A 57,671-nucleotide genomic window follows, 5' to 3' on the forward strand; every position below is an offset into this window, starting at 1 on the left:
GTGCCGGCGCCACGGCCGGCACGCCCCGTCGCGGCGCCGGCACCGCACGCGGGCACCGCGCAGGAGGGCGGACAGCGACGAGGGGGCCCCCCCCCCGCCGCCGCGGGGGGCCCCCCCCCGGCGCCCCCCCCCGGGCGGGCGCCGGCCCCCCCCGGGGGCCCCCGCGCCGGCGGGCCGCCCGCCCCCCGGCCCCCCCCCGGGCCCGCCGGGGCGCCCGGGGGGCGGGCCGTCGGTGTGCGGGTTCGCCGGGCGGGTCCTCAGCGCACGGGGTGCCCCGCGTCCCGCAGCGTCGCCTTGACCTCGCCGATCCGCAGATCACCGAAGTGGAAGACGGAGGCGGCCAGCACCGCGTCCGCTCCCGCGCCGATGGCGGGCGGGAAGTGGTCGAGCCGGCCCGCGCCACCGCTGGCGATCAGCGGCACGGTGACGTGCTTGCGGACGGCTTCGATCATCTCGATGTCGTAGCCGTCCTTCGTGCCGTCCGCGTCCATGGAGTTGAGCAGGATCTCGCCCGCGCCCAGCTCGGCGGCCCGGTGGGCCCATTCCACGGCGTCGATGCCGGTGCCCTGACGACCGCCGTGCGTGGTGACCTCGAAACCACCGCCCTCGGTCCGGCGCGCGTCCACGGAGAGCACCAGCACCTGCCGGCCGAACCGCTCGGCGATCTCGCGGATCAGGTCGGGCCGGGCGATCGCGGCCGTGTTGACGCCCACCTTGTCGGCACCGGCCCGCAGCAGCCGGTCGACGTCCTCGGCGGTGCGGACCCCGCCCCCGACCGTCAGCGGGATGAAGACCTGCTCGGCCGTGCGGCGCACCACGTCGTACGTGGTCTCGCGGTTGCCCGACGAGGCGGTGATGTCCAGGAACGTCAGCTCGTCGGCGCCCTCGGCGTCGTACACCTTGGCCATCTCGACCGGGTCGCCCGCGTCGCGCAGGTTTTGGAAGTTGACCCCCTTCACCACCCGGCCGCCGTCCACGTCCAGGCAGGGGATGACGCGCACCGCGAGACTCACGACGCCTCCTCTGCGGCCGGGCCGTCCGCGCGGAACGCCTCGACCTCGACCTCGACGACCAGGCGGGAGTCCACGAAACCGGACACGATGATCATCGAGGCGGCGGGGCGGACGGCGTCGAACAGCTCCTTGTGGGCGCGGCCGACCTCCTCCACGTCCCGGGCGTGCGTGATGTACATGCGGGTACGGACGACGTCGCCCGGGCCCAGGCCCAGTCGCTCCAGCGCCGCGAAGGCGACGGCGAAGGAGTTGACCGCCTGGTCGTAGGGGCCGCCCTCGGCGATCTGGCCGTCGACCACGGAGGTGCAGCCCGAGACGAGCACCAGGCCGTTCGGCAGCTCCACCGCGCGGGAGTACCCGAAGGCGTCCTCCCAGGGGGCGCCGGTGTTCACGCGCCGCAGGGCACTCACTTCGCCACCGCCTCCAGGGCCTCTTCCAGCGTGAAGGCCTTGGCGTACAGCGCCTTGCCGACGATCGAGCCCTCGACGCCCAGCGGCACCAGCTCGGCGATGGCGCGCAGGTCGTCCAGCGAGGACACCCCGCCGGAGGCGACCACCGGCCGGTCGGTCGCGGCGCACACGTTCCGCAGCAGTTCCAGGTTCGGGCCCTGGAGCGTGCCGTCCTTGGCGATGTCCGTCACCACGTAGCGGGCGCAGCCCTCGGAGTCGAGGCGCTCCAGCGTCTCGTACAGGTCGCCCCCGTCGCGGGTCCAGCCCCGGCCGCGCAGGGTCGTGCCCCGGACGTCGAGGCCGACCGCGATCTTGTCACCGTGCTCGGTGATGACCTTGGCCACCCACTCGGGGGTCTCCAGGGCGGCGGTGCCGAGGTTGACGCGGGTGCAGCCCGTGGCGAGCGCGGCCGCGAGGGAGGCGTCGTCGCGGATGCCGCCGGACAGCTCGACCTTGATGTCCATCGCGCGGGCCACCTCGGCGATCAGACCGCGGTTGTCGCCGGTGCCGAACGCGGCGTCCAGGTCGACGAGGTGCAGCCATTCGGCGCCCGCGCTCTGCCAGGCCAGCGCCGCTTCCAGCGGGGAGCCGTAGGAGGTCTCGGTCCCGGACTCGCCGTGCACCAGACGGACGGCCTGGCCGTCGCGGACGTCGACGGCGGGGAGGAGTTCGAGCTTGCTCACAGTGTTCCGATCCAGTTGGTGAGGAGCTGGGCTCCGGCGTCGCCGGACTTCTCGGGGTGGAACTGGGTGGCCCACAGGGCGCCGTTCTCGACGGCCGCCACGAAGGGCTTGCCGTGCGTGGACCAGCTCACCAGCGGCGGGCGCAGCAGCGGGTTGCCGGTCTCCATGGTCCAGTCGTGGACGGCGTAGGAGTGCACGAAGTAGAAGCGGGCGTCGGCGTCGAGGCCCGCGAACAGCTGCGAGCCGGCCGGGGCGTCCACCGTGTTCCAGCCCATGTGGGGTACGACGTCGGCCTGGAGCGGGCCGACCGTGCCGGGCCACTCGTCCAGGCCCTCGGTCTCCACTCCGTGCTCGATGCCGCGGGTGAAGAGGATCTGCATGCCGACGCAGATGCCCATGACGGGGCGGCCGCCGGCCAGCCGGCGGCCGATGATCCAGTCGCCGCGGGCCTGTGTGAGGCCCCGCATGCAGGCGGCGAAGGCGCCGACCCCGGGCACCAGCAGGCCGTCCGCGTTCATCGCGGTGTCGAAGTCGCGCGTGATCTCGACCTCGGCCCCGGTGCGGGCGAGGGCGCGCTCGGCGGACCGCACGTTGCCGAAGCCGTAGTCGAAGACGACGACCTTCCTGGCGGCGCTCACGCCCACACCTCCAGCCGCATGACGCCGGCGACGAGGCACATCGCGGCACCGATGGAGAGCAGGACGACGAGGCTCTTGGGCATGTCCTGCTTGACGAAGGAGTAGATGCCGCCGAGCAGGAACAGGCCGACGACGATGAGAATGCTGGAAAGCCCTGTCACAGTGTGGTCCCGTTCGCTTCTGCGCCCGCACAGCGCGGCGGCGCGGCCGTCGTCGTCCGCGGCCCGGTGGCCGCGCGTGCGCCGCTCACAGCGCGCCCTTGGTCGACGGAAGGATGCCCTCCGCGCGCGGGTCGCGCTCGGAGGCGTAGCGCAGGGCCCGGGCCAGCGCCTTGAACTGGCACTCCACGATGTGGTGCGCGTTGCGCCCGTACGGCACGTGGACGTGCAGGGCGATCTGCGCCTGGGCCACGAAGGACTCCAGGATGTGCCGGGTCATCGTGGTGTCGTACTCGCCGATCATCGGCGCCATCTTCTCGGGCTCGGTGTGCACGAGGTAGGGGCGGCCGGAGAGGTCGACGGTGACCTGGGCGAGGGACTCGTCCAGCGGGACGGTGCAGTTGCCGAACCGGTAGATGCCCACCTTGTCGCCGAGCGCCTGCCGGAAGGCGGCGCCGAGCGCGAGGGCGGTGTCCTCGATGGTGTGGTGGGAGTCGATGTGCAGGTCGCCCTCGGTCTTCACCGTCAGGTCGAACAGGCCGTGCCGGCCGAGCTGGTCGAGCATGTGGTCGTAGAAACCGACGCCGGTCGACACGTCGACCTTGCCCGAGCCGTCGAGGTCGATCTCGACGAGGACGGACGTCTCCTTCGTGACGCGCTCCACGCGTCCTACGCGGTTCATGCGCTCTGCTCCTTCTTCATGTCACGGACCGCGTCGAGGAACGCGTCGTTCTCCTGCGGGGTGCCGGCGGAGACCCGCAGCCACCCCGGTACGCCGTTGTCCCGGACCAGGACGCCCCGGTCGAGGATCCGCCGCCAGGCGTCGTGCGCGTCGGCGAACCGCCCGAACTGCACGAAGTTGGCGTCGGACTCGGTCACCTCGTAGCCGAGGGCGCGCAGTTCGGCGACCAGCCGGTCCCGCTCGGCCTTCAGCTGCTCCACGTAGCCGAGCAGGGTGTCGGTGTGCTCCAGGGCGGCCAGCGCGGTCGCCTGGGTGACGGCCGACAGGTGGTAGGGCAGCCGGACGAGCTGGACGGCGTCGACGACCGCGGGGTCGGCGGCGAGGTAGCCCAGCCGCAGGCCCGCCGCGCCGAACGCCTTCGACATCGTGCGGGAGACGACGAGGCGCGGCCTCCCTTCGAGCAGCGGCAGCAGCGAGTCGCCGTGGCTGAACTCCACGTACGCCTCGTCGACGACGACCATCGAGGGCTTGGCGGCCTGCGCGGCCTCGTAGAGCGCGAGGACCGTCTCCGCCGGCACCGCGTTGCCCGTCGGGTTGTTGGGCGTGGTGACGAACACGACGTCGGGGCGGTTCTCGGCGATCGCCTTCTCGGCGGCGGCGAGGTCGATGGCGAAGTCCGCGCCGCGCGGGCCGGCGATCCAGCCGGTGCCGGTGCCGCGCGCGATGAGCGCGTGCATCGAGTACGACGGCTCGAAGCCGATGGCGGTGCGGCCGGGCCCGCCGAAGGTCTGCAGGAGCTGCTGGATGACCTCGTTGGAGCCGTTGGCCGCCCACACGTTCTGCGTGCGGACCGGGTGCCCGCCGGTCTTCGTGAGGTACTCGGCCAGCCGGGTGCGCAGCTCGACCGCGTCCCGGTCGGGGTAGCGGTTGAGCCCGCGGGCCGCCGCGCGGACCCGCTCGGCGATCCGCTCGACGAGCGGATCGGGCAGCGGGTAGGGGTTCTCGTTGGTGTTCAGCCGGACCGGGACGTCCAGTTGCGGCGCCCCGTAGGGGGACTTGCCGCGCAGTTCGTCGCGGACGGGGAGATCGTCGATGCCGGTCACGTGCCCTCCGGTGCCTTCCATCCGCGCGACAGCCGGTCGTCGCCGACGAAACGCGCCTTGATCGCCGCGCCGTGGGCCGGCAGGTCCTCCGCCTCCGCGAGCGTCACCACGTGGTGGGCGACGTCGGCGAGGGCGTCCCGGGTGTAGTCGACGATGTGGACGCCGCGCAGGAACGACTGGACGGACAGGCCCGAGGAGTGGCAGGCGCAGCCGCCGGTGGGCAGGACGTGGTTCGAGCCGGCCGCGTAGTCGCCGAGCGAGACCGGGGCCCAGGGGCCGACGAAGATCGCTCCGGCGTTCCTGACCCGGTCGGCCACGGCCTGCGCGTCCGCCGTCTGGATCTCCAGGTGCTCGGCGCCGTAGGCGTTCACCACGCGCAGGCCCTCCTCGACACCGTCGACCAGGACGATCGCGGACTGCCGGCCGTTCAGGGCCGGCACGATCCGGTCCTCGATGTGCCGGGTGGCCGCGACCTGCGGTTCCAGCTCCTTGACCACGGCGTCCGCGAGGGCCTCGGAATCGGTGACCAGGACGGCTGCGGCCAGCGGGTCGTGCTCGGCCTGGCTGATCAGGTCGGCGGCGACGTGCACCGGGTCGGCGGTGTCGTCCGCGAGGACGGCGATCTCGGTCGGCCCGGCCTCGGCGTCGATGCCGATGCGGCCGGTGAAGTAGCGCTTGGCCGCCGCGACCCAGATGTTGCCGGGACCGGTCACCATGTCGACGGAGGGGCAGGACTCGGTGCCGTACGCGAACATCGCGACGGCCGTGGCGCCGCCGGCCGCGTACACCTCGTCGACGCCGAGGAGGGCGCAGGCTGCGAGGATCGTGGGGTGCGGGAGGCCGCCGAACTCGGCCTGGGCCGGCGACGCGAGCGCGACGGACCCGACGCCCGCCTCCTGCGCCGGGACCACGTTCATGATCACGGACGAGGGGTAGACGGAGCGCCCGCCCGGCGCGTACAGCCCGACCCGGTCGACCGGGATCCACTTCTCGGTGACCGTGCCGCCGGGCACCACCCGGGTGGTGTGGGTCGTGCGGCGCTGCGCGCGGTGGACGAGGCGCGCGCGGCGGATGGACTCCTCCAGCGCCGCCCGCACGGCGGGGTCGAGGCGCTCCAGCGCGTCGGTGAGGGCTTCGGCCGGGACCCGGACGGAGTCCAGCCGGACACCGTCGAACTTCTCGGCGAAGTCGATCAGCGCCGCGTCGCCTCGATGATGCACGGCCTCGCAGATCGGCCGCACCTTCTCCAGGGCGGCCGAGACGTCGAAGTCGGCTCGGGGCAGCAGGTCGCGCAGGGCGGACCCCTCGGGGAGGGCGTCGCCGCGCAGATCGATTCGGGAGATCACGGACCCAATTCTCTCAGACGGCGCGCGAGCGCCGGACGCCCGTATCAATGGCTGATACAAGCCGTCTTCGGCTCCGCGGAGGATCGTCTTCACCGATTGCGTTCGGGCGCTCACCCAGCGGGCATGGCACGCAGGGACGAGACCCGCGGTTAACCGGGGAGGAAGGGGCGTGCCGTGACCGAGCGTGCCGGCCTGCGCACCGGGGACCTGCCGGACGAGCTGACCGCCGCCGAGGCCGGGATGTGGCAGGCGTTCCGCAACGGCAGCACCTACGATCTGCGCTGCGGGGACGGCGTGGCGGACGATCCGCACGGAGGCCGCCCCTGGGGCCCCGAACGGCGGGTCCGCGCCCGGATCGTGGCGTGGCTGCTCCTCGACGGGCCGCCTCCCCTCCAGGGCCGGGTCGCCTCGCTGAAGCTGACCGGGCTGCTGATCACCGGCGTGCTCGACCTCGCGGGCGGCACGGTGGTGCCGTACGTGGAGCTGCGGGGGTGCCGCTTCGCGGAGGAGGTCCTGCTGCCGGAGACGCGCTTCACGACGGTGCGGCTGGTGGACTGCTCGGTGCCGCGGCTGGAGGCGGCCCGGCTGCACACGGAGGGCGACCTGCACCTGCCGCGCTGCCGCTTCCGCAACGGCGTCCGGCTGACGGACGCGCACATCGGCACGGACCTGCTGCTCAACCAGGCCGTCGTCCACCGCGACCGGCGCGGCCACTCCATCACCGGCGACGGCATGACGGTCGGCCAGGACCTTCAGGCGGAGATGCTGGAGTCGTACGGGGAGCTGAGCCTGCGCGGTGCGACCGTCGGCGTGTCGCTGAGCCTGCGGGGCAGCCGGCTCGTCAATCCCTCCTCCCGGCACGCCCTCAACGCCCCTCAGCTGACCGTCAACCGCACGGTGTACCTGACCCCGGCCGGCCTCGGCAATCCGGTGCTGACCAGCGGTACCACTCCGGCCCGCGGCACGCTGGTGCAGCGGTTCGAGTGCCGGGGCGGCGTCCGCCTGGACGACGGGCGGTTCGGGGACGCCCTGGACCTGGAGCGGGCCCGGTTCGTCCTCGGCGACGACCAGGAGCTGTCGCTGCGCCGGGTGCAGACTCCGGAGCTGCGCTTCCTCGGGGAGGCGCCGGAGCGCGGCAGGGTCGTGCTGTCCGGCGCGCGGATCGTCACGCTGGTCGACCGGGCGTCGAGCTGGCCCGCGCCCGGCGCCCTGCACATGGGCGGCTTCGGCTACGAGAGCCTGGTACCGCAGGGCGCCTTCCCGCTGGCCCGGCGCCTGGAGTGGGTGGCGGCGGCGACCGCCGAGTACCAGCCGGAGCCGTACGAGCGGCTGGCCGCCGTCCTGCGCAACTCCGGCGAGGACGAGGACGCCCGCGAGGTGCTGCTGGCCAAGCAGCGCCGCCGCCGGGAGACCCTGCCGCCGGCCGCCAAGCTGTGGGGGTACGCGCAGGACTGGACGGTCGCCTACGGGTACCGGCCGGGGCGCGCGGCGCTGTGGATGGCGGTGCTGTGGGCGGCGGCTGCGGTCGCGTTCGCGCACGCCGACCATCCGCCGGTGGACGGCGACGCGCATCCGCAGTGGAACGCCCCGCTGTACGCGCTGGACCTGCTGCTGCCCGTGATCGACCTGGGCCAGGTCGGTTCCTGGCAGCTGCGCGGCGTCTGGCAGTGGGTGTCCGCCGCGGTGATCCTCCTCGGCTGGACCCTGGCGACGACGGTGGCCGCCGGGGCGACCCGGCTGCTGCGGCGCGGCTGAGGCCGGGCCGCGACGCCGGGCGCGCCACGCGCCCGGACCGGGCCGGTCCGCCCGTTCGGCGGTGTGCGGGGGCGTCCGTCCGGGGCCGGTGCCGGGGCCTGGGACGCGGGGCGGGGCACCCTGTGGGCGCCCGGGCGCGGGCACCGCGGGCGGGCGGGAGCGGGCACCGCGGACCGGCGGGAGCGGGCACCGCGGACGGGCCGGCGCCGGCGACCATTAGGCTTTCGCGTCGTGACCACCGTCCGGCTCCCGCTCTTCCCCCTGAACTCGGTGCTGTTCCCCGGGCTCGTGCTTCCTCTGAACGTGTTCGAGGAGCGCTATCGCGCGATGATGCGCGACCTGCTCAAGATCGCCGAGGACGAACCGCGCCGCTTCGCGGTCGTCGCGATCCGCGACGGCCACGAGGTGTCGCCCAGCGCCCCCGGCATGCCCGACCAGACCGCCGTGCCCGAGCGCGGGCCCGCGGCCGGTTTCGGCGACGACCCCGCCAGGGCCTTCCACGCGGTGGGCTGCATCGCGGACGCCGCGACCGTCCGGGAGCGCGCCGACGGCAGCTTCGAGGTCCTGGCGACCGGCACCACCCGCGTGCGGCTGCTGTCCGTGGACGCCTCCGGCCCGTACCTGACCGCGGAGCTGGAGGAGCTGGAGGAGGACCCCGGCGAGGAGGCCGGCGCGCTCGCCGAGGGCGTGCTGCGCGCCTTCCGCCAGTACCAGAAGCGGCTGGCCGGGGCGCGGGAACGCTCGCTGTCGACGGGCGCGGACCTGCCGGACGAGCCGGCCGTGGTGTCGTACCTGGTGGCCGCCGCGGTCATGCTGGACGTCCCGGCCCGGCAGAGTCTGCTCCAGGCCCCGGACGTGGCCTCCCGGCTGCGCGAGGAGCTGAAACTGCTGCGCACGGAGACGGCCATCATCCGTAACCTGCCGTCGTTGCCCGCGTCCGAACTGACGCGCGGCCCGACGAGCCTGAACTGACGCATGCGGGAAGGTCGATGGCGAAGAAGCCGAGGAAACAGCAGCCCGGCGGCACCCCGGCGACGGTGGCGCTGACGCAGGCGGGCGTGGCGTACACCGTCCACGCCTACGAGCACGACCCGTCCCACCCGTCGTACGGCGAGGAGGCCGCCGAGGCCATGGGGGTCTCCCCGGACCGGGTCTTCAAGACGCTGGTGGCGGACGTGGACGGCGCGCTGGTGGTCGCCGTGGTGCCGGTGGCGGGTTCGCTCGACCTGAAGGCCCTGGCCACCGCGGTCGGCGGGAAGCGGGCGGTGATGGCGGACCCGGCGGCGGCGGAGCGCACGACGGGCTACGTGCGGGGCGGCATCTCACCGCTCGGCCAGCGCAAGCGGCTCCGCACGGTGCTCGACGCCTCGGCGTCGGCCCACGCGACCGTCTGCGTCTCGGCGGGCCGTCGCGGCCTGGAGGTCGAGCTGTCCCCGGACGATCTGGCCCGGCTCACCGGGGCGGTGTCCGCGCCCGTCGGACGCCCGTGATCCGGCGGCGGGGGGGGGGGGGGGGGGGCGCGCGGGGGGGGGGGGGCCCCCCCCCGCGCGGCCGCGGGGCCCCCCCCGGCCCCCCCCCCCCCCCGGGCGCCCCCCCCCCCCCCCCCCCCGCGGCCACCCGGTGATGGCGCTCGGCGGTCGCCCTTTCGCCTCGCCCCCGGCCGGCGGGCTCGTGCCGTCGTGCCCGCGCGCCGGGGCCCCGAAGCAGCGGCGCAGGTCGTCCGCCACCCGCTCCGCATCCTGGAACGACGTGCGGGCGCTGCCCCACAACGGACGGCTCCCCGCCGAGGCCGGCCGGCACGGCCGCAGGTCGGAGGAGGCGCGCCGCGGCGCCCGGCGCATCGGGGCGGGCCACGCTCCGGCCCACGGGGGCCGTCCGGCGTGACCGCCCGGCGCATCACGGCACCGGCGGCCAAGGTCCCGCGCGGAGTCCCGCGACCGGCCGGTGCGGTGCCGGGGGGACCGTGGCCTATGCGGCGGGCGGGCCGGGCTGTGCGGGCCCGCCCCCCGGATAGGCGCCCTGCTGCTCGTAGGGGTCGGGGTCACGGGGGCCGAACAGGGCCGTGAGGCCCAGATGGACCACCAGGGCGGCCAGCGACCACGCCAGCAGCGCGCCCTTGGCGCCGAGCTTCAGCGGCGCGGAGAACACCACGCCCTTGCCGACGGCCTTGGCGTGCGCCACCACGTTCTGCGTCGGCCCGAGCCAGACCCCGATCCGCCAGGCCAGCAGCGAGCCGAGCAGGCCGCCCACGGCCAGCGCGGCCACCAGGGGGACGCCGCCGCGCCGGCGCAGCAGGAACACCACCAGCGCGCTGAGCGCGCCGAAGCCCAGGGCGAGCAGAGTGAACGTTCCATCGACGCCGATGGCCTGCTCCCCCTCGGTGTCCTTGAGGTACACCGCGGTGTCGTCCGCGATCAGCGGCACGTGGGGAGCCAGCCACCACCACAGGACTCCGAGCAGCGCCCCCGCGAGTGCCACCGCCGCCGTGATCACGGCGGCTTCCCGCAGTTCGGTCTTCATCCCGGGTCCGTCCTGTCCGTAGGAGACCTCGTGGACGGCCGGGTACGCGGGGTGCGCCGCGGACCCGGGCGGCTGCGGGGCCTGCCAGGCATGGTGCGGTTCCTGCCGGTGCTGGGGGGACTGTTCGTGCGGCGGCGGAGGTGGAGTCAGCGGAGCGGTCACCCTGACATCGTGCCAGGCCCCGTCGTCACCCGCGTCACCGGACGGCCGCCCGGCGGTAGGCCCAGGTCGCCAGGGCCAGGGAGACGGCCCCGACGCCGGCGCACACGGCCAGGTCACCGAGCACCACCGCCCAGGCGGGGTGCGCGCCGAAGGTCCGGGCGAACGCCTCGACGCCGTAGGTCGAGGGCAGCAGATCGCGGGCGTAGCGCACCGCGTCCGGCATCCGGTCGGCCGGCAGGACGCCCAGCAGCAGCGCGGCCGACATGCCGAGCTGCCCGAGCAGCGTGGCCAGCTCGGGCCGCGGCGCGAGCAGCCCGAACGCCGCCCCGAGCCCGGCGAGCGCGGCTCCGGCGAGCGGCACGACGGCGGCGAGCACCCACAGATGGGCGACCGGCAGGCCGAAGAGCACGCAGCCGAAGACGGCGGTGACCACGGTGCCGGGCACCGTGAAGGACGCGTACGCGGCGGCGGCGCCGAGCACCACGGCGGCCGGCGGCACCGGGAGGGTCGCGTAGTGGTCGAGCCCGCCGCTGGCCCTGAGCTGCCCGAAGTACTGGGCGAGCAGGTTGAGGGCGACGAAGGCGACGACCAGGACGGTCGATCCGGCCACCACGGCCCGCGCCTCGGTCCCGCCGTCCACCACCCCGCGCATCATGATCATGATGCCGACGGACTGGAAGGTGGCCACGAACAGCAGCGGGATGCGCGCGACGCGGGCCCGGGAGAGCTGCGCCCGGTACACCGCGGCCAGCGACGGCCACAGCCGGGCGCGCGGCCCCAGCGCGGCGGCGCCCGCGTCCGCGGCCGGGGGCGGCGCACCGCCGGGGACCACTGCGGCGGGTACGGCACTCACGTCGGGCTGCTTCCCTTCACTGCGGCGGCCGTCCCGTTCGGCACACGGACGGCTCCCCCCTTCCGTCACGGACCGCGCGCTGCTCACGCTCACGCCTTCACCAGTCCCCCGGTCGCGTGGCCGCCCAGGGCCAGGTAGACGTCCTCCAGGCTGGGTGTGGCCAGGGTGAAGTCGTCCAGTGCGGCGAACGCGGCGCCTCCGGTGACCGTGGCGACGGCCGCGCGGGCCTCCTCCGGTGCGAGGCGCAGGGTCCAGCGGCGGCCCGACTCCACCGCGCGGTCGCGCAGCGCGGCGACCTCGGGGACCTGGAGGGGGGCGCCGCTGCGCCAGACGAGGTCCACCCGCACCTCGCCGGCGACGCGTTCCTTGAGGCCCGCCGGGGTGTCACAGGCGATGACCCGCCCGTCGTCCAGCACGGCGACCCGGTCGAGGACGGTCTCCGCCTCGATGACGTTGTGGGTGACGAGCAGGACGGTGGCGCCCTGTTCCGCCCGGCGCCGGTCGACGGCCGCCCAGACGGCGCGCCGGGCGACCGGGTCCATGCCGGTGGTGGGTTCGTCGAGGACCAGCAGCGGGCGGCGCCCGACGAGCGCTGCCGCCAGGCAGGCGAGCCGGCGCTGTCCGCCGGACAGCTTCTTCAGGGGGCGCGAGGCGAGCGCGGCCAGCCCCAGCTCGTCGAGGACGGCGTCCCGCTCGGCCCGCGCCGTGCGCCGGTCGAGGCCGCGCAGCCGCCCGGTCGTCTCGGCGGCGAGGGCGACGGTCAGCTCGTCCAGGGCGGAGGACTCCTGCCCCAGGTAGGCGAGGATGCGTGCGGCCCGCTCGGGGTGGCGCACGATGTCGTGGCCGAGGATCTCGACGCTGCCGCCGTCGGGGCGCATCAGGCCGGTCAGCTGGCGCACCAGGGTGGACTTGCCCGCGCCGTTCGGCCCGAGGAGTCCGAAGATCTCGCCGCGGCGGATGTCCAGGCACACTCCGTCGGTGGCTCTGACCTCGGGTGTCGCCGGGGCGCCCCGCCGGCCGCGGACGGCCGGGTAGGTCTTGGTCAGACCGCGCACGGCGCAGGCGACATCGTCGCCGTGTCCCGTCCGGACCGTCTGTGCCGTGCGCGTACTCACGAAGGACGAGAGTACGGGGTCCGATGCCCCGTTATGCGCCCGGGGCCGCGGCTCGCGCCCCTGCGGGGGGCTCGGCCGGGGCCGCCGCGGGCCCTGGATCATTCCCCGGCGGGTGCGTGTTCGGCGGTGGTGCGCCCGTCGATCTCACGCCAGAACCCGGCCCGGATCGCGTACCGGTCGTGCTCGTCGATCTGGTCGTCCTTGTGCGCGAGCAGGCCGAAGCGGGCCGCGTAGCGCAGCAGTTCGCCGTCCACCCGGTGCGGGACGCGCGGGTACATGGCCGACAGCTTCTGCAGATGCCCGGCGTCGGTGAGGCGGGCCGTCCAGCGGCGGGCGAAGACCTGCCCGACCTCGAAGGGGTCGCCGCCGACGGTGGTGATGTCCTCCTCGCGGTCCGCCCAGCGCTGCTCGGCGGAGGTGAGCTGCGCGAGGGTGGGCAGGGCGGCGGCCTCGGGCGGCTCGGCCCCGCCGCCCGGGCGGTCCACCCAGCCCCGGTCCGAGGACCAGCGCAGCGTGGCGTTCGCCGGATGCTGCGCGGCGTGGGCGGCGCCCGGTCCGCGCAGTGCGGCCAGGTCCTTGGGGGTCGGCACGCCCTTGGGGGCGGAGCCCCGCTCCTGCGCGCCGTTGCGGGCGTCGGCGGCCTGCTGGTGCTCGGGCTCCGGGGCGGAGCGCTCGGCCGCCGCCGCGAGGGACGACTCGGGCAGCGGCGCGGAGAGGATGGCGGCGATCTCCGGACGGGGCACCGGTGGCGTCGCGCACACGCCGCCGAGATCCTTCGCGCGGACGGCCCGGGTGATCCACTCGCGGTCGAGCACCCGCCGCTCGTCCGCCTCGGCCACCAGGTCCTCGGACTGGTTGTAGTCGCCGTCCGCGGCCTGCACGGCCCACAGGTGGACGGCGACGCCGTGCTCCTTGGCGGCCATCATGCCCGGCAGCAGGTCGCCGTCGCCGGTCACCAGGACCACGTCGGAACAGGCCCGGTTGCGCGCCAGTTCGGTCAGTTCGGCGTGCATCGCGGCGTCCACGCCCTTCTGCGCCCAGCGTCCGTCGCTGCGGGTCAGCGCGCCGAGCCGCACGGTCACCCTCGGCATCACCCGCAGCCTGCGGTGCTCGGGCTGCGGGACGCGGTCGGGGGCGCCGTCGAACCAGTAGATGCGCAGCAACGGCCGTTCGGTGTCGGACTCGGCGCGCTCGCGCAGTCCCTGGATGAGGGCGGCGTGGTCGACGGTGATCCGGGACCGCGAGGGCTCCCCGGCGAGCAGGCTGGCGGCAGCCCCGAGCAGATACCCGGCGTCCACCAGGACGATGCAGCGGTCCACGCGGTCCACCCTCTTTCCGGGAGGTTTGCTTCGGGCTTCCCTGGAGTCTGCCCGACCCTGCGGAGGTTAACGGCCGGAACTCGATCTTCGGCGTGGCGGATCGGGAGAGCGCGCGCCGACCGGGCTTGTCACGCACGGTAATTCTACGAAATGCGCCACTTGCCAGCCTATGTGAATCTGGTCGCGGCCCTGGTCCCGGATCTTCTTACAGGAGGCAGACCACCATGGCGAAGAACAAGAACCGCAAGCAGAGCAGCCAGCAGGACCGCTCCTCGCAGGCCGAGCGTGCGCAGGAGCGGGCGCAGCGGTCGTCGGCGGAGGCGCAGCAGTCGCCGCTGTCGCAGGCGCAGGGCAGCCCGGCCGACGTGGCCCGCAGGCACCAGAAGCGCTTCGGCCACAACTGAGGCCGCTGCGTGGACTGTTGAGGTCCAGGGTCCGTAGCGAAGGCCCACCGGGCCGCGTCCGGCCCGGACAGGACGCGAGGGCGCATCCGCAGGCGGATGCGCCCTCGCGCGCGTGGTGCGGCCGGCTCGCCCCGGGGCGGCCGGCGGGTGCTCAGCCGGCCAGGCAGGAGGGGCCGAGGAGGACCTTCAGGTCGCCGAAGAGCGCGGGATCCGGCTTCACGCGGTGCCGGTCGAGCCGCAGGACCGTGGTCTTGCGCGGGCCCTGGAGCCTGATGCGGACCTCGCTCTCCCCCTTGTGGTGGCTGAGGATCTCGCCGAGGCGGCTGACCATGGGCGGGGTGACCTTGAGCGCCGGGATGGTGAGGATCACGGGGGCGTTGGTGCCGGCGTTGGAGAGGTCGGGGACCTGGAGTTCCATCGCGACCAGGCGCGGCACGTCCTCGCGCTTGTCGAGCCGTCCCTTGACGAAGACGACCGCGTCCTCGACGAGTTGGGTCGAGACGAGCTGGTAGGTCGCCGGGAAGAACATGCACTCGATGGATCCGGCGAGGTCCTCCACGGTGGCGATCGCCCACGCGTTGCCCTGCTTGGTCATCTTGCGCTGGAGGCCCGAGATGATGCCGCCGATGGTGACGACCGCGCCGTCCCCGTGCTCCCCGCCGGTGAGCTGGGAGATGCCCGCGTCGGCCTTGTCGGACAGGACGTGCTCCAGGCCGAACAGCGGGTGGTCGGAGACGTAGAGGCCGAGCATCTCCCGCTCCTGGGCGAGCAGGTAGACCTTGTCCCACTCGTCGGTGGTGAACTCCACGTCCAGCCCGAAGCCGGGCTCGCCGCCGGTTTCGTCGCCCATGCCGCCGAAGAGGTCGAACTGCCCCTCGGCCTCCTTGCGCTTGACCGCGACCACGTTGTCGATCATCGGCTCGAACTGCGCGGTGAGGCCCTTGCGGGTGTGCCCCATCGTGTCGAACGCGCCCGCCTTGATCAGCGACTCCGTGGTGCGCTTGTTGCAGGCGACGGCCTCGACCTTGTCGAGGTAGTCGGGGAAGGAGGCGTACTTCCCCTTGGCCTTGCGGCTGCGGATGATCGACTCCACCACGTTCGTCCCGACGTTGCGGACGGCGGAGAGGCCGAAGAGGATCACGTCGTCGCCCTGGGCGGCGAAGTTCTGCTCGGACTCGTTCACGTCCGGCGGCAGGACCTTGATGCCCATGCGGCGGCACTCGTTGAGGTAGACGGCCGACTTGTCCTTGTCGTCCTTGACCGAGGTGAGCAGGGCGGCCATGTACTCGGCCGGGTAGTTCGCCTTCAGGTAGCCGGTCCAGTAGGAGACCAGTCCGTAGGCGGCGGAGTGCGCCTTGTTGAAGGCGTAGCCGGCGAAGGGGACCAGGACGTCCCACAGGGCCTGGATCGCCTCGTCGCTGTAGTCGTTCTTGCGGGCGCCCTCCTGGAAGAGGACGAAGTTCTTCGCCAGCTCGTCGGGCTTCTTCTTGCCCATGACGCGGCGCAGGATGTCGGCCTCGCCGAGCGAGTACCCGGCGATGATCTGGGCGGCCTTCTGGACCTGCTCCTGGTAGACGATCAGGCCGTAGGTGACCGCGAGGACCTCCTGGAGCGGCTCCTCCAGCTCCTTGTGGATCGGGGTGATCTCCTGGCGGCCGTTCTTGCGCTCCGCGTAGTTGATGTGCGAGTTCATGCCCATCGGGCCCGGCCGGTACAGGGCCGAGACGGCGGAGATGTCCTCGAAGTTGTCGGGCTGCATCTGGCGCAGCAGCGAGCGCATCGGGCCGCCGTCGAACTGGAAGACGCCGAGGGTGTCGCCGCGGCAGAGCAGTTCGAAGGTCTTCGGGTCGTCCAGCGGCAGGGCGAGCATCTCCAGGTCGATGCCCTTGTTGGCCTTCACCATCTTGATGGCGTCGTCCATGATCGTGAGGTTGCGCAGGCCGAGGAAGTCCATCTTCAGCAGGCCCAGCGACTCGCACTGGGGGTAGTCCCACTGCGTGATGGTGACGCCGTCGGTGTGCCGCACCCAGATCGGGGCGTGGTCCACGATCGGCTCGCTGGACATGATCACGCCGGCCGCGTGCACGCCCATCTGCCGGACCAGCCCCTCGACGCCCTTGGCGGTGTCGATGACCTTCTTGACGTCCGGTTCGTTCTCGTACATCCCGCGGATCTCGCCGGCCTCGCCGTAGCGCGGGTGGGCGGGGTCGGTGATGCCGCTCAGGTCGATGCCCTTGCCGAGGACGTCGGCGGGCATGGCCTTGGTGAGGCGGTCGCCCATCGCGTACGGGTAGCCCAGGACGCGCGCGGAGTCCTTGATCGCGTTCTTCGCCTTGATCTTGCCGTAGGTGCCGATCATGGCGACCTTGTCGGCGCCGTACTTCTCGGTCACGTACCGGATCACCTCGACGCGCCTGCGCTCGTCGAAGTCGATGTCGACGTCGGGCATGGAGACGCGCTCGGGGTTGAGGAACCGCTCGAAGATCAGGCCGTGCGGGATCGGGTCGAGGTCGGTGATGCCCATGGCGTACGCGACGATCGAGCCGGCCGCGGAGCCACGGCCCGGGCCGACCGCGATGCCCTGCTTCTTGGCCCACATGATGAAGTCGGCGACGACGAGGAAGTACCCGGGGAACCCCATCTGGATGATGACGTCCATCTCGTACTCCGCCTGCTTCTGGCGGTCCTCGGGGACGCCGCCGGGGAAGCGGCGCTCCATGCCGCGGCGCACCTCCTCCTGGAACCAGGTGACCTCGGTGAAGCCCTCGGGGATGTCGAACTTCGGCATGAGGTTCTTCGCCTCGAACATGCCGGTCGTGTCGATCTGCTCGGCGACCAGGAGGGTGTTGGCGCAGCCCTCCTGCCAGGCGTCCGAGGAGTCGACGGCGTACATCTCGTCCGTCGACTTCAGGTAGTAGCCGGTGCCGTCGAAGCGGAAGCGGTCGGGGTCGGAGAGGTTCTTGCCGGTCTGGATGCACAGCAGCGCGTCGTGGGCGGTCGCCTCGTGCGCGTACGTGTAGTGCGAGTCGTTCGTCACCAGGGGCGGGATGCCGAGCTTCCTGCCGATCTCCAGCAGCCCGTCGCGGACCCGGCGCTCGATCTCGATGCCGTGGTCCATCAGCTCCAGGAAGTAGCGGTCCTTGCCGAAGATGTCCTGGTACTCGGCGGCCGACTTCAGGGCCTCGTCGAAGTGGCCGAGGCGGAGCCTGGTCTGCAGTTCGCCGGAGGGGCAGCCGGTGGAGGCGATGAGTCCCTCGGACCACTGGGAGATCGTCTCCTTGTCCATCCGGGGCCACTTCTGGAGCCAGCCCTCGGCGTAGGCGTCCGAGGAGAGCTTGAAGAGGTTGTGCAGGCCGGTGCGGTTCGCCGCCCAGATCGTCTTGTGCGTGTAGCCACCCGAACCGGACACGTCGTCGCGCTTCTGGTGGGGCTGGCCCCACTGGATCTTGCGCTTGTTGCGCCGGGACTCGGGAGCGACGTACGCCTCGATGCCGATGATCGGCGTGACCCCCGCCTTCTTCGCCGAGTGGAAGAAGTCGTACGCACCGTGCAGGTTGCCGTGGTCGCTCATCGCGATGTGGGTCATGCCCATGTCGTTGCACGCGTCGAACATGTCCTTGAGCCGCGCGGCACCGTCCAGCAGCGAGTACTGGGTGTGGACGTGCAGGTGCGTGAACGGCGGCTTCGACACGGTTGCGGCCTCCAGGGGGAACGGCGGGCGACAGGCTGCGGGCAGTCTGGTGGGACAGCGTCGAAGTCTATGACGCGCGACCGACAGCGCGGGGCGTCATCCGTACCGTGGGGTGGGTCGCGCGGTCCGGGGCGGGCGACCGCGGCCGGGGGCCGGGCACTCCGGCGCAGGTTCGTCCGTTGGAACGGGCGGGCACCCTTGCCCTGGGCGCGGCGCGTCCGCGCCCTCATGTCCCGCACCACCCGCACCAGGAGGCACCCAGCGATGTCGGTTCCGCAGCTCAACGACGAGCACCGCGGCGAGGAGATCCTCGCCGTGTTCGACACCGCCTTCGGCGAGCTCCTGGCCGCCGATCCGGCCGCGTTCCGCGTGAAGTTCCGCAAGATGGCGGCCTCGGCCTTCGCCTTCTACCGCGGCACGGCCGGCCTCTTCTACCACGACCTGGACCAGGAGAAGCGGGGCGGCCCGTACCTGGACGAGCGCACCTCGCGCGTGTGGATCCACGGCGACCTGCACGCGGAGAACTTCGGCACCTACATGGACGCCCAGGGCCGCCTGATCTTCAACGTGAACGACTTCGACGAGGCCTACGTCGGTCCCTTCACCTGGGACCTCAAGCGCTTCGCCGCCTCCGTGGCCCTGCTCGGGTACGCGAAGGCGCTCAGTGACGACCAGATCACCGAGCTGGTCCGGATCTACGCCCGGGCCTACCGCGAGCGCGTCCACGCCCTCGCGACGGGCGCCAAGGACGACGAGGTGCCGCCCTTCACGCTGGACACCGCCGAGGGCCCGCTGCTCGGCGCGCTGCGCGCGGCCCGCTCCCTCACCCGCTTCGAGCTCCTCGACTCGATGACCGAGATCCGCGACTTCGAGCGCCGCTTCGCCTCGGGCGGCGGTTCCGTCGAGCTGGACGCGGCCACCCGGTACAAGGTCCTCGCGGCCTTCGACGGCTACCTGGAGACGCTTCCGGAGTCCTCGCTGACCCGCCCCGACTCCTACCGCGTGAAGGACGTCGTGGGCCGCCGCGGCATCGGCATCGGCTCCGCGGGGCTCCCGTCGTACAACATCCTCCTGGAGGGCAACAGCGACGCCCTGGAGAACGACGTGGTGATCTACATCAAGCAGGGGCAGATCCCCGCCGTCTCCCGGCACATCACCGACTCCGCCGTCCGGGAGTACTTCCGGCACGAGGGGCACCGGACGGTGATCTCCCAGCGCGCCCTCCAGGCGCACGCCGACCCGTGGCTGGGCTGGACCGAGCTGGACGGCGCGGGCCAGCTGGTGGCCGAGGTCTCGCCGTACGCGGTGGACCTCGACTGGAGCGACCTCGACGACCCCGAGGAGATCGCCGCGGTCGTCGCGGACCTCGGCCGGGCCACCGCGGCGATGCACGCGGCGGCGGACGACGAGAGCGGCCACTCGGAGCTGGTGCCGTTCTCCACGGAGCGGGCCATCGACGCGGCGATCGCCGGCGACGAGGACGGCTTCGCCGATCTGCTGGTGGACTTCGCCCACGCCTACGGCTCCCGCGCCCGCTCCGACCACCAGATCTTCGTGGACCTGTTCCGCAACGGACGCATCCCGGGCCTGTAGCCGGGACCGGTCCCGGGCCGCGGCGGCCCGGGACCGGCTCCGGGTCGCCGCAAGACAACACTCCCGTAACGCACAGCCACCCTTTAGGGAGCTCTTACGGCAGCACGTGGGAGACTCACCTCCGCAATGGACATATCCGGGATCAGGCTGAGAGCCGTACGCGCGGCGGTGTTCACGGCAGTCGTCGTGACCCTGTCCGCCGCGTCGCACGTGCTGCTGTCCCGGGCCCCGCTGCCGCTGGCCACGGTGGCCGCCATCGGCGCCGCCGTGTTCGCCGCGGCCTTCGCGCTGGCGGGCCGCGAGCGCGGCTTCGGCCCGATCGCCGCCCTGCTGGTCCCGCTGGAGCTGGCCGCCGACACCGTCTTCACCACGGGTCAGCACCTCTGCTACGGCAGGGCGGGCGGTCCCGTCGCCGGCCCGCTGCGCTCGGTCGGCTTCGACATCCTGTGCGACGGCGGCAGTGTCGGCACCCCGCTGTCCCGGGTCGCGGGCGGCGCGCCCGACCGTGCCGCCGCCCTGCTCACGGACGCCGACCCGGCCGCCGCCTGGCTGCTGCTCGGCGCGCACGTCTGCGTCGGCCTCCTCGCCGCGGCCTGGCTGCGGCGCGGCGAACGGGCCCTCGGCCAACTCCTCGGCGCTGTCGCCGCCTCGACGTTCCGGCCGCTGCTGCTGGCCGTCGCCGCGGTGGCGGTGCGCCGCACCCCGGCCCGGCCGCTGCCGCGCACCCCGCACCGGGCGTCCGCCGCGCGCACGCTCCTGTTCGTGCACGCCCTGGGGCGGCGCGGGCCGCCGCGCGCGACCGCTCTTCTCTGACCGCCCGGACACCAGGTCCGAGCGGGGCTCCCTCACATCGTCCGCGCGCGTCGTCCGCGCGCGTCCCCACACGGAGACACCCATCATGAGCAAGCGGAACAGCCAGGCGGCGAAGACGGCGGCGCGCGAGCGCCTGCGCCTCGAACGCGAGCGCCAGGCCAAGCGCGACAAGACCAAGCGCCAGGTGATCGTGGCCGGCTCCATCGTCGCGGTCCTCGCGATAGCGGGCGGCATCGGGTACGCCGTCACCCAGGCCAACAAGCCCACCGGCTGGGATGCGGTGAAGAAGCAGAAGCTGGTCAAGCCCGCCAACAGCACGGGGGCGGACGGCACGACCGTCGTCATCGGCAAGAGCACCGCCAAGAAGACCCTCGTGATGTACGAGGACCCGCGCTGCCCGGTCTGCGCCCAGTTCGAGCAGACGGTCGGCCCGACGGTCAAGAAGGACCTCGACGCCGGCAAGTTCAAGATCCAGTTCGTCGGCGCGTCGTTCATCGACAACAACATCCCGGGCGAGGGCTCCAAGAGCGCGCTGAGCGCGCTGGGCGCGGCCCTGAACGTCAGCCCCGAGGCCTTCCTCGAGTACAAGACCGCTCTCTACTCGCCCAAGTACCACCCGAACGAGCAGGAGGACAAGTTCAAGAGCGACGCCTACCTGATCAAGGTGGCGAACAGCGTGAGCGCCCTCAAGGACAACACGGCGTTCCAGAACGACGTGAAGAAGGGGACCTACGACAAGTGGGCCCTGGTGATGAGCGACAAGTTCAACGAGGACGGCAAGAAGTACGGCTTCCAGGGGACCCCGACGCTGGTGATGGACGGCAAGACCGTCACCGGTGGCGACGGCAAGAACGCCCCCATGTCGGTCGCCGAGTTCGACACCGCGATACAGAAGGCCCTCGGCTCCTAGTTCCGCGGCCACCGACAGGGGAGGCGTCCCGGACCGTTCAGGTCCGGGACGCCTCCCCTTCGTTCGTCGACCCACAGGTCGGGCGGCCAGGGGTGCGCCCCGTTGACCGATCCGCCCTCAAGGCCCGCGCGCCGGCCGTCGGCGCCGAGGGGGAATCCCCGCCACGGCCACCCTGAGCGTTCCGGTGTCCCGGCCGTCCCGGATCGTCCGCCGCGGGACGGCGACGCCGCGTCCCCCGGCGGGATGCGCGGCACGGACGTCCCGCCCCGCCCCGCCGGGGAACATATCGGCCAGATGTTTTCCGGAAACCCTGTGGTCGGCGCCGTCGGCGGCCGGTTGAATCGGGATTCGTAAGATGATCTTGATGAGAGAACGGGGACGCACATGGGATTCCACAGGAAGCTGGCCGCCACCCTGGGAGCGACGGCGCTGGCCGTGAGCGGCGTCGCGGTGAACCTGGCCGCCGCGGGCACGGCGGCCGCCGCGGCCTGCGATCACGTGTCGGCGAGCGACATATCCAACGGGGTCGTCGTGGTCGTGGGCGGCGCGAAGGCGTACAAGGAGCCCGCGTCGAAGTGCACGGCGGTGATGAGCATGGCGCCGGGCCACAACCTGAACGCCTGGTGCTACACCGTCAACAGCTACGGCAACCAGTGGGTCCGCGTGAACGAGGGGTGGATCTACAACGGACATGTGGCTCTCAAGTCGGGCTCGGTGAAGCACTGCTGACCGGCGTCCGCGCCGGCTGACGATCCGGCCGGCGCCGCGACCGCCCGGAGCGCCCCTCGGAATCCCTCAACGGGTCCGGGTGGGCGCTTCGGCGCGACGGGGGCGGCACGCCGTGAACCATCCGCGGCATGACGCATCTCACGGTCCGCTTCGGCGGGAGGACCGGCGGCGGGGTGGGGCGCCGCCGGCCGGCGGCGGTCCGGAACGGCGCCCGACGCGCGCTCGATGCCGATGTGAAGTCCCCGGGAACCCGAACCGAACAAAAAGCACACCTGGCCGTCCACTCGCGCACAGGGCGTACTGATCAGTAATCTGATGCGCCGTGACCAGTCGACACAGATCATCCGACCTCGCGGGCGCCCTCGACTCCCGCGCTCCGCGCCGCCGTTCGGTCGTCAAGGCCGCGGCCGCCACCGCCGTACTCGCCGGCCCGCTCGCCGCCGCGCTGCCCGCGCACGCCGCGACCGAGGCCCCCGCCTTCCTGCACGGTGTCGCCTCCGGCGACCCGCTGCCCGACGGCATCCTCCTCTGGACCCGGGTGACCCCCGAGCCCCGGGCCATACCCGGCTCCGGGCTCGGCGCCGACACCGAGGTGAGCTGGACCGTCGCGGCGGACAGGGCCTTCACCACGATCGTCGCCCAGGGCTCCACCACCGCGACGGCCGCCTCCGACCACACCGTCAAGGCGGACATCCGCGGTCTGCGGCCCGCCACGGACTACTGGTTCCGCTTCTCCTGCGGCGGCACCGTCTCCCCGGCGGCGCGTACCCGCACCGCGCCGGCGGCCGACGCGGCGGTGTCCGGACTGCGCTTCGGCGTGGTCTCCTGCGCCAACTGGGAGGCGGGCTACTTCTCGGCCTACCGCCACCTCGCCGCGCGCAACGACCTCGACGCCTGGCTGCACCTGGGCGACTACATCTACGAGTACAAGTCCGGCGAGTACGGCACCCGCGGCACCGTGGTGCGTCCGCACTCCCCCGCCAACGAGATCCTCACCCTCGCCGACTACCGCACCCGGCACGGCCGGTACAAGACCGACCCCGATCTCCAGGCCCTGCACCTGAAGGCACCCGTGGTCGCGATCTGGGACGACCACGAGTTCGCCGACAACTCCTGGTCCGGCGGCGCCGTCAACCACACCGAAGGCGCCGAGGGCACCTGGGCGGCCCGTCAGGCCGCCGCCAAGCAGGCCTACTTCGAGTGGATGCCGGTCCGCCCGGCGATCGCCGGCACCACCTACCGCAGGCTGCGGTTCGGCAAGCTCGCCGACCTCTCGCTGCTCGACCTGCGCTCCTTCCGGTCCCAGCAGGCGTCCACCGCCAGCGGCGCGGTCGACGACCCGGACCGCACGATCACCGGCCGCGCGCAGCTCGACTGGCTGAAGACCGGACTGAGGGCCTCGGACACCACCTGGCGTCTCGTCGGCAACTCGGTGATGATCTCGCCGTTCGCGGTGGGATCGCTCTCCGCGGACCTGTTCAAGCCGCTCGCCAAGCTGCTCGGGCTTCCCCAGGAGGGCATCGCCCTCAACACCGACCAGTGGGACGGCTACACCGACGACCGCCGCGAACTGCTCGCGCACCTGCGGTCCAACGCGATCCGCAACACCGTGTTCCTGACCGGCGACATCCACATGGCGTGGGCCAACGACGTTCCGGTGGACGCCGGGACGTACCCGCTGTCGGCGTCGGCGGCGACCGAGTTCGTGGTCACCTCGGTCACCTCCGACAACCTCGACGACATCGTCAAGGTCCCCGAGGGCACCGTCTCCGCGCTCGCCTCACCGATCATCCGCGCGGCCAACCGGCACGTCCACTGGGTCGACACCGACCGGCACGGCTACGGCGTACTCGACATCACGCCGGCCCGCGCGCAGATGGACTACTACGTCCTCTCCGACCGCGCGAACCCCGACGCGACCTCGTCGTGGGCCCGTTCGTACCGCACCCGCAGCGGCACGCAGCGGGTCGAGCGGACCTACGACCCGGTGTAGAGCGCGGCCGCGGCCGGGCCCGTTCCGGCTACAGGCTGTCGAGGAAGCCGAGTGCCACCTTCCAGGTGGCCTCGGCCGCCTCGGCGTCGTGGTCGGGGAGAGCGGGGTCGGTGTAGAGGTGGCCGGCGCCCGGATAGCGGTAGACCTCGACGTCCGCGCCCGTTCTGCGCATCCGGAGGTACCAGGCGCTCAGCCAGTCGTCGGTCTCGAACGGGTCCGGCTCGGCGACATGGAGCTGGACCGGCAGTTCGTCCACGGACGCGTTCTCCGCGATGTCCGAGGTGCCGTGCAGCAGGAGCAGTCCGCGCGCCTTCTCGTCCCCGAGCGCGAGGGTCTGCGCCACGGACGCGCCGAGCGAGAAGCCCGCGTAGACCAGGCCCCGGTCCGAGTAGGGCGCGGCGGCCAGCACCGCGCGCTTGAGCAGCTCGGCCCTGCCGATCCCCTCGTTGAAGGCCATGCCGTCCTCCACGGTCTCGAAGGTGCGCCCCTCGAAGAGGTCGGGCGTCCACACCTCGTGTCCCGCGGCCCGCAGCCGGTCCGCCGCCTCGCGCACCGCGGGGCGCAGACCGTACGTCGAGTGGAAGAGCATGATGTCCATGGGTTCCATGGTGCCAGCCGGAGCCGGCCGCACCGGACCGCGGCACCGGACGGCGCCCCCGCGGGGTCCGCGGGTGCCCGGATCGGCCCCGGACGAGCGACGTATGCCACACCGGACGGGGGGCCTACCCCGTACCGTCCCGAGAACACATGTTCATCGCCGGGCGCGGTCGGTTACGTTCTCTGGATGGAGAACGTACTGCGCCCGGTGATCGTCGTCGGCGGCTCGGTCGTGCTCGCACTGCTCATCGGATGGTTCGTGGACCATCTGTTGCGTCGGGTCAACGACCGGCACAGCGAGACCTCCCTGTGGGGTCTGCTGCGTCGCGGCCGCATCCCCTTCCAGCTCGTCCTGTTCGCCGCCCTGCTCAGAGGCTCGTACGCGGAGGCACAGCTTCTGGTCGAGCACCGGACGGGTGTCGGCCGGACCCTGACCTTGATCCTCATCGGGGCCGCCGCCTGGCTGGTGGTGAGCATCACGAGCGCCGTCGTCGAGACCTCCTACACCCGCTACGCCGCCACGCACCGCGACCCGGCACGGGTACGCCGGGTCCGCACGCAGGTCACGCTGATACAGCGCGTGGTGACCGCCGTGGTCGGCGTGGTCGCGGTCTCCGCGATGCTGCTGACCTTCCCGGCGATGCGCGCCGCCGGTGCCTCGCTGCTGGCCTCGGCCGGAATCCTCGGCATCGTCGCCGGTGTCGCCGCCCAGTCGACGCTGTCGAACCTCTTCGCCGGTCTCCAGATCGCCTTCGGCGACATGGTGAGGATCGGGGACACCGTCGTGGTGGACGGCGAGTGGGGCACGATCGAGGAGATCACCCTCACGTTCCTCACGGTGCTCACCTGGGACGAGCGCCGGATCACCATGCCGGTGTCGTACTTCACGTCGAAGCCGTTCGAGAACTGGTCGCGCCGCACACCGCAGATGACGGGCATCGTCTTCCTGCACGTGGACCACTCCGCCCCGGTGGAGGCGATGCGCACCAAGCTGCGGGACATCCTGCGGGAGTGCCCGGCCTGGGACGGCCGCAACTACGGGCTCGTCGTCACCGACTCGACGCCCAGCACGATGGAGGTGCGCGCCCTGGTGACCGCGAAGGACGCGGACGACATCTGGACGGTCCGCGTCACGGTCCGCGAGCAGCTGATGCGCTGGCTGGCCGAGCAGCATCCGTACGCGCTGCCCCGGGTCAACGCCGCCGAGGCCGTGCTCCCTCCGGGGCAGGCGCGGCGGACGGGCCGCGCCGACCTCGACGGCACGGACGGCGTGGCCGCCCGCTCCAGCCACAACCGCCACGGCCACAGCCACCACGAGATGCCCCGCACCGGCCCCGGCCGGGGCTGACCCGGCCGCCGGAGACCCGCCCGGAGCACACGCGGGGAGCGCGGGCCCACCGGGGCCGCGCTCCCCGTCGCCGTGCCGGGGCCGCCCTGCCCCCCGGCGGGCGCCGGGCCGGCCCGCGGACGACCCGGCTCCGGCCCGCCTCCGCGGCCGGGGCCGGGGCCGGCGGTCAGCGGTCAGCGGTCAGCGCAGGCTGCGTACGTCGAGATGGCGCAGGACCCGGTCCACGATCTCCGGATCGGCGCCCGGCTCGCTGCGCGCGGCCAGCACCTCGTGCCGGGCAGCGCTCATCATCTCCGCCTGGATGCGCCGCATCCGCTTGACGCGCCGGAGCCGCTTCTCGTGGCCCTGGCCCTCGCGCCGCTCCTCCTCCCCGAGGTCGGGGCTGATCCGCACGCCGATCTCGAAGGCGCGGCGCAGCAGTTGCTCGGAGACCTCCTCGGGGAGTTCCTCGGTGTCCTCGATCTCCCGGAGCCGCTTCTTCGCGGCCTTGGCGGCCCGCGCCGCCAGCTCCTTCTCGAAGGCCTTCTCGACGTCCACGTCGGCCCGCACCCCGAGTCTGCGGACCAGCCACGGCAGGGTGAGGCCCTGGACCAGCAGGGTCGCCATGATCACGCCGAAGGCGATGAACACGATCTCGCTCCGGTCGGGGAACGGCGATCCGTCGTCCATCTCCAGCGGAATGGCGAGGGCGAGGGCCACGGACGCCACCCCGCGCATCCCGGCCCACCACATCACGACGGTCTCCCGCCAGGACGTGGGGATCTCCTCGTCGTAATCCCGCTTCGCGTGCAGCCGCTTGGTCAGCCAGGTCGCCGGCAGCAGCCAGGCCAGGCGAACGAGGACGACCACGGCGACGATCGCGCCGGCCCAGCCGAGCATCTCGCCCCAGCGGCCGGCGGCCGTCCGCAGCGCGTTGTGCAGTTCGAGCCCGATCAGCCCGAAGGCGACCCCGGTGACGAGGGTGTCGACGACGTCCCAGACGGTCGAGCCGGCCAGCCGGGTCATGACGGCGTCCGCGTCGCTGGCGTACTCCGAGAGGAAGACGGCGGTGGTCAGCACCGCGAGCACGCCGGAGCCGTGCAGTTCCTCGGCCAGCACGTACGAGGCGAACGGGACCAGCAGGGTCAGCCCGATCTGGAGGGTGGTGTCGTCGAGCAGCGACATCAGTTTGTTCGTGGCCCAGCCCAGCGCGACACCGACGGCGACCGCGACGACGGCGGAGAGCACGAGGTCGAGCCCGGCCCGCCAGGGCGAGAACGTCCCGCTGACCGCGGCGGCGATGGCGACGTGGTAGAGCACGATGGCCGTCACGTCGTTGAAGAGGCCCTCGCCCTCCAGGATCGACACCAGGCGGCGCGGCAGGCCCAGCTGACCGGCGACGGCGGTCGCGGCGACCGGGTCGGGAGGGGCGACGAGGGCGCCGAGCGCGAAGGCGGCGGCGATCGGCAGGCCGGGCACGATCGCGCTCGCGACGGCCGCCACGACGAGCGTGGTGACGAACACCAGCGCCACGGCGAGCAGGAAGATCGGCCGCCGGTTGGCGGCGAACTGCCGCCAGGAGGTGCGCCGCACCGCCGCGTAGAGCAGCGGCGGCAGCAGCGCGGGCAGGATCAGGTCCGGCGGGATGTCGACGTTCGGGACGAAGTCCGGCAGGGCCAGGGCGATGCCGAGCAGCGTCATCAGCACCGGCGAGGGCAGCCCGAGGCGTTCTCCCACCGGGACACTGACCACGGCCCCGAGCAACAGCACGAACAGCAGGGCCAACTGATCCACGGTCAGCGCTCCGGCGGGGTCGGGACGATCACGGGTGATCCGGACCCCCAGCCTGCCACGTCACCCGCACCATCCCTGCTCACAGGGCCAGGCGTCGCAGCGGCATGCGTCACACGGCCGGACGCCCCAGGGCCTTGCGCATCGAGCGGTGCGGGATGCCCGCGTCGGGGAACTCCGGGCCGTACGCGACGTACCCCAGCCGCTCGTAGAAGCCGAGGGCGTGCGTCTGGGCGTGCAGGTCCACCGCGGACAGGCCGTGCGCGCGTGCGGCGTCCTCGATGGCGCGGACGAGGGCGGCGCCGACGCCGAGCCCGCGCGCCGCGCGCGTCACGGCGAGCCGGCCCAGCGAGCCCACGGCCGGATCGCCGCCGGTCTTCGCCGCCGCCGCGGCGCCGTGCAGCAGCCGCCCGGTGCCGAGCGGCACGCCGTCCGCGCGGACGGCCAGCACGTGCAGGGCCCCGGCGTCGTAGGCGTCGTACTCGATGTCCTCCGGCACCCCCTGCTCGCCGACGAAGACGTCCTTGCGCACCCGGAAGCAGGCCTCGCGGTCGGCGGCGTCCTCGGCGACCCGCACCTCGACGCCGCCCGGCTCCGGCTCGGGGGCGCCGGCCCCCGCCCCGTCCCGGGCGCTCACACGTAGCTCTCCGCGCGGACCGTGTCGAGGGCCCGCTGGAGATCCTCCGGGTAGGCGCTCTCGAACTCCACCCGGCTCCCGTCGCCGGGGTGCTCGAAGCCGAGGCGCTTGGCGTGCAGCCACTGGCGGGTGAGGCCGAGGCGCTTGGCGAGGGTGGGGTCCGCTCCGTAGGTCAGGTCGCCGACGCAGGGGTGGCGGTGGGCGGACATGTGGACGCGGATCTGGTGGGTGCGCCCGGTCTCCAGCTTGATGTCGAGCAGGGAGGCGGCCCGGAAGGCCTCGATCAGGTCGTAGTGGGTGACGGAGGGCTTGCCCTCGGCGGTGACCGCCCACTTGTAGTCGTGGTTCGGGTGCCGGCCGATGGGCGCGTCGATCGTGCCGCTGGTCGGGTCCGGGTGGCCTTGGACGAGCGCGTGGTAGCGCTTGTCGACCGTCCGCTCCTTGAACTGGCGCTTCAGCGACGTGTACGCGTACTCGGACTTGGCGACGACCATCAGGCCCGAGGTGCCCACGTCGAGGCGGTGCACGATGCCCTGGCGCTCCGCCGCGCCGGAGGTGGAGATCCGGTAGCCGGCGGCGGCGAGGCCGCCGATGACCGTCGGGCCGGACCAGCCGGGGCTGGGGTGGGCGGCCACGCCGACCGGCTTGACGATCACGACGACGTCGTCGTCGTCGTGGACGATCTCCATGCCCTCGACGGGCTCGGCGACGATCTGCACGGGCGCGGGGGCCTGCGGCATCTCGACCTCCAGCCAGGCGCCGCCGTGCACCCGCTCGGACTTGCCGACGACCGAGCCGTCGACCGCGACCTTCCCCGCCGCGGCCAGCTCTGCGGCCTTCGTGCGGGAGAAGCCGAACATGCGGGAGATGGCGGCGTCGACGCGCTCGCCCTCCAGACCGTCGGGCACGGGCAGGGTACGGATCTCGGGAACGGTGCTCACCCGTCGAGTATGCCGGACGGCCCGGACACCCCCGGACCACGGTCCGAACACGCGTACCGGGGCCGCGGGGGACACGGCCCGGCCGGCGCCGCCGGTCAGTCCTTGTGGACGGTGCCGTCCGGGTCCAGGCCGCGGAAGGAGAGCAGGACGATCAGGATGCCGCCGCACACGATCGCCGAGTCGGCGAGGTTGAAGACCGCGAAGTGCTTGGGGGCGATGAAGTCGACGACCGCGCCCTCGAAGACGCCCGGCGAGCGGAAGATGCGGTCGGTCAGGTTGCCGAGCGCGCCGCCGAGCAGCAGGCCGAGGGCGATGGCCCACGGAACGCTGTACAGCTTGCGGGCGAGCCGGGCGATGACGACGATCACCGCGGCGGCGATCACCGTGAAGATGACGGTGAACGCCTCGCCGAAGCCGAAGGCCGCGCCCGCGTTGCGGATCGCCTCGAACCTGAGCCAGTCGCCGACGATCTCGATCGGGTCGTGGTGCTCCAGCTTCGCCACCACGATCATCTTGCTGACCAGGTCGAGCGCGTAGGCGAGGACGGCGACCGTGAAGAGCACGGCGATCTTGCGCCGCCCCCGGGGCCGCTCGGCCGTCTCCTCCCCCGCGGACACGGTGGAGGCGTCCGCGCCGGACCCGGGCCGCTCGGCCGGGGCCCGGTCCTCGCCGCCGGACGATGCGCCCGGCGCCGCCTTGCGGCCGGACTGCTCCGGCTCGGCAGACGCCGCCCCAGGGATGCCCGGCGTACCCATGATGCGTTCCGCCTCTGCCACGTGAGTGAGTCCCTCGACCTAGGTTCCTGACTGAGGACGAGGGTACGGCACGCCCCCGCGGGCCCCCGTGCGCAGGCGCCTCGCGCACGCGCGCGCGTGCCCCGGCTCACCCGTCCGGGAGACGGGACCGGCGGACGCGGTCCCCGCTCCCCCGGGCGGGCGCCGTCACGCAGCGTGCCGGCGGCGGTGTGCCGCGCCCGCGACCCGGCGGTGCGGGGGCGGCGCCGCCGGCCGTACCGCCGGGTCGCCTCAGTGCCGGCGTTCCTGCTTCTGCTTGCACTCGACGCACAGCGTGGCGCGCGGGAACGCCTGCATCCGGGCCTTGCCGATGGCGTTGCCGCAGTTCTCGCAGAGACCGTAGGTGCCCGCGTCGAGCCGCTGGAGTGCCCGCTCGGTCTGCTCCAGCATCTCGCGGGCGTTGGAGTTCAGGGCCATCTCGTGCTCGCGCGTGATGTTCTTCGTGCCGGTGTCCGCCTCGTCGTCGCCCGCACCGTCGCCGGAGTCGCGCATCAGCCCGGCGAGGGCGGCCTCCGAGGACGAGATCTCGGCGCTGAGCCGCAGCGCCTCGGACTGGAGCTCCGCGCGGGCCTCGTCGACCTCCTCGGGGGTCCAGGGGTCCTCCCCGGGGCGCACGGCGAGTTCGCCGGATTCCGGCGCGGCGAGCCGCGCCTTGGGAACCGCGGTGGCCTTCTGCGCGGCCGTGGCCGTGCCGGGCGTCTTCTTCGCAACCACTGGCGTGGCTCCTGTCGTCTCCGCGGCCTCCGCCGCGCCCTCGGCCGCGGACGCGGCCGTCTTCCTGGCCCTGCCGGCGCTCTTGCGCGCCGTGGCCGCCGTCTTCCCCGACGCGGCCTTCCCGGACTCCCGCTTCTTCTCGGCGGCCGGTGTCCTCGCGGCCGCCGCCGTCTTCCCGCCGGGAGCCTTCTTCGCCGCCGGCTTGCGGGCGGCGGTCTTCCCGGTGCCGGACTTCTTGGCCGCGGTCTTCTTGGCCGCGGTCTTCTTCCCAGCGGCGGTGGACCGCGCCGCCGTCGTCTTCGTCGTGGCCGTCGTGCCCGCACCGCCGTCCTTCGCGGCGCCCTTCGGCGTGTCCTTCCCGCCGTCGGCCGCTCTCGCGGTCACGGCGTCGCCCTGCGCGGTCCCGGCCGGCACGCTCGTGGCGGTCACCGTCTTCGCGGTGGCCGTCGCGGCCGGGGTCACTGTCCTGGAGGTCGTTGTCACCGGTTTCGCCTCGCTCGTAGCAAAAGCCCCCTGCGCGCCCTTCCCCCCGCCCGCGCCGTGGGCCGCCGCACCCGTGGGTCCGCCGGACGCCGACTGCTGTACGGCGGTCTTCTTCGCCACCATGGCCGCGGCCCCTTCACATTTTGTGATCTTGCTCGCGCGTCGTGCTGGGACGATAAATCGACTTCTTGCCCGCGGCAACGGGGCACGCCCGCGCTTCCCCCGCCGCACGGGTCCCGCAGGGCCGGCATGCAAGCGTTGTGCCCAGCTCCCCGCCCGGTAATCCGCCGGAACCGGTGTCCCGGCATCCGGACGGCCGCCCCCACGCCATTCGGGTAGCGGAGGCGGGGGCGCCTGCGCCCGCGAAAACCGGTCGGCCGGCGTCCCCGCGGCGCCGTACACTGGGCGCAGCGAGAAGCGTGGATGGGGACGAGTAGCGGCGTACGCGGCCAGGAGCGACCCGGGGACGGTGGAAGCCCGGGGGCCAGCGCGACGTGAAGATCACCCCGGAGCCGCCGGCAGAACGCCCCGTGGGGCCAGTAGACCCGGCATCGCGACCCCAATGAGGGGGCTCTCCCGGGCGAACGGCGCACGGGCGGGCCAAGGAGGGTGGTACCGCGGGAGCGCGCCGCACACGGCGTCCGCAGCAACAAGGCTCTCGTCCCTCCGACGGAAGGCAGAAAGTCCGTTGGAGGAAGCTCGCCGATGACAGCGCCGACGTACCGCCAGGTGCCCGCCCAGGTCGACCTGCCCGCCCTCGAGCACGCCGTGCTCGACTTCTGGCGCGAGCAGAAGATCTTCGCCAAGAGCCTCGACCAGTCCGAGGGCCGGCCGGAGTGGGTCTTCTACGAGGGCCCGCCCACCGCCAACGGCATGCCGGGCGCCCACCACATCGAGGCGCGCGTCTTCAAGGACGTCTTCCCGCGCTTTCGCACCATGCGCGGCTACCACGTGGCCCGCAAGGCCGGCTGGGACTGCCACGGCCTCCCCGTGGAGCTCGCGGTGGAGAAGGAGCTGGGCTTCACCGGCAAGCAGGACATCGAGGCGTACGGGATCGCCGAGTTCAACGCGCAGTGCCGTGAGTCGGTGACCCGGCACACCGACGCGTTCACCGAGCTGACGAACCGCATGGGCTACTGGGTCGACCTGGACGACGCCTACCGGACCATGGATCCCGAGTACATCGAGTCCGTCTGGTGGTCGCTCAAGGAGATCTTCGACAAGGGGCTGCTGGTCCAGGACTACCGGGTCGCGCCCTGGTGCCCGCGCGACGAGACGGGGCTGTCCGACCACGAGCTGGCGCAGGGCTACGAGACGATCGTCGACCCCTCCGTGTACGTCCGCTTCCCGCTGACCTCCGGTCCGCTGGCCGGCCGCGCCTCGCTGCTGGTGTGGACGACCACGCCGTGGACCCTCGTGTCCAACACCGCCGTCGCCGCGCACCCCGGCGTCACGTACGTCGTCGTGACGGACGGCGAGGAGCAGCTCGTCGTCGCGCAGCCGCTCGTCGAGAAGGCGCTCGGCGAGGGCTGGGAGCCCACGGGCGAGTCCTTCACGGGCGCCGAGATGGAGCGCTGGACGTATCAACGTCCTTTCGAGCTCATCGAGTTCCCCGAGGCCGCCCACTTCGTGGTCAACGCCGAGTACGTGACGACCGAGGACGGCACGGGCCTGGTCCACCAGTCCCCCGCCTTCGGCGAGGACGACCTCAAGGTGTGCCGCGCGTACGGCCTGCCCGTGGTGAACCCGATCCGCCCGAACGGCACCTTCGACGAGAGCGTCCCCCTCGTGGGCGGCGTCTTCTTCAAGAAGGCGGACGAGAAGCTCACCGAGGACCTCCAGGAGCGCGGCCTGCTGTTCCGGCACGTTCCGTACGAGCACAGCTACCCGCACTGCTGGCGCTGCCACACCGCGCTGCTGTACTACGCCCAGCCGTCGTGGTACATCCGCACCACGGCCGTCAAGGACCGCCTGCTGGCGGAGAACGAGGGGACCAACTGGTTCCCGGAGTCCGTCAAGCACGGCCGCTTCGGCGACTGGCTGAACAACAACATCGACTGGGCGCTCTCGCGCAGCCGGTACTGGGGCACCCCGCTGCCGCTGTGGCGCTGCGAGGAGGGGCACCTCACCTGCGTCGGCTCGCGCGCCGAACTGACCGGGCTGACGGGCACCGACCAGTCGGAGCTCGACCCGCACCGCCCGTTCATCGACGCGGTCACCTTCCCGTGCCCGCAGGACGGCTGCGGTCTGACGGCGACCCGCGTCCCGGAGGTCATCGACGCCTGGTACGACTCGGGTTCGATGCCGTTCGCGCAGTGGGGCTACCCGTACAAGAACAAGGAGCTGTTCGAGAGCCGCTACCCGGCGCAGTTCATCAGCGAGGCCATCGACCAGACGCGCGGCTGGTTCTACACGCTGATGGCCGTCGGCACCCTGGTCTTCGACAAGTCCTCGTACGAGAACGTCGTGTGCCTCGGCCACATCCTCGCCGAGGACGGCCGCAAGATGTCCAAGCACCTGGGCAACATCCTCCAGCCGATCCCGCTGATGGACCAGCACGGCGCCGACGCCGTGCGCTGGTTCATGGCGGCGGGCGGCTCCCCCTGGGCGGCCCGCCGCGTGGGCCACGGCACGATCCAGGAGGTCGTCCGCAAGACGCTCCTCACGTACTGGAACACGGTCGCCTTCCAGGCGCTGTACGCCCGCACCGCGGGCTGGGCGCCGAGCGCGGCCGACCCGGCTCCGGCCGAGCGTCCGGTCCTGGACCGCTGGCTGCTCTCCGAACTGCACGCGCTGACCGACCAGGTCACCCAGGCCCTGGAGTCCTACGACACGCAGCGGGCCGGAAAGCTGCTGTCGGCGTTCGTCGACGACCTCTCGAACTGGTACGTGCGCCGCTCCCGGCGCCGCTTCTGGCAGGGCGACAAGGCGGCGCTGCGCACCCTGCACGAGGTCGTGGAGACCGTCACGCGTCTGATGGCCCCGCTGACCCCGTTCATCACCGAGCGGGTCTGGCAGGACCTGGTGGTGCCGGTGTCTGCGGACGCGCCCGAGTCGGTCCACCTGTCGTCCTGGCCGGAGGCGGACCTGTCCGCCGTGGACCCGGAGCTGTCCCGCCAGATGCTGCTGGTCCGCCGGCTCGTGGAGCTCGGCCGGGCCACGCGCGCGGAGTCGGGCGTCAAGACGCGTCAGCCGCTGTCCCGGGCGCTGGTCGCCGCGACGGGCTTCGACACGCTCGACGCCGAACTGCACGCGCAGATCACCGAGGAGCTGAACGTGAGCTCCCTCGCGTCGCTCTCCGAGGTCGGCGGATCGCTGGTCGACACCACCGCCAAGGCCAACTTCCGGGCCCTGGGCAAGCGGTTCGGCAAGAGGGTGCAGGCGGTCGCGAAGGCCGTCGCCGAGACCGACGCCGCCGCCCTGTCCCTCGCGCTGCGGGCCGGCACCGCGTCGGTGGAGGTGGACGGCGAGACCGTCACCCTGGCACCGGACGAGGTGATCATCACCGAGACCCCGCGCGAGGGCTGGTCGGTGGCCTCCGACTCCGGCGCCACGGTCGCCCTCGACCTGGAGATCACCGAGGAGCTGCGCCGGGCGGGCCTGGCCCGGGACGCGATCCGGCTCATCCAGGAGGCGCGCAAGAACAGCGGCCTGGACGTCGCCGACCGCATCGCGCTGCGCTGGACCTCCGCGGACCCCTCGGTCGTCTCCGCGCTGGGCGAGCACGCCGCCCTGATCTCCGACGAGGTCCTCGCGACCGACTTCGCCCAGGGCGAGGCCGACGGCGGCTACGGCGAACCGTTCACCGACGAGGGACTGTCCCTGACCTTCCGGCTGCGCAAGGCGTAGCCGGCGGGCGCCCCGCGAGAGACGCGGGGCCCGTCGCCCGAGGGCCCGGGGCCGCCAGGATGTCCTGGCGGCACCGGGCCCTCGGCCGTGTCCGGCGCCTCGCCGCCGCTCCCGCCCCCCGTCCCGGCCCGCCCGTCCCGCCGCCGTCCCGGCCGTCGTTCCGGGCGGCCGGAGCGGCCCCTCCGGTCCGGACGCTGTAGGGCCTCCACCCCCGACGCGGCCGGTGGGGCCGCGCGGCCCGAGGCCCGGGCCGGCCGGATACCCGGCGCCCGCGTCCCGGCGGGGCGCCGGCCGCCCGCGGGCAGAGCCGTCCCGCCCCGCTCCCCCACGGGCGGCACCACCCCCTACCCGGGCTCCGGGCACGCCAAAAGGGCGGAGCCCCCGGATAACCGGGGGCTCCGCCCTGAACGCTGCCGACGCCCTGAGAGGCGTGCTTCAGGCCGTCAGTTGTCGTCCTCGTCGATGAGGAACCCGCGCATCGGCGAGGGCGCCTGCTGCATCGGCGACGGGCCCTGGGGCCGCACCGGAGCCATCGGCTGGGTCATCGCCGGGGACATCTGCTGCTGTCCGCCGTAGGAGGGCGCGGAGGGGGCCGGGCCACCCATGCCCCCCTGGTTGCCGCCGCCGTAGGACGGGGCACCGGCACCCGCCGGAGCCATGGACGGCGCCGAGGAGGACGGCAGCGAGGCCGTGGCCGGGGTGCGCGGCGGGGCGAGCGAGTCGTCCGCCTGCGTCTCCAGCTGGCGCAGCTGGGACTCCAGGTAGGACTTCAGCCGCGTGCGGTACTCGCGCTCGAAGCCGCGCAGGTCCTCGACCTTGCGCTCCAGCGTGGCGCGGGCGGACTCCAGGGAGCCCATCGCGACGCGGTGCTTCTCCTGCGCGTCCCGCTCCAGGGCGTCGGCCTTGGCACGGGCGTCCCGCTCCAGGCCCTCGGCACGGCTGCGGGCCTCGCCGACGATCTTGTTGGCCTCGGAACGGGCCTCGGCGATCGCCTGGTCGGCGGTCTGCTGGGCCAGCGAGAGAACACGGGCGGCGCTGTCGCCGCCGGGTCCGCCCTGCTGCGGCATCTGCGGACCGTGACCGCCCATGGGGCCGCCCATCGGACCGCCCATGGGGCCGCCCATCTGCTGCATCTGCTGCATCTGGCCGGGTCCCTGACCCATCGGGCCGCCCTGGCCCATCGGACCGCCCTGACCCATCGGGCCGCCCTGGCCCATCGGACCACCCTGGCCCATGGGGCCCTGGCCCATCGGACCGCCCTGGCCCTGCTGGCCGCCCTGGCCGCTGGGACCGGCGGGCAGCTGCGGAGCACCGCTGGGCAGCTGGGGCGGGCCACCCATGGGGCCGCCCATCTGCTGCTGCGGCGGGCCCGATATGCCGGCGGGCACGGGGGCGCCCGGGCCGCCGCGCATCCCCTGCGGCGGACCCTGCTGGCCCTGCTGGTCCTGCTGCTCGGGCGGCTTGCGCATCCCCTGCTGCTGCTGGTTCTGCGCGGCCGCGCGCGTAGCGGCGGCCAACTTGGCGCGCAGGTCCTCGTTCTCGCGGAGCAGGCGCGTCAGTTCGGCTTCGACCTCGTCGAGGAAGGCATCGACCTCGTCCTCGTCATAGCCTTCTCGGAGGCGGACGGTCGTGAACTGCTTGTTCCGCACGTCCTCGGGGGTCAACGGCATCTCTTCACCTCAACGTAGTCGTCGGCATTCGGCAAGACCGTATCGTTCACAGCCGGCTCACGACGGAGATCAGGATGTAGACGATGATCATCAGTACGAAGAAGGACAGGTCAAGCGCCACGCCCCCGAGACGCAGCGGCGGAATGAACCGCCGCAGAAGCTTGAGCGGTGGATCGGTGACAGTGTAGGTGGCCTCCAGAACGACCACCATCGCCTTGCCGGGTTGCCATGAGCGGGCGAACTGGAAGACGTAGTCCATGACCAACCGGAAAATCAGCACGATGAGGAAGCACATCAGCGCGATGTAGAGAACCTGCCCGACCACGCTCATGATCCCGTGCTTCCCTCTCCCCTGTTTTCCCTGCGGTGTTCCGGTCCTGCGTCTCAGCTCTGGTTGAAGAACCCGCCCTCTGCGATGCGGGCCTTGTCCTCCGCCGTGACATCGACGTTAGCAGGCGACAACAGGAACACCTTCTGCGTCACCCGCTCGATGCTGCCGTGGAGACCGAACACCAAACCGGCCGCAAAGTCGACAAGTCGCTTCGCGTCGGTGTCGTCCATCTCGGTCAGATTCATGATCACCGGGGTGCCCTCACGGAAGTGTTCCCCGATGGTACGGGCCTCGTTGTAGGTCCGGGGGTGCAGCGTGGTGATCCGGTACGGCTCTCGTTCGGACACGACCTTGGGCATGATCACCGGGGCGTTCTTCTCCAGGGGCTGACGTTCTTGTGTGATGGATGCCACGGGGGCGATCCGTGCCGGACGGCCGGACTCCGCGGCGAGCGGGACGGGGTGCGGCACCGGGTCGCGCGGAGCGGCGGGCTGCACCACTCGTACCGATTCGTCCCGTTGGGACGAGTGCGCCTGATGTGCCTGGTGGGGCGGCTCGTGCCGTCGCCGGTCCCGCTCGGGCTCCGGGTCGAGCTCGGGCTCGAAGTCGTCGTCGGGGTCGAATCCCCTGCCGTCGTACCCATCGTCCTCCACGAGGCCGAGGTAGACCGCCATCTTGCGCATCGCGCCGGCCATGCTCTGAGTCCTCCGCTCTGTGGTGGATCGGCTGACGAACTGCCAAGTGCCCGCGATCCACGAGGTCGTTGTGCCCGCCTGCGGCGGAAATGACCATATTTTCTGCTGTGGTCCGACTTCTTGGCGACGTTACCCGAGCCTGGGTCGGACTCCGAGTACCGCAGTACCGACGCGTACATGTGTCGCTCCGGCTGCCACGGCCTGTTCGAGGTCCGAGCTCATCCCTGCCGAGACCATGTTCGCAGCCGGATGGGCCCGGCGCAGGACAGTCGACAAATCCATCAGCCGCTCGAACGCCGCACCCTGCCGCCCCGCGTAGGCGCCGGTGAGGGGGGCGACGGTCATCAGTCCGTCGAGCCGGAGCCCGGGGGCGTCCGCGACGAGATCGGCCAACTCCTCGACCCCGCCGGTCCCCACCCCTCCGCGCTCGCCCCGGCCGCGCTCCTCCGCGTCCAACGCCACCTGGATCAGGCAGCCGAGTTCGCGCTCCGCGCGGACCGCCTCCCTGGAGAGGGCCGTGACGAGCCGCGCCCGGTCGACGGACTGCACGACGTCGGCGTACCCCACCACGGAGCGGACCTTGTTGGTCTGCAACTGCCCGACGAAATGCCAGGTGAGCGGCAGATCGGCGCATTCCGCCGCCTTCGGCGCGGCGTCCTGGTCCCGGTTCTCGGCCACGTGCCGCACCCCGAGTTCCGAGAGAATCCGCACATCGCCGGCCGGATACGTCTTGGTGACCACGACGAGGGTCACCTCTTCCCGCTTGCGGCCGGCGTCGACGCAGGCCGCCGTGATGCGGTCCTCCACTGTCGCCAGGTTCCCGGCGATTTGAGCCTTACGGTCCGTCATGCCCCATCAGTCCAGCCAGACATAGCCCGCGAGCCGCCCCGTGGTGCGGTCCCGTCGGTACGAGAAGTGGTCCTCCGACTCGATCGTGCAGACCGGCGACTGCTCCCGGTCGCGCACGCCGAGCCGTTCCAGCTGCGCGTGCACCCCCGCGGTCACGTCGACCGCCGGGGTCCCCCAGCTCGTCTCGGCCCAGGCCGCCGGCTCGACGGCGGCGACCTCGGCACGCATCGCGTCCGGTACCTCGTAGCACCGGCCGCAGACCGCGGGACCGGTGCGGGCGACGATCCGGGCGGGGTCGGCGCCGAGTTCCGCCATGGCCCGGACGGCGGCGGGCACCACACCCGCGACCATGCCCGGCCGCCCCGCGTGGGCCGCACCCACCACCCCGGCGACCGGATCGGCGAGCAGGACGGGGGTGCAGTCGGCGGTGAGCACGGCGAGCGCCAGTCCGCGCCGCGCCGTCACGAGCGCGTCGACGGACGGGATGTCGGCCGAGTCCCACGGGCCGTCGACCACCGCCACGTCGGCGCCGTGCACCTGGTTCATCCAGACGACCCGGTCCGGGTCGAGGCCGAGCGCCCCGGCCGCGAGGCCGCGGTTGGAGCGCACGGCCTCGGGGGCGTCGCCGACCGCCCCGCCGAGGTTCAGCTCCTCGTACGGAACGGCGCTCACCCCGCCCCACCGGTCGGTGAAGGCGAAGTGGGCGCCGCTCGCGTCGCTCGTTGCGGAGCGCTGTCCTATCACTTCAGGAAGTCCGGCACGTCCAGTTCCTCGGCCGCGCTGTCCGAGTAGGAACGGGACGGCGGGACCGGCGGGGAGACCGGCAGCTCGGCGACCGGCTCCGGAGCGGGCTCCGGGGCGGCGGCCTCCTTGGGGGTGACGCTGCCGAGGGACCCGAAGGACGGGCGGCTCTCGGCGGGGCGCGACGGGGCCGGCTCCTCGCGGCGGGCCGAGGCCGAGCCGAGAACGTTGTCCCGCTTGGCCGGCGGCTGGCCGCCGTCGAACCCGGCGGCGATGACGGTGACCCGCACCTCGTCGCCGAGGGCGTCGTCGATCACCGCGCCGAAGATGATGTTGGCCTCGGGGTGTGCGGCCTCGCTCACCAGCTGGGCGGCCTCGTTGATCTCGAACAGGCCGAGGTCGGAGCCGCCGGAGATGGAGAGCAGGACCCCGCGGGCGCCGTCGATGGACGCTTCCAGCAGCGGGGAGGAGATCGCCATCTCGGCGGCGGCCACGGCGCGGTCGTCGCCGCGGGCCGAGCCGATGCCCATGAGGGCCGAACCCGCCTCGGACATCACGGACTTGACGTCGGCGAAGTCGAGGTTGATCAGGCCGGGGGTGGTGATGAGGTCGGTGATGCCCTGAACACCGGAGAGCAGGACCTGGTCCGCCGACTTGAAGGCGTCGAGGACCGAGACCTGGCGGTCCGAGATGGACAGCAGCCGGTCGTTCGGGATGACGATGAGGGTGTCGACCTCTTCGCGGAGTTCGGCGATGCCGTCCTCCGCCTGGTTGGCGCGACGCCGGCCCTCGAAGGTGAAGGGGCGGGTGACCACGCCGATGGTGAGGGCGCCCAGCGAGCGGGCGATGTTCGCCACGACCGGAGCGCCTCCGGTGCCGGTGCCGCCGCCTTCACCCGCGGTCACGAAGACCATGTCGGCCCCCTTGAGGACCTCCTCGATCTCCTCGCGGTGGTCCTCGGCGGCCTTGCGGCCGACTGCCGGGTTGGCTCCGGCCCCGAGGCCGCGCGTCAGTTCCCGGCCGACGTCGAGCTTGACGTCGGCGTCGCTCATCAACAGCGCCTGTGCGTCGGTGTTGATGGCGATGAACTCGACGCCCTTGAGACCGACCTCGATCATCCGGTTGATGGCATTGACACCACCGCCGCCGACACCGATGACTTTGATGACTGCGAGGTAGTTCTGCGGTGCTGCCACGTCGAAGGCCTCTCGCCTCGAGTTACGTGTCGTCGCCTCGCATGCTCGCGATCCGACGACTGATGCCGAATGGGACGGTCCGAACGCCGACCCGAACCCTAACGCTGAAGTTTAGGGTTACCAGTGTGTCTGTTCCCTGGACTCTTCCGAACAGGACACTAAGTCGACAAGTGGCGCACGTTCAACGAACACGCCGAACCTCCCGTTTTTCTTTTCACCCTATGTGATCAGCCATGTCACTGCCCAACCAGGGTGCTGGCCTGCACAGATGTGCGTCAACTCGCCGACGAGGCAGGGGCGGTGGGAGTACTCACATCGAAGTGCCGGGCCTTCGGATCGGCTTTCATGAGAGCGGTGAGTGCCGCGGCCTTGGCGCGGCCCTTCTCCCCGCTGCCCCACAGCACGGTCCGGCCGTCCGTCAACTCCAGCGACACGGAGTCGTAGGAACGGACCTCGACCACCCGGGTGTCGCGGGCGACGGCGGGCGGCAGGTCGGCGGCGATCCCGACCGCCTCGCGCACCAGCCGGCCGGCCGGGAAGCGGCGCAGCGACTCGATGCGGGACACGGCGAGTTCGAGTCTGGGCACCCCCTTGGGGGCGTCGGAGACGGTGGCGAACCGCACGCCGTCGCGGTCCACTTCGGTGAACTTCGTGTCCTTCGCGATCAGCAGGACCGGCTTGCGCTCGGTGACGTTCAGGTGGATGGCGTGCGGCCAGGAGCGGACGACGTCCACGGAGTCGATCCGCGGGAGGCCGCGCCGCAGCCGCGCCTCGATGGCGTCGGTGCCCACGGACGCCATCGGGGAGCCGACCGGTACGTCGGCGACCTCTCGCACCTGTCCGGCCGTCAGGACGCGTGTACCGGTGACCGACACCCGCTCCACCCGCAGCCAGGACGAGCCGTAGAGCACCCACAGCGCCGCGCCGGCGGTCACCGCCAGGGCGAGCACCAGGGCGATGAGCCTGCGCAGGCGGCGGAGCCGCCCGAGGAGGGGCGGCCGGGGCGGGCCGGACTCCAGCTTCTGCCGTTCACCGCGCTCGGCGGTCGTCGGTCCGGCCACGCTCCCTGCCTTCCCTCATGCGGTCCTAGTGGTGGCGCGAGGCGATCGCCTCGTACACCATGCCGACGAGCAGGTCGTCGGCGTCCCGGCGGCCGAACTCCGCGGCGGCGCGGGACATCTCGTACAGCCGGTGCGGGTCGGCGAGCACGGGCAGCACGCTCTGCTGGACCCACTGCGGGGTCAGTTCCGCGTCGTCCACGAGCAGTCCGCCGCCGGCCTTGACCACCGGCTGGGCGTTCAGCCGCTGTTCGCCGTTGCCGATGGGCAGCGGGACGTAGGCGGCCGGCAGTCCGACGGCGGAGAGTTCGGCGACGGTCATCGCGCCCGCGCGGCAGAGCATCATGTCGGCCGCGGCGTACGCCAGATCCATCCGGTCCACGTACGGTACCGGGATGTACGGGGGCATCCCCGGCATCTGCTGCACCTGCGGCAGTTCGTTCTTCGGGCCGACCGCGTGCAGGATCTGGATGCCGGCCTGCTGGAGGTAGGGAGCGGCCTGCTGCACCACCTCGTTGAGGCGGCGGGCGCCCTGCGAGCCGCCCGACACCAGCAGGGTCGGCAGGTTCGGGTCGAGCCCGAAGGCGGCGCGCGCCTCGGGCCGCACCGCGGCGCGGTCGAGGGTGGCGATCGAGCGGCGCAGCGGGATGCCGATGTACCGGGCGCCGCGGAGCTTGCTGTCGGGCGTGGAGACGGCGACCTGGGCCGCGTACCGCGAACCGATCTTGTTGGCCAGCCCGGGGCGGGCGTTGGCCTCGTGGATGATGATCGGCACGCCGAGCCGCTTGGCCGCCAGATAGCCGGGCAGGGCCACGTAGCCGCCGAAGCCGACGACCGCGTCCGCCTTGGTGCGTTCCATGATCTGCTCGGCGGCCTTGATCGTGCCGCGCAGCCGCCCGGGGACGGTGATCAGCTCGGGGGTGGGCTTGCGCGGCAGCGGCACGGCGGGGATCAGCGCGAGTTCGTATCCGCGCTCGGGCACGAGCCGGGTCTCGAGTCCGCGCTCCGTTCCCAGGGCCGTGATCCCCACGGTCGGGTCCTGCCTCCGCAGGGCGTCCGCGAGGGCGAGCGCGGGCTCGATGTGGCCGGCGGTCCCCCCGCCGGCGAGTACGACATGCACCGAAATTCACCGCTCTCCGGACGAACGCGCCGCCGAGGCACGCCGTCGCATCGTGTTCCATCTCCGGGGCCCCGCGGCCCCCGCGGAGCCTCTCACCGCAGCCCGCTTTCTGCCAAAGCGGGTCTGCCGCATCGCGAGTGCCGCCCGCGCAGCGGGATCGTCTCGCGCGAAGGCGATCAGGAGCCCGATGGCGAACATGGTCGGCAGCAGGGCGGAGCCCCCGTAGGAGAACAGCGGGAGCGGGACACCGGCGATCGGCAGCAGACCGAGCACCGCACCGACGTTGATCACGGCCTGGGCCGTGATCCAGGTGGTCACGCCTCCCGCGGCATACCTCACGAAGGGGTCCTCCGTGCGTCCGGCCACGCGGATACCCGCATAGCCTAGAGCCGCGAAGAGGGCGAGCACCGACAGCGTCCCCGCCAGGCCCAGTTCCTCCCCGGTGATGGCGAAGATGAAGTCGGTGTGCGCTTCGGGCAGTTGGCCCCATTTCTCCACACTGGCGCCGAGTCCCGAGCCGAACAGCCCGCCGGAGGCGAGGGCGTAGATGCCGTGCACGGCCTGCCAGCACGTGTCGCGGGGCCCCGGATCGGTGGCTCCGAGGCACGCCAGCCGGGACATCCGGTTGGGGCTCGTCTTGATGAGCACGAACCCGATGGCGACGGCGACGGAGAGCACGCCGACGAACAGCCGGGTGGGCGCTCCGGCCAGCCAGAGCAGCCCGAACAGGATCGCCGTCAGGATGATCGCCGTACCCATGTCGCCGCCGAGCATGATCAGGCCGAGCAGCATGAAGGCGACCGGGACGAGCGGCACCAGCATGTGCTTCCACTGGGTCAGCAGCCGCTTGTCCTGCTTGCGGGCGAGCAGGTCGGCGCCCCACAGCACCAGCGCGAGCTTGCCGAACTCGCTGGGCTGGATCTGGAAGGAGCCGCCGAGGGAGATCCAGTTCTGGTTGCCGTTGACCGCGACGCCCACCCCGGGCACCTGCACGAGCGCCATCAGGAAGACGGCGCCCGCCAGCATGGGGTAGGCCAGCGCGCGGTGCAGCCGGACCGGCATCCGGGCGGCGGCGAACATCAGCACCCCGCCGATCAGCGCGGCGAGGAACTGCTTGCGGAAGAAGTACGAACCGGGGAGGGACAGCTGCAACGCAGTGATCTGCGAGGCCGAGTAGACCATCACCAGGCCCAGCACGGTGATCAGCAGGCTGCCGCCGAGGATCAGGTAGTAGGCCGTCAGCGGCCGGTCCCAGGCCCGGCGGGCCCGGGTGACGAGCCGGCCGGCGGGGTTGTCGTGGGGGGTGCGGGCGACGGCGGGGCGCCGGGGGGCCCGCTGCACGGGAGGTCGTCCGGTACGGCTAGTCGGCATCGGCGTCTCCGGGCCACAGCGATGTCACGCGTCCGTCCCTCCCAGGTTCGCCCGGCGGGCCGGCCGGGTCAGGCTCCGAGTTCGCGAACCGCCTCCGCGAACGCGTCACCGCGCTTGTTGTAGTTGGCGAACATGTCCATGGAGGCGCAGGCCGGCGCCAGCAGCACCGTGTCCCCGGGCTCGGCGAGCCGCTCGGCCTCCCGGACCGCCGCGAGCATCGCCCCAGTGTCGGTCCGGTCGAGGTCGACGACGGGTACCTGCGGGGCGTGTCGCGCCAGGGCTTCGCGGATCAGCGCGCGATCCGCTCCGATCAGGACGGCAGCGCGCAGCCGCTTCGCCGACGCGGCGACGAGTTCGTCGAAGGTGGCGCCCTTGGCGAGCCCGCCGGCGATCCACACGATCGACTCGTAGGCCGCCAAGGAGGCTTCCGCGGCGTGCGTGTTGGTCGCCTTGGAGTCGTCGACGTAGGCGACCTGGTCCACGTCGGCGACGTGGGCGATGCGGTGCGCGTCGGGGCGGAAGTCGCGCAGCCCGTCGCGGACGGCCCGAGCGGGCACCCCGTAGGCGCGGGCCAGGGCCGCCGCGGCCAGGGCGTTGGCGATGTTGTGCGGCGCCGGCGGCCGGACGTCGCCGACCTCGGCCAGTTCCTGGGCGTTCTTCTGCCGGTTCTCCACGAAGGCCCGGTCGACCAGGATGCCGTCGACGACGCCGAGTTGGGAGGGGCCGGGGGCGCCGAGGGTGAAGCCGATCGCCCGGCAGCCCTCCTCGACGTCCGCCGCGCGCACCAGGTCCTCGGTGGCCTTGTCGGCCGCGTTGTAGACGCAGGCGACCCGGTTGCCCTCGTAGACGCGGCCCTTGTCGGCGGCGTACGCCTCCATGGAGCCGTGCCAGTCGAGGTGGTCGGGGGCGAGGTTGAGCACCACCGCGGAGTGCGCCCGCAGCGAGGGCGCCCAGTGCAGTTGGTAGCTGGAGAGTTCGACGGCGAGCACGTCGTAGGTCTGCTCGCCGAGGACGGCGTCGAGCAGGGAGACGCCGATGTTGCCGACCGCGGCCGTGCGCAGGCCCGCCGCTTTCAGGATGGAGGCGAGCATCTGGACGGTGGTGGTCTTGCCGTTGGTGCCGGTGACCGCGAGCCAGGGGGCGGGCTCTCTGCCGTCGAGGTCCCGCAGCCGCCAGGCGAGTTCGACGTCGCCCCAGACCGGGACGCCGGCCGCCGCGGCGGCGGCGAACAGCGGCTTGCCGGGCGGCCACCCGGGGGCGGTCACGACGAGTTCGGTGCCCTCCGGCAGGGTGGCGCCGTCACCGAGGCGCACGGTGACGCCGAGTGCCTCCAGTTCCGCGGCCTGCGCCCGGGCCCGGTCGTCGTCGCCGTCGTTGACGACCGTGACGACCGCGCCGAGGCCGTGCAGGACCCGGGCCGCCGGGATGCCGGAGACTCCGAGACCGGCGACGGTGACGTTCTTGCCCTGCCAGGTGGTCACTTCTTGGCTGCCCATCCCGCGTAGAAGAGGCCGAGTCCGACGATCACGCACATGCCCTGGATGATCCAGAAGCGGACCACCACAAGGACCTCGGACCACCCCTTGAGTTCGAAGTGGTGTTGCAGCGGGGCCATGCGGAAGACGCGCTTGCCGGTCAGCTTGAACGAGCCGACCTGGATGACCACCGACATGGTGATGAGGACGAACAGGCCGCCGAGGAGGGCGACCAGGATCTCCGTGCGGGAGCAGATCGCGAGTCCGGCGAGCGCGCCGCCGAGGGCCAGCGAACCGGTGTCGCCCATGAAGATCTTGGCGGGCGAGGTGTTCCACCACAGGAAGCCGAAGCAGGCGCCCATGAGGGCGGAGGCGACGACCGCGAGGTCGAGCGGGTCGCGCACCTCGTAGCAGGCACCGGGGTTGGTCAGGGTCGCCGCGTTGGCGCAGGACTCCTGGAACTGCCAGACGCCGATGAAGGTGTAGGCGCCGAAGACCATCGTCGCGGCGCCGGTGGCCAGGCCGTCCAGACCGTCCGTCAGGTTCACGCCGTTCGACATGGCGAGGATCATGAACAGTGCCCAGACCACGAACAGCACCGGGCCGATGGACCAGCCGAAGTCCTGCACGAAGGAGAGCTTGGTGGAGGCCGGGGTGTTGCCGCGGTTGTCGGCGAACATCAGCGCCAGCACCGCGAAGCTGATGCCCACGATCAGCTGTCCGGCCATCTTCGCCTTGGCCCGCAGGCCCAGCGAACGCCGCTTGATGATCTTGATGTAGTCGTCCAGGAAGCCGACCAGGCCCATGCCCGCCATCAGGCCGAGCACCAGCAGACCGGAGAACGTGGGCGTGTAACCCGTGATCACCTTCGACAGGAAGTACGCGATGATCGTCGCGAGGATGAAGGCGATGCCACCCATGGTCGGCGTACCGCGCTTGCTGGCGTGCTCGCGCGGGCCGTCGTCGCGGATGTACTGGCCGTAGCCCTTGCGGGCCAGCAGCTTGATCAGCAGCGGAGTGCCGACCAGGGTCAGGAACAGGCCAATGACACCCGCGAACAGGATCTGCTTCATCATCGGGCGGAAACCTCACCCTCGGCACCGTCGGAGAGCAGCGCGAGCGCCACCCGCTCCAGCCCGACGGACCTGGACGCCTTCACGAGCACGACGTCTCCCGGGCGCAGCTCGCTGCGCAACAGGTCGACAGCCGCCTGTGCGTCGGACACGTGCACCGACTCCTCACCCCACGAACCCTCGTTATATGCGCCCAGTTGCAGCCAGGACGCTTCCCTGCCCCCGACCGCGACGAGCTTGCCGACATTGAGCCGGACGGCGAGCCGTCCGACCGCGTCGTGCTCGGCGAGCGCCTCGTCCCCGAGCTCGGCCATCTGACCGAGCACCGCCCAGGTCCGCCGCCCCTTGCCCATCGAGGCGAGCGCGCGCAGGGCCGCTCGCATGGACTCGGGGTTCGCGTTGTAGGCGTCGTTGACGATCGTCACGCCGTCCGGACGCTCGGTGACCTCCATCCGCCAGCGGGAGAGGGAGCCCGCCTCGGAGAGCGCGCGGGCGATCTCGTCTGCGGACATGCCCAGCTCATGGGCGACGGCGGCCGCGGCGAGCGCGTTCGACACGTGGTGCTCACCGTACAGGCGCATGGTCACGTCACTGCACCCGGAGGGTGTGCGAAGGCTGAAGGCGGGCTGTCCGTTCTCCGTGAGGCGGACGTTCTCGGCGCGTACGTCCGCTTCGTCGGACTCTCCGAAGAGGAGTACGCGCGCCTTGGTGCGGGAGGCCATGGCGCGGACGAGGGGGTCGTCGGCGTTGAGGATCGCGGCGCCGTCCTCGGGCAGGCCCTCGACCATCTCGCCCTTTGCCTGAGCAATCTGCTCCCGGCCGCCGAACTCGCCGATGTGGGCGCTGCCGACGTTCAGGACGAGGCCGATCCGCGGCGGGGTGAGTCCGGTGAGGTAGCGGATGTGCCCGATGCCGCGGGCTCCCATCTCCAGGACCAGGAACCGCGTCTCGTCGGTGGCGCTGAGCGCGGTGAGCGGCAGCCCGATCTCGTTGTTGAGCGAGCCGGGGGTGAAGACGGTCGGCGCCTTGGTCCGCAGCACCTGGGCGATCAGGTCCTTGGTGCTGGTCTTGCCGGCGGAGCCGGTGAGGGCGACGAGGGTGGCGCCGAGCCGCTCCACCACGTGCCGGGCGAGCGCGCCGAGCGCGGCCTGCACGTCGTCGACGACGATGGCGGGCACACCGACCGGGCGGGAGCCGAGGACGGCGACCGCGCCGGCCCCGACCACCGCCTCGGCGAAGTCGTGGCCGTCGGCGCGTTCGCCGACGAAGGCGACGAACAGGCTGCCGGGCTCCACTTCACGGGAGTCCCGGACGACCGGTCCGGTGACCTGCACCGCCGGATCCGGTATGTCGTACGTCTGCCCGCCGACGACTGCTGCGATCTCGGCGAGGGAGAGGGCGATCACAAGTTCATCCCTGGGTCTGCTGGATAGCTTCGCGAAGCACCTGGCGGTCGTCGAAGGGACGCACCACCCCGGCGATGTCCTGGCCCTGCTCGTGGCCCTTGCCGGCGATGAGCACGGTGTCGCCCGGCTTTGCGCGCGCGACGGCCGCCGCGACGGCGGCGGCCCGGTCCTCGAAGACCTGGACCTCGCCGCGGTGGTGCGCCGGCACCTCGGCGGCGCCCGCGAGCATCGTGGCGAGGATGGCGAGGGGGTCCTCGGAGCGGGGGTTGTCGGAGGTCAGGACGGCGGTGTCGGCGAGCCGGGCCACGGCGGCGCCCATCGGCCCCCGCTTGGTGGTGTCCCGGTCCCCGCCGCAGCCGAGCACCACGTGCAGCCGCCCCTCGGTGACCTTGCGCAGCGCGCGCAGCACCGACTCGACGGCGTCGGTCTTGTGGGCGTAGTCGACGACGGCGAGGTACGGCTGGCCCTCGTCGATCCGCTCCAGCCGGCCCGGGACACCCGGCACCGCGGCGATGCCGTCCGCCGCGGTCTGCGGGTCGATGCCGGCGACGGCCAGCGCGACGATCGCGGCGAGGGTGTTCGCCACGTTGAAGGGGCCGGCCAGCGGCGAGCGGGCGGTGATCCGCTCCCCCTTGGGGCCGACCGCGGTGAACGTCGAGTCCATCGGGCCGACTTCGACGTCCTCGGCGCGCCAGTCGGCGTCCGGGTGGCCCTCGGCGGAGAAGGTGACGACGGGGACCCCGGCCTCCTCGGTGAGCCGGCGCCCGTACTCGTCGTCCAGGTTGACCACGCCGAGCCTGCTGCGCTCGGGGGTGAACAGCTGTGCCTTGGCCTGGAAGTAGTCCTCCATGCCGGAGTGGAACTCCATGTGTTCCGGGCTCAGGTTGTTGAAGACGGCGATGTCGAAGACGCAGCCGTCGACCCGGCCGAGGACCAGTGCGTGGCTGGAGACCTCCATGGCGACCGAGTCGACCCCGCGCTCGCGCATGACGGCGAAGAGGGCCTGGAGGTCGGTGGCCTCGGGCGTGGTGCGCTCCGACTTGATGCGCTCGTCGCCGATGCGCATCTCGACCGTGCCGATGAGCCCGGTGGAGCGGACGGTCTTCAGGCCGCCCTCGACGAGGTAGGCGGTCGTGGTCTTGCCGGAGGTGCCGGTGATGCCGATCTGCAGCAGGTCGCGTCCCGGGTGGCCGTAGATGGTGGCCGCCAGTTCACCCATCGCCCCGCGCGGGTCCGCGACGACGAGCACCGGCAGGCCGGTCGCCGCGGCGCGTTCGGCGCCGGTGGGGTCGGTGAGGACGGCGACGGCTCCGAGGCCGGCCGCCTGGGTCACGAAGTCGGCGCCGTGCAGACGCGCGCCCGGCAGGGCGGCGTACAGGTCGCCGGGGCGCACCGCGCGGGAGTCGTGGGTGATGCCCGTGACCTCCGCGCCGCTCCCCGGCTGCTCGGCGCCCAGCTGATCGGCCAGGTCTCCGAGGGGGGTGGCGGAGACGTGAACCGGCCGCGGCGGCCCCGGATATGTCACAGGAGCGCCCTTCTGGGTGGTGGGGGACTGATCAGCGTGTGGCACGGCGGTGAGCGTACCGGGCGCACCCCCGCCGGGGCGAAGCGAGGGCGGCGGGGGCTGCTCGGAGGAGCGGTTCCCGGGGTCGGGGGTGATCGTTGTCACGAGTGGTTCCTGGTCCGTTGTGCGGGGGGACTGATCGGGGCGTGCGCTCGGGGAGGGTCAGGGCTTGTACGTCACGGGCAGCCGGGCGGGTTCGGCTCCGGTGGGCGGGACCTGGAGGGTCTTCAGCGCGAACTCCATGACCTGCTTGTAGACGGGCCCGCAGATCTGGCCGCCGAAGTAGCTGCCCTTGGTGGCGTTCTGGATCGCGCAGTACACGGTGACGCGGGGTTTGTCCGCGGGGGCGAACCCGGCGAACGAGGAGGTGTAGCCGTGGTACCGGCCGGTGGCGGGGTCCACGCGGTTGGCCGTACCGGTCTTGCCCGCGACCCGGTACCCCGGGATGCGGGCCTTGATGCCGGTGCCCTGCTCGTCGTCCACCACGGACTCCAGCATCTGCGCGAGGGCCTTCGCGGTCTTCTCGCTGACCACCCGGGTCTTCTTCGGCTCGGCGGCCGGCGTGAAGCGTCCGTCGGGGCCCTTCATCCCGCGCACCAGCGTGGGTTCGACGCGGACGCCGCCGTTGGCGATCGTCGAGTAGACGGACGCCGCCTGCATGGCGTTGATCGAGACGCCCTGGCCGAAGGGGATCGTGAACTGCTGCGAGGTCGACCACTTGTCCGGGGGCGCGAGGATGCCGGCCGTCTCGCCGGGGAAGCCGAGCCCGGTGTGTCCGCCGATGCCGAACTTGCGCAGGTAGGAGTAGAGGACCCGGTTGGCCTGCTTCTGCGTCGTGCCGAGCTGGCCGGTGGCGAGGATCGTGCCGATGTTGCTGGACTTGGCCAGGACGCCGTTGAGCGTCAGGTACCAGGTGGCGTGGTCGACGTCGTCCTGGAAGAGGCGGTCACCGCGGTGCAGCCGGTTGGGGACCACGACATGCGTGGTGGGCGTCGCCGCGTGCTCCTCCAGTACGGCCGCCATCGACATGAGCTTGGCGGTGGAGCCGGGCTCGTACGCGTCCTGGAGGGCCGCGTTGCCCATGGCCGCCGCGTTGGCCTGGGTGAGGTCGTTGGGGTCGAAGCCGGGCGAGTTGGCCATGGCGAGGACCTGGCCGGTCCGGGTGTCCTGCACTATCACGTACCCGCGGTCGGCCTTGGACTCCTTCACCTGCCGGGCGATGGCGTCCTGCGCGGCCCACTGGATGTCCCGATCGATGGTCAGCTCGACGTCGGAGCCGGCCACCGCGGGCGTCTCGGTGGAGCCCGCGGTGGGCACCTGCCGCCCTCCGGACTGGGCGTAGCGGATCTTGCCGTCCCTGCCGGACAGCTCCTTGTTCAGCTGCTGCTCGATGCCGCCGCCGCCCTTGCCGTCGGCGTTGACCCAGCCCAGTATCCCGGCGGCGAGGTCGCCGTTGGGGTACACGCGCTTGCTGGCCGGCACCGCGAGGACGCCCGCGAGGACGTTGACGGTGCCCTTGTCGCTCGCCGCCTTGGCCGCGAGGGTGCTCTTGAGGTCCTTGATCTGCTGCCACACCTGGGGGGTGCGGCGGTGCGCGAGGAGGGTGTACCGGGTGTTCTTCGTGCTCAGCTTCCGGGCGACGGCGTCGGTGTCCTGGCCGAGGATCGGCCCGAGGAGCGCGGCGGCCTGCTCCGGGGCGTCCGCCACCTTCGCCGCCTTCGGCGTGAACATGCTGGGGTCCGCGGTGATGTCGTACGCGTCGACGCTGGTGGCCAGCTCGACGCCGTCGCGGTCGGTGATCCCGCCGCGCTCGGCGGCGAGCGTGCGCCCGACGTAGCGGTTCTGCTCGGCCTTCGAGACGTAGGTGCTCGCGTCGACGGCCTGGACCTGGAGCAGCCGTACGACGAAGGCGGCCATCACCAGCGTCAGGGCGAGGCTGACCATGCGCAGCCGGGGCCGGGGGCTGCCGAGCCGGATGATGCGCGGGCCGGCGGGCCGGCGCGAGACCGGGCGGCGCGCGGGGCGGCTGCCGGGGCCGGGCCGGCGGCGGCCGTCGGACCGCACGGGCCGGGAGGGGCCGGGCACGCGGCGGCGGGGCGGTTCCCTGTCGGACACTTCCGTCACCTGCCGGGGGTCGTGGAGGGCTCTGCGGACGGGGTGGAGGCGGGGCCGGAGGACGGCCGCGCGGAGGCCGCGGCCGTGGCGGGACTCGCCGTCGCCGACGGCACGGGGGTGGCGGAGGCGCCGCCGCCCGGGGCGAGGACCTCGGGCGGCGGGGGCGCCGGGGTGCGGGCGGCGGACTGCCCGGCGGCGGATCCCGGTACGCCGAGCACGCTGCCGTCGGGGTTGAGGAAGGCCGGGTCGCCGCCGGGGACCATGCCGAGTTCGCGGGCGCGGCGCTGGAGGGCGTCGGGCGCGGAGTAGGCGTCCACGTCCCGCTGGAGCGCCTGCTCCTCGTCGGTCAGGCTCTTGGTGTCCCTCTGGAGGTCGTCGAGGCGGAACGCGCCCTCGCTGAGGGCCGAGTTCAGCACCAGCAGACCGATGAGACCGCCGCCCAGCAGCAGGACGACCAGCAGGACGAAGGGGGCGCGGGCCGCCTGTCCGGCACCGGCCGGCAGGAGCCGCGCGAGCCGGGCGGCCCTCCCCTTGAGTTCGGGTTTTCCGCTCACTCGCCCTCCTTCTCCCCGCGCCTCACTCGGCGGCGTCCTCACGGATGCGTTGCGCCCCCCGCAGCCGGGCGGGTGCCGCTCGCCGGTTCTCGGCGACCTCTTCCTCGGTGGGAAGTTCGGCACCACGGGTGAGGAGCTTGAGCCGGGGCTGGTAGCGCTCGGGGACGACGGGCAGTCCGGGCGGCGCGGTGGTGGCCGCACCGGCCGCGAACACCTGCTTGACCAGACGGTCCTCCAGCGAGTGGTAGGACAGCACGGCGATGCGGCCCCCGACGGCCAGCGCCTTCACGGCCGCGGGGACGGCCCGCTCCAGGACGCTCAGCTCGCCGTTGACCTCGATGCGCAGCGCCTGGAAGGTCCGCTTGGCGGGATTGCCGCCGGTGCGCTTGGCCGCCTGGGGCAGCGCGTCCCGGATCAGCTCGACGAGACGGGCGCTCGTGGTGAACGGCTCCCGCTCCCGCTCGCGCACGACGGCGGAGACGATCCGCTTGGCCTGCTTCTCCTCGCCGTAGGCCCGCAGGATGCGCACCAGTTCGCCGGGCGGGTAGGTGTTGAGGACCTCGGCGGCGCTCATCCCCGTCGTCTGGTCCATCCGCATGTCGAGCGGGGCGTCCTGGGCGTACGCGAAGCCGCGGTCCGCCTCGTCGAGCTGCATCGAGGAGACGCCGAGGTCGAACAGCACGCCCTGGACGCGCGGGATGCCCAGGCGGTCCAGCACCTCGGGGAGTTCGTCGTAGACGGCGTGCACCAGCCTGGCCCGCTCGCCGAAGGGCGCGAGGCGCTCCCCGGACAGCCGCAGCGCCTCCTTGTCGCGGTCCAGCGCCACGAGGGTCGCGTCGGGGAAGCGGGTCAGCAGTGCCTCGCTGTGGCCGCCCAGGCCGAGCGTGCAGTCGACGACCACCGCTCCGGGCTCCAGGAGGGCGGGGGCGAGCATGTCCAGGCACCGGCGGAGCATGACGGGGACGTGCCGCCGTCCCTCCGGTCGCTCGCTGCCGTCCTCGGTCGGAAGCGCTTCGCGCCCTTGCATTCCGGGCCCTCTCAGGTCCGGCGCGCCCGTACGCACCGCCGGGTCCCCACCCGCTCGGGAAGGGGAGGCCCGCTGGCGCCGGATCAACAGCGTCAGCCGACCGGGAGCGGGAGGAGGCCGAGCCGTACGTACGCGCCGCGCACGTGGGGAGAGCCCGGAAGGTCGCCGGGTCTCCGGGGAAATCAGTCCAGCGGGGAGAGCCTCGCCTCCCGCTTCGCGTCACTTTAGTCCACCGTGTCGCGCGGTCAATCAACCGGCTTGCGCGTCGCGTGCGCCGCCCGGAACGAAGCCGCACACCGGCAGGAATCACCCGTACGGGCATGTCGTCACCGCCCGTGTGGATTAGCTCACAACAAGCCGCGATGATGTTCTTTGTCCCTTCCCACAGCAGGACTGCCCGGGACCTGGCCAGTAACGTCGTCGCCATGACGACTTCCGCATCCGTTCCCACCGGACCCCAGGGCGCCACAGCGGCGGAGAACTCCGTCACGGAGCGTCTCGTCGACGCCAACGGACGGTACGCCGCCGCCTTCACCGACCCCGGCATGGACGCCCGTCCCGTGCTCGGCGTCGCCGTGGTCGCCTGCATGGACGCCCGCCTCGACCTGCACGCCGCGCTCGGCCTGGCGCTGGGCGACTGCCACACCATCCGCAACGCCGGCGGCGTGGTCACCGACGACGTGATCCGCTCCCTCACCATCAGCCAGCGGGCGCTCGGCACCCGCAGCGTGGTCCTCATCCACCACACCGGCTGCGGCCTGGAGTCCCTCACCGAGGAGTTCCGGCACGACCTGGAGATGGAGGTGGGCCAGCGTCCCGCCTGGGCGGTCGAGGCGTTCCGGGACGTCGACCAGGACGTGCGCCAGTCGATGCAGCGGGTGCGCACCTCCCCGTTCCTGCTGCACACCGAGGACGTGCGCGGTTTCGTCTTCGACGTGACCACCGGCCTGCTCCGCGAGATCGACCCGGCCTGACCCCCGGCCGCGAAGCCCCAGGTCGCCGCGGCCGTCACCGCGTGGGACCCTCTCTTCACGAAAAACCCCGGCCGGACGCTGCCCAAAGGGCCGCAAGAGCTGACATATCGCGGCCAGTTGTCCACAGGCGAGTGACACGAACCGGTAACGGCAACAAGAATGCGGGATGTGGCGTCACGCGGAGCTGTTCCCGTGTGGTGTCCGTGTTTCGGGGTGGGCCGGTCCGCACAGGGCGTCGGCCCGTGAAAGGGCCGAGGAGGGCCGGGTGACGACCTATGACGATCGAGCGAGCCTCACTGATCTGACCGCCACCGCGGAGCGTGTCCGCGGTTCGGTGGAGGGAGTGATCGAGGGCAAGCCTGAGGTCGTTCGGCTTTCGCTGACCGTGCTGCTCGCCGAGGGGCATCTTCTGATCGAGGATGTCCCCGGCGTCGGCAAGACCATGCTGGCCAAGGCGCTGGCCCGGTCCATCGACTGCTCGGTGCGGCGCATCCAGTTCACTCCCGACCTGCTCCCCTCGGACATCACCGGTGTCTCGATCTGGGACCAGCAGCGCCGCGACTTCGAGTTCAAGCCCGGCGCGATCTTCGCCCAGATCGTGATCGGCGACGAGATCAACCGCGCCTCGCCCAAGACGCAGTCCGCGCTCCTGGAGTCGATGGAGGAGCGGCAGGTCACCATCGACGGGCAGACCTACGAACTGCCCGGTCCGTTCATGGTCGTCGCCACCCAGAACCCCGTCGAGATGGAGGGCACCTACCCCCTCCCCGAGGCCCAGCGCGACCGCTTCATGGCCCGCGTCTCGATCGGCTACCCCAGCGCCGAGGCGGAGCTGCAGATGCTCGACGTGCACGGCGGGGTGAACCCCCTGGACGACCTCCAGCCGGTCGCCCACGCGCACGACATCGTGAAGCTGATCGACGCCGTCCGCACGGTGCACGTCGCCGAACCGGTCCGCCGGTACGCGGTGGACCTGGTCGCCGCCACCCGCACCCACCAGGACCTCAGACTCGGGGCCTCGCCGCGGGCCACGCTGCACCTGCTGCGCGCCGCGAAGGCCGCCGCCGCCCTCGCGGGCCGGGACTTCGCCCTGCCGGACGACGTCCAGTCCCTCGCGGTCGCGGTCCTGGCGCACCGCCTGCTGCCCACGGCCCAGGCCCAGCTGAACCGCCGCACGGCCGAGCAGGTGGTCGAGGAGATCCTCCGGCACACCGCGGTGCCCTCCGCGCCCCACCAGCAGTCCGGTCTCGCGATGGGCCGGGGCGCGCCCGCCTTCGGCCAGCAGCCGCCCCGGAGGCTGTGATGAGCCACGGGGGCACGGAGCACACCGCCGAGGAGGACAAGGGCGGTGTGCGCACCGCGCTCGCCGGGCTCACCACACGCGGGCGGTCCTTCCTGGCCGCCGGCGTGGCCGCCGCCGTCTGCGCCTACGTCCTCGGGCAGGGCGAGCTGCTCCGCGTCGGCCTCTTCCTCGCGGTGCTGCCGCTGATCTGCGCGACCGTGCTGTACCGCACCCGCTACCGGGTCGCGGGCAGCCGCCGGCTCTCCCCCGCGCGCGTGCCCGCCGGCTCCGAGGCCCGGGTCCACCTGCGCATGGACAACGTCTCCCGGCTGCCCACGGGCCTGCTGATGCTCCAGGACCGGGTGCCGTACGTGCTCGGTCCGCGCCCCCGCTTCGTCCTGGACCGGGTGGAGGCGGGCGGCCGGCGCGAGGTGTCCTACCGGGTGCGCTCGGACCTGCGCGGCCGGTACCCGCTCGGCCCGCTCCAGCTGCGGCTGACCGACCCCTTCGGCATGTGCGAGCTGACCCGCTCCTTCTCCACGTACGACACCCTGACCGTCGTCCCCCGCGTCGAGGCCCTGCCGCCGGTGCGGCTGACCGGCGAGGCGCAGGGGTACGGCGACGGGCGGCAGCGGTCGCTGGCCCTCGCGGGCGAGGACGACATCATCCCGCGCGGGTACCGCCACGGCGACGACCTGCGCCGCGTGCACTGGCGGCTGACCGCCCGCTACGGCGAGCTGATGGTCCGCCGCGAGGAGCAGCCGCAGCGCTCGCGCTGCACCGTGCTGCTCGACACCCGGGCCGCCGCCTACCAGGGCGCCGGCCCCGACTCGGCCTTCGAGTGGGCCGTCTCCGGCACCGCGTCCACGCTGGTGCACATGCTCGAACGGGGCTTCTCGGTCCGGCTCCTGACGGACACCGGCAGCTCGGTCCCCGGCGAGGGGGCCGACGGGGTGGCGGGGACCGGCCAGGAGTCCGCGGAAGCCGCCGGGATGATGATGGACACCCTCGCCGTGATCGACCACTCGGACGGCGCGGGTCTGTCTCCCGCCCACGACGTGCTGCGCGGCGGGAACGAGGGGCTGCTGATCGCGTTCCTCGGCGATCTCGACGAGGAACAGGCGTCCGTGCTGGGCAGGATGCGCCGGCGCAGCGGCGGGGCCGTGGCCTTCCTGCTGGACACCGCGTCCTGGGCGGGGGAACCCTCCGCCGCCGCCCGGCCGTTGGACAGGAGCGAGGAGGGACTGCGCATGCTGCGCGAGGCGGGCTGGACCGCCGTCACGGTGCGGAGGGGGGCGACCCTCGCCGAGCTGTGGCGGGAGGCGGACCGGCTGCGCGCGCACGCGGCGACGACGGGGACGACGGCCGGGGGTGGTGGCAGATGAGCGGGCGAGCCCGGCTGGCCGTGTCCGCGACCGCGGCCACGCTGATGGCCTCCTGCGCGCTGCTGCCCCTGGTCGACCCGGCGACATGGCTCTTCCAGACCGCCTTCCTGCTCGTGGCCCAGAGCGGCACGGGAGCGCTGACCCGGCGGGTGCCGCTGGCCCGGCCGCTGACCGTGGCCGCGCAGGCGCTGGTGACGCTGCTGCTGCTCACCCTGGTCTTCGCCCGGCAGCAGGCGGTCGCCCTGGTCGTGCCCGGCCCGGACGCCTTCCGGCACTTCGGAGCCCTGCTCCAGGCGGGCGCCGACGACGTCGGCCGGTACTCGATCCCGGCTCCGCTGTCCGACGGCATCCGGCTGATGCTGGTCGGCGGTGTCCTGCTGATCGGGCTCGCGGTGGACGCGCTGGCGGTGACCTACCGCAGCGCCGCTCCCGCCGGCCTGCCGCTCCTCGCCCTCTACTCGGTCGCCGCCGGGCTGGCCGGCGGGGGCGCGGCCTGGCTGTGGTTCCTGCTCGCCGCGACCGGCTATCTGATGCTCCTGCTGGCCGAGGGCCGCGACCGGCTCTCGCAGTGGGGCCGTGTCTTCGGCGGCGCCGCCCGCCCGCCCGGCCCCGAGCCGGCGAACGGCGCCGTGGCGCCCGTGCGGACGGGCCGGCGGATCGGTGCGGTGGCGCTGGGCGTCGCCCTGGTCGTGCCGCTGGCCCTGCCCTCCCTGAACGGCGGTC

50 protein-coding genes (1 of these 50 running past the window's edge) are annotated in these 57,671 nt (G+C 72.7%); 15 read left to right on the forward strand and 35 right to left on the reverse strand.

The features are described 5' to 3' along the window. Nucleotides 1-257 precede the first annotated feature (257 nt). From hisF to hisD, 8 genes are all read right to left on the reverse strand, one after another. A complete protein-coding gene (gene hisF / locus ACGFS9_RS12465; RefSeq protein WP_393252638.1) occupies nt 258-1,013 on the reverse strand; it encodes an imidazole glycerol phosphate synthase subunit HisF in 756 nt (251 codons plus the stop codon). Continuing rightward, nucleotides 1,010-1,423 (reverse strand): RidA family protein, encoded by a 414-nt coding sequence (locus ACGFS9_RS12470; RefSeq protein ID WP_393252639.1) that lies wholly within the window; start codon nt 1,421-1,423, stop codon nt 1,010-1,012. Before ACGFS9_RS12470 ends, hisF begins: the two co-directional genes overlap by 4 nt. After that, a complete protein-coding gene (gene priA / locus ACGFS9_RS12475; RefSeq protein WP_393252641.1) occupies nt 1,420-2,145 on the reverse strand; it encodes a bifunctional 1-(5-phosphoribosyl)-5-((5-phosphoribosylamino)methylideneamino)imidazole-4-carboxamide isomerase/phosphoribosylanthranilate isomerase PriA in 726 nt (241 codons plus the stop codon). The genes ACGFS9_RS12470 and priA overlap by 4 nt, the downstream gene beginning before the upstream one ends. Further along, entirely contained in the window at nt 2,142-2,783 is a 642-nt protein-coding gene (gene hisH / locus ACGFS9_RS12480; protein ID WP_393252642.1) for an imidazole glycerol phosphate synthase subunit HisH, read from the reverse strand. Before hisH ends, priA begins: the two co-directional genes overlap by 4 nt. Further along, entirely contained in the window at nt 2,780-2,944 is a 165-nt protein-coding gene (locus ACGFS9_RS12485; RefSeq protein ID WP_393252644.1) for a hypothetical protein, read from the reverse strand. Before ACGFS9_RS12485 ends, hisH begins: the two co-directional genes overlap by 4 nt. Nucleotides 2,945-3,029: 85 nt before the next feature. Next, on the reverse strand, nt 3,030-3,623 hold the full coding sequence (gene hisB / locus ACGFS9_RS12490) for an imidazoleglycerol-phosphate dehydratase HisB (RefSeq protein WP_393252646.1): 594 nt from the start codon (nt 3,621-3,623) through the stop codon (nt 3,030-3,032). Next, nucleotides 3,620-4,726, reverse strand: a complete 1,107-nt coding sequence (locus ACGFS9_RS12495) for a histidinol-phosphate transaminase (RefSeq protein ID WP_393252647.1) — start codon at nt 4,724-4,726, stop codon at nt 3,620-3,622. The genes hisB and ACGFS9_RS12495 overlap by 4 nt, the downstream gene beginning before the upstream one ends. Then, on the reverse strand, nt 4,723-6,072 hold the full coding sequence (gene hisD / locus ACGFS9_RS12500; RefSeq protein ID WP_393252649.1) for a histidinol dehydrogenase: 1,350 nt from the start codon (nt 6,070-6,072) through the stop codon (nt 4,723-4,725). The genes ACGFS9_RS12495 and hisD overlap by 4 nt, the downstream gene beginning before the upstream one ends. Before the next feature lie 174 nt (nt 6,073-6,246). On the opposite strand from hisD, the gene ACGFS9_RS12505 reads away from it, so the two are divergent. The 3 genes from ACGFS9_RS12505 to ybaK all read left to right on the forward strand — a co-directional run bounded on the left by ACGFS9_RS12505 (nt 6,247) and on the right by ybaK (nt 9,317). After that, nucleotides 6,247-7,827: an oxidoreductase gene (locus ACGFS9_RS12505; RefSeq protein ID WP_393252651.1), complete on the forward strand. Its 1,581-nt coding sequence runs from the start codon at nt 6,247-6,249 to the stop codon at nt 7,825-7,827. A 231-nt stretch (nt 7,828-8,058) separates the two neighbouring features. Then, nucleotides 8,059-8,799, forward strand: coding sequence for an LON peptidase substrate-binding domain-containing protein (locus ACGFS9_RS12510; protein ID WP_393252653.1), 741 nt, complete (start codon nt 8,059-8,061; stop codon nt 8,797-8,799). 17 nt (nt 8,800-8,816) lie between these two features. Continuing rightward, nucleotides 8,817-9,317 carry a Cys-tRNA(Pro) deacylase gene (ybaK, locus tag ACGFS9_RS12515; protein WP_393252655.1) on the forward strand — a complete coding sequence of 167 codons (501 nt, stop codon included), beginning with the start codon at nt 8,817-8,819 and terminating at the stop codon, nt 9,315-9,317. 478 nt (nt 9,318-9,795) lie between these two features. On the opposite strand, the gene ACGFS9_RS12520 is transcribed toward ybaK, so the two are convergent. The 4 genes from ACGFS9_RS12520 to ACGFS9_RS12535 all read right to left on the reverse strand — a co-directional run bounded on the left by ACGFS9_RS12520 (nt 9,796) and on the right by ACGFS9_RS12535 (nt 13,796). Further along, nucleotides 9,796-10,509, reverse strand: coding sequence for an AAA family ATPase (locus ACGFS9_RS12520; protein WP_393252656.1), 714 nt, complete (start codon nt 10,507-10,509; stop codon nt 9,796-9,798). Nucleotides 10,510-10,543: 34 nt separating this feature from the next. Next, on the reverse strand, nt 10,544-11,362 hold the full coding sequence (locus tag ACGFS9_RS12525) for an ABC transporter permease (RefSeq protein ID WP_393252658.1): 819 nt from the start codon (nt 11,360-11,362) through the stop codon (nt 10,544-10,546). Nucleotides 11,363-11,451: 89 nt separating this feature from the next. Then, entirely contained in the window at nt 11,452-12,477 is a 1,026-nt protein-coding gene (locus ACGFS9_RS12530) for an ABC transporter ATP-binding protein (RefSeq protein WP_393252660.1), read from the reverse strand. A 98-nt stretch (nt 12,478-12,575) separates the two neighbouring features. Beyond that, nucleotides 12,576-13,796, reverse strand: a complete 1,221-nt coding sequence (locus ACGFS9_RS12535; RefSeq protein ID WP_393252661.1) for an NYN domain-containing protein — start codon at nt 13,794-13,796, stop codon at nt 12,576-12,578. A gap of 224 nt (nt 13,797-14,020) precedes the next feature. On the opposite strand from ACGFS9_RS12535, the gene ACGFS9_RS12540 reads away from it, so the two are divergent. Next, the gene (locus ACGFS9_RS12540; RefSeq protein ID WP_393252662.1) at nt 14,021-14,200 is read left to right on the forward strand and encodes a hypothetical protein; all 180 of its coding nucleotides are present in this window, start codon (nt 14,021-14,023) and stop codon (nt 14,198-14,200) included. A 151-nt stretch (nt 14,201-14,351) separates the two neighbouring features. Here the strand turns inward: ACGFS9_RS12540 and dnaE are convergent, their stop codons facing one another. After that, a complete protein-coding gene (dnaE, locus tag ACGFS9_RS12545; RefSeq protein WP_393252663.1) occupies nt 14,352-17,891 on the reverse strand; it encodes a DNA polymerase III subunit alpha in 3,540 nt (1,179 codons plus the stop codon). A 264-nt stretch (nt 17,892-18,155) separates the two neighbouring features. Between dnaE and ACGFS9_RS12550 the strand changes: the two genes are divergently transcribed. The 5 genes from ACGFS9_RS12550 (at nt 18,156) to ACGFS9_RS12570 (ending at nt 23,929) form a co-directional block, all read left to right on the forward strand. Beyond that, nucleotides 18,156-19,484, forward strand: a complete 1,329-nt coding sequence (locus ACGFS9_RS12550; RefSeq protein WP_393252665.1) for a DUF2252 domain-containing protein — start codon at nt 18,156-18,158, stop codon at nt 19,482-19,484. 126 nt (nt 19,485-19,610) lie between these two features. Then, nucleotides 19,611-20,297 carry a hypothetical protein gene (locus tag ACGFS9_RS12555; protein WP_393252667.1) on the forward strand — a complete coding sequence of 229 codons (687 nt, stop codon included), beginning with the start codon at nt 19,611-19,613 and terminating at the stop codon, nt 20,295-20,297. 85 nt (nt 20,298-20,382) lie between these two features. Continuing rightward, entirely contained in the window at nt 20,383-21,207 is an 825-nt protein-coding gene (locus ACGFS9_RS12560; RefSeq protein WP_393252669.1) for a thioredoxin domain-containing protein, read from the forward strand. Between the two features lie 384 nt (nt 21,208-21,591). Next, nucleotides 21,592-21,936, forward strand: a complete 345-nt coding sequence (locus ACGFS9_RS12565) for a hypothetical protein (protein ID WP_393252671.1) — start codon at nt 21,592-21,594, stop codon at nt 21,934-21,936. A 322-nt stretch (nt 21,937-22,258) separates the two neighbouring features. Continuing rightward, entirely contained in the window at nt 22,259-23,929 is a 1,671-nt protein-coding gene (locus tag ACGFS9_RS12570; protein WP_393252673.1) for an alkaline phosphatase D family protein, read from the forward strand. 28 nt (nt 23,930-23,957) lie between these two features. On the opposite strand, the gene ACGFS9_RS12575 is transcribed toward ACGFS9_RS12570, so the two are convergent. Further along, nucleotides 23,958-24,527, reverse strand: a complete 570-nt coding sequence (locus ACGFS9_RS12575; protein ID WP_393252675.1) for a dienelactone hydrolase family protein — start codon at nt 24,525-24,527, stop codon at nt 23,958-23,960. Between the two features lie 186 nt (nt 24,528-24,713). Between ACGFS9_RS12575 and ACGFS9_RS12580 the strand changes: the two genes are divergently transcribed. After that, a complete protein-coding gene (locus ACGFS9_RS12580) occupies nt 24,714-25,874 on the forward strand; it encodes a mechanosensitive ion channel domain-containing protein (RefSeq protein ID WP_393252676.1) in 1,161 nt (386 codons plus the stop codon). Nucleotides 25,875-26,054: 180 nt separating this feature from the next. On the opposite strand, the gene ACGFS9_RS12585 is transcribed toward ACGFS9_RS12580, so the two are convergent. From ACGFS9_RS12585 to ACGFS9_RS12605, 5 genes are all read right to left on the reverse strand, one after another. Next, a complete protein-coding gene (locus tag ACGFS9_RS12585) occupies nt 26,055-27,647 on the reverse strand; it encodes a Na+/H+ antiporter (protein ID WP_393252678.1) in 1,593 nt (530 codons plus the stop codon). 109 nt (nt 27,648-27,756) lie between these two features. Continuing rightward, nucleotides 27,757-28,281 carry a GNAT family N-acetyltransferase gene (locus ACGFS9_RS12590; protein ID WP_393252679.1) on the reverse strand — a complete coding sequence of 175 codons (525 nt, stop codon included), beginning with the start codon at nt 28,279-28,281 and terminating at the stop codon, nt 27,757-27,759. Beyond that, nucleotides 28,278-29,222 (reverse strand): RluA family pseudouridine synthase, encoded by a 945-nt coding sequence (locus ACGFS9_RS12595; RefSeq protein ID WP_393252681.1) that lies wholly within the window; start codon nt 29,220-29,222, stop codon nt 28,278-28,280. The genes ACGFS9_RS12590 and ACGFS9_RS12595 overlap by 4 nt, the downstream gene beginning before the upstream one ends. A gap of 95 nt (nt 29,223-29,317) precedes the next feature. After that, nucleotides 29,318-29,998, reverse strand: coding sequence for a signal peptidase II (gene lspA / locus ACGFS9_RS12600; RefSeq protein ID WP_393252683.1), 681 nt, complete (start codon nt 29,996-29,998; stop codon nt 29,318-29,320). A gap of 249 nt (nt 29,999-30,247) precedes the next feature. Next, complete coding sequence (locus ACGFS9_RS12605; protein ID WP_393252684.1) at nt 30,248-31,213, reverse strand: TraR/DksA family transcriptional regulator; 966 nt, start codon at nt 31,211-31,213, stop codon at nt 30,248-30,250. Nucleotides 31,214-31,918: 705 nt separating this feature from the next. Between ACGFS9_RS12605 and ileS the strand changes: the two genes are divergently transcribed. Next, complete coding sequence (gene ileS, locus ACGFS9_RS12610; RefSeq protein ID WP_393252686.1) at nt 31,919-35,062, forward strand: isoleucine--tRNA ligase; 3,144 nt, start codon at nt 31,919-31,921, stop codon at nt 35,060-35,062. Nucleotides 35,063-35,505: 443 nt separating this feature from the next. On the opposite strand, the gene ACGFS9_RS12615 is transcribed toward ileS, so the two are convergent. From ACGFS9_RS12615 to rsmH, 16 genes are all read right to left on the reverse strand, one after another. Next, entirely contained in the window at nt 35,506-36,732 is a 1,227-nt protein-coding gene (locus tag ACGFS9_RS12615; RefSeq protein WP_393252688.1) for a DivIVA domain-containing protein, read from the reverse strand. 46 nt (nt 36,733-36,778) lie between these two features. Then, a complete protein-coding gene (locus ACGFS9_RS12620; protein ID WP_028803186.1) occupies nt 36,779-37,063 on the reverse strand; it encodes a YggT family protein in 285 nt (94 codons plus the stop codon). Between the two features lie 53 nt (nt 37,064-37,116). Further along, entirely contained in the window at nt 37,117-37,758 is a 642-nt protein-coding gene (locus ACGFS9_RS12625; RefSeq protein WP_393252690.1) for a cell division protein SepF, read from the reverse strand. A gap of 129 nt (nt 37,759-37,887) precedes the next feature. Next, nucleotides 37,888-38,607 carry a YggS family pyridoxal phosphate-dependent enzyme gene (locus ACGFS9_RS12630; RefSeq protein ID WP_393252692.1) on the reverse strand — a complete coding sequence of 240 codons (720 nt, stop codon included), beginning with the start codon at nt 38,605-38,607 and terminating at the stop codon, nt 37,888-37,890. 6 nt (nt 38,608-38,613) lie between these two features. Then, nucleotides 38,614-39,351 (reverse strand): peptidoglycan editing factor PgeF, encoded by a 738-nt coding sequence (gene pgeF / locus ACGFS9_RS12635; RefSeq protein WP_393252694.1) that lies wholly within the window; start codon nt 39,349-39,351, stop codon nt 38,614-38,616. Further along, the gene (ftsZ, locus tag ACGFS9_RS12640; protein ID WP_393252695.1) at nt 39,348-40,544 is read right to left on the reverse strand and encodes a cell division protein FtsZ; all 1,197 of its coding nucleotides are present in this window, start codon (nt 40,542-40,544) and stop codon (nt 39,348-39,350) included. The genes pgeF and ftsZ overlap by 4 nt, the downstream gene beginning before the upstream one ends. Nucleotides 40,545-40,819: 275 nt before the next feature. Beyond that, nucleotides 40,820-41,605 carry a cell division protein FtsQ/DivIB gene (locus ACGFS9_RS12645; protein ID WP_393252697.1) on the reverse strand — a complete coding sequence of 262 codons (786 nt, stop codon included), beginning with the start codon at nt 41,603-41,605 and terminating at the stop codon, nt 40,820-40,822. A gap of 25 nt (nt 41,606-41,630) precedes the next feature. After that, nucleotides 41,631-42,722: an undecaprenyldiphospho-muramoylpentapeptide beta-N-acetylglucosaminyltransferase gene (murG, locus tag ACGFS9_RS12650; RefSeq protein WP_393252699.1), complete on the reverse strand. Its 1,092-nt coding sequence runs from the start codon at nt 42,720-42,722 to the stop codon at nt 41,631-41,633. Between the two features lie 6 nt (nt 42,723-42,728). Beyond that, nucleotides 42,729-44,093, reverse strand: coding sequence for a putative lipid II flippase FtsW (gene ftsW / locus ACGFS9_RS12655; protein WP_393252700.1), 1,365 nt, complete (start codon nt 44,091-44,093; stop codon nt 42,729-42,731). 68 nt (nt 44,094-44,161) lie between these two features. Continuing rightward, nucleotides 44,162-45,589 carry a UDP-N-acetylmuramoyl-L-alanine--D-glutamate ligase gene (gene murD / locus ACGFS9_RS12660; RefSeq protein ID WP_393252702.1) on the reverse strand — a complete coding sequence of 476 codons (1,428 nt, stop codon included), beginning with the start codon at nt 45,587-45,589 and terminating at the stop codon, nt 44,162-44,164. Next, nucleotides 45,571-46,644 (reverse strand): phospho-N-acetylmuramoyl-pentapeptide-transferase, encoded by a 1,074-nt coding sequence (gene mraY, locus ACGFS9_RS12665; RefSeq protein WP_081216736.1) that lies wholly within the window; start codon nt 46,642-46,644, stop codon nt 45,571-45,573. The genes murD and mraY overlap by 19 nt, the downstream gene beginning before the upstream one ends. Then, nucleotides 46,641-48,047: a UDP-N-acetylmuramoyl-tripeptide--D-alanyl-D-alanine ligase gene (gene murF / locus ACGFS9_RS12670; protein ID WP_393252704.1), complete on the reverse strand. Its 1,407-nt coding sequence runs from the start codon at nt 48,045-48,047 to the stop codon at nt 46,641-46,643. Before murF ends, mraY begins: the two co-directional genes overlap by 4 nt. A gap of 4 nt (nt 48,048-48,051) precedes the next feature. Continuing rightward, nucleotides 48,052-49,716 (reverse strand): UDP-N-acetylmuramoyl-L-alanyl-D-glutamate--2,6-diaminopimelate ligase, encoded by a 1,665-nt coding sequence (locus ACGFS9_RS12675; protein WP_393252705.1) that lies wholly within the window; start codon nt 49,714-49,716, stop codon nt 48,052-48,054. A gap of 57 nt (nt 49,717-49,773) precedes the next feature. Next, on the reverse strand, nt 49,774-51,726 hold the full coding sequence (locus tag ACGFS9_RS12680) for a peptidoglycan D,D-transpeptidase FtsI family protein (RefSeq protein WP_393252707.1): 1,953 nt from the start codon (nt 51,724-51,726) through the stop codon (nt 49,774-49,776). A gap of 5 nt (nt 51,727-51,731) precedes the next feature. Beyond that, nucleotides 51,732-52,280, reverse strand: a complete 549-nt coding sequence (locus tag ACGFS9_RS12685) for a hypothetical protein (protein WP_393252709.1) — start codon at nt 52,278-52,280, stop codon at nt 51,732-51,734. A gap of 22 nt (nt 52,281-52,302) precedes the next feature. Further along, nucleotides 52,303-53,307: a 16S rRNA (cytosine(1402)-N(4))-methyltransferase RsmH gene (rsmH, locus tag ACGFS9_RS12690; protein WP_393252710.1), complete on the reverse strand. Its 1,005-nt coding sequence runs from the start codon at nt 53,305-53,307 to the stop codon at nt 52,303-52,305. A 425-nt stretch (nt 53,308-53,732) separates the two neighbouring features. Between rsmH and ACGFS9_RS12695 the strand changes: the two genes are divergently transcribed. The 4 genes from ACGFS9_RS12695 to ACGFS9_RS12710 form a co-directional block, all read left to right on the forward strand. Then, the gene (locus ACGFS9_RS12695) at nt 53,733-54,281 is read left to right on the forward strand and encodes a beta-class carbonic anhydrase (protein WP_393252712.1); all 549 of its coding nucleotides are present in this window, start codon (nt 53,733-53,735) and stop codon (nt 54,279-54,281) included. 265 nt (nt 54,282-54,546) lie between these two features. Then, nucleotides 54,547-55,584, forward strand: coding sequence for an AAA family ATPase (locus tag ACGFS9_RS12700; protein WP_393252714.1), 1,038 nt, complete (start codon nt 54,547-54,549; stop codon nt 55,582-55,584). Further along, nucleotides 55,584-56,948, forward strand: a complete 1,365-nt coding sequence (locus ACGFS9_RS12705) for a DUF58 domain-containing protein (protein WP_393252715.1) — start codon at nt 55,584-55,586, stop codon at nt 56,946-56,948. The genes ACGFS9_RS12700 and ACGFS9_RS12705 overlap by 1 nt, the downstream gene beginning before the upstream one ends. Next, a protein-coding gene (locus ACGFS9_RS12710; protein WP_393252716.1) for a DUF3488 and DUF4129 domain-containing transglutaminase family protein crosses the window boundary here: on the forward strand, nt 56,945-57,671 show its 5' portion. 1,664 nt of this gene lie beyond the right edge of the window; only the first 727 of its 2,391 coding nucleotides appear in the window; the start codon lies at nt 56,945-56,947; its stop codon lies off the right edge, out of view. Before ACGFS9_RS12705 ends, ACGFS9_RS12710 begins: the two co-directional genes overlap by 4 nt.

The sequence above is a fragment of the Streptomyces sp. NPDC048566 genome (assembly GCF_043199735.1).
GTDB lineage: Bacteria > Actinomycetota > Actinomycetes > Streptomycetales > Streptomycetaceae > Streptomyces.

Excerpts from the sequence above, each read along its gene's own strand:
- hisB (WP_393252646.1), bottom strand. The coding sequence starts at position 3,623 with ATGAACCGCGTAGGACGCGTGGAGCGCGTCACGAAGGAGACGTCCGTC.
- ybaK (WP_393252655.1), top strand. The coding sequence starts at position 8,817 with ATGGCGAAGAAGCCGAGGAAACAGCAGCCCGGCGGCACCCCGGCGACG.
- ACGFS9_RS12540 (WP_393252662.1), top strand. The coding sequence starts at position 14,021 with ATGGCGAAGAACAAGAACCGCAAGCAGAGCAGCCAGCAGGACCGCTCC.
- ACGFS9_RS12550 (WP_393252665.1), top strand. The coding sequence starts at position 18,156 with ATGTCGGTTCCGCAGCTCAACGACGAGCACCGCGGCGAGGAGATCCTC.
- ACGFS9_RS12555 (WP_393252667.1), top strand. The coding sequence starts at position 19,611 with ATGGACATATCCGGGATCAGGCTGAGAGCCGTACGCGCGGCGGTGTTC.
- ACGFS9_RS12560 (WP_393252669.1), top strand. The coding sequence starts at position 20,383 with ATGAGCAAGCGGAACAGCCAGGCGGCGAAGACGGCGGCGCGCGAGCGC.
- ACGFS9_RS12565 (WP_393252671.1), top strand. The coding sequence starts at position 21,592 with ATGGGATTCCACAGGAAGCTGGCCGCCACCCTGGGAGCGACGGCGCTG.
- ACGFS9_RS12575 (WP_393252675.1), bottom strand. The coding sequence starts at position 24,527 with ATGGACATCATGCTCTTCCACTCGACGTACGGTCTGCGCCCCGCGGTG.
- ACGFS9_RS12580 (WP_393252676.1), top strand. The coding sequence starts at position 24,714 with ATGGAGAACGTACTGCGCCCGGTGATCGTCGTCGGCGGCTCGGTCGTG.
- ileS (WP_393252686.1), top strand. The coding sequence starts at position 31,919 with ATGACAGCGCCGACGTACCGCCAGGTGCCCGCCCAGGTCGACCTGCCC.
- ACGFS9_RS12615 (WP_393252688.1), bottom strand. The coding sequence starts at position 36,732 with ATGCCGTTGACCCCCGAGGACGTGCGGAACAAGCAGTTCACGACCGTC.
- ACGFS9_RS12620 (WP_028803186.1), bottom strand. The coding sequence starts at position 37,063 with ATGAGCGTGGTCGGGCAGGTTCTCTACATCGCGCTGATGTGCTTCCTC.
- ACGFS9_RS12625 (WP_393252690.1), bottom strand. The coding sequence starts at position 37,758 with ATGGCCGGCGCGATGCGCAAGATGGCGGTCTACCTCGGCCTCGTGGAG.
- ACGFS9_RS12630 (WP_393252692.1), bottom strand. The coding sequence starts at position 38,607 with ATGACGGACCGTAAGGCTCAAATCGCCGGGAACCTGGCGACAGTGGAG.
- ftsW (WP_393252700.1), bottom strand. The coding sequence starts at position 44,093 with ATGCCGACTAGCCGTACCGGACGACCTCCCGTGCAGCGGGCCCCCCGG.
- murD (WP_393252702.1), bottom strand. The coding sequence starts at position 45,589 with ATGGGCAGCCAAGAAGTGACCACCTGGCAGGGCAAGAACGTCACCGTC.
- mraY (WP_081216736.1), bottom strand. The coding sequence starts at position 46,644 with ATGATGAAGCAGATCCTGTTCGCGGGTGTCATTGGCCTGTTCCTGACC.
- rsmH (WP_393252710.1), bottom strand. The coding sequence starts at position 53,307 with ATGCAAGGGCGCGAAGCGCTTCCGACCGAGGACGGCAGCGAGCGACCG.
- ACGFS9_RS12695 (WP_393252712.1), top strand. The coding sequence starts at position 53,733 with ATGACGACTTCCGCATCCGTTCCCACCGGACCCCAGGGCGCCACAGCG.
- ACGFS9_RS12705 (WP_393252715.1), top strand. The coding sequence starts at position 55,584 with ATGAGCCACGGGGGCACGGAGCACACCGCCGAGGAGGACAAGGGCGGT.